The sequence below is a fragment of the Pseudomonas sp. IT-P218 genome, from assembly GCF_949767605.1.
Taxonomy (GTDB): domain Bacteria; phylum Pseudomonadota; class Gammaproteobacteria; order Pseudomonadales; family Pseudomonadaceae; genus Aquipseudomonas; species Aquipseudomonas putida_AE.
The window spans coordinates 1-56152 of record NZ_CATKQQ010000001.1; the positions used below are offsets into that span (position 1 = coordinate 1).

52 protein-coding genes (1 of these 52 cut by a window edge) are annotated in these 56152 nt (G+C 60.3%); 18 read left to right on the forward strand and 34 right to left on the reverse strand.

The features are described from left to right. The first annotated feature begins 122 nt into the window (after positions 1-122). Entirely contained in the window at positions 123-401 is a 279-nt protein-coding gene (locus ACM6I6_RS00005) for a hypothetical protein (protein WP_323609484.1), read from the forward strand. Between the two features lie 84 nt (positions 402-485). Here the strand turns inward: ACM6I6_RS00005 and ACM6I6_RS00010 are convergent, their stop codons facing one another. The 7 genes from ACM6I6_RS00010 to ACM6I6_RS00040 all read right to left on the reverse strand — a co-directional run bounded on the left by ACM6I6_RS00010 (position 486) and on the right by ACM6I6_RS00040 (position 5431). Beyond that, positions 486-1247, reverse strand: coding sequence for a transcriptional regulator (locus ACM6I6_RS00010; protein ID WP_323609485.1), 762 nt, complete (start codon positions 1245-1247; stop codon positions 486-488). After that, positions 1244-1729, reverse strand: a complete 486-nt coding sequence (locus tag ACM6I6_RS00015) for an RNA polymerase sigma factor (RefSeq protein WP_408601126.1) — start codon at positions 1727-1729, stop codon at positions 1244-1246. Before ACM6I6_RS00015 ends, ACM6I6_RS00010 begins: the two co-directional genes overlap by 4 nt. Before the next feature lie 65 nt (positions 1730-1794). Further along, the gene (locus tag ACM6I6_RS00020; RefSeq protein ID WP_414919185.1) at positions 1795-2328 is read right to left on the reverse strand and encodes a tetratricopeptide repeat protein; all 534 of its coding nucleotides are present in this window, start codon (positions 2326-2328) and stop codon (positions 1795-1797) included. 149 nt (positions 2329-2477) lie between these two features. Next, the gene (locus tag ACM6I6_RS00025; protein WP_414919186.1) at positions 2478-3431 is read right to left on the reverse strand and encodes a D-2-hydroxyacid dehydrogenase family protein; all 954 of its coding nucleotides are present in this window, start codon (positions 3429-3431) and stop codon (positions 2478-2480) included. A 13-nt stretch (positions 3432-3444) separates the two neighbouring features. After that, the gene (locus ACM6I6_RS00030; RefSeq protein ID WP_406592157.1) at positions 3445-4467 is read right to left on the reverse strand and encodes an alpha/beta fold hydrolase; all 1023 of its coding nucleotides are present in this window, start codon (positions 4465-4467) and stop codon (positions 3445-3447) included. An 83-nt stretch (positions 4468-4550) separates the two neighbouring features. Next, positions 4551-4985 carry a YqaA family protein gene (locus tag ACM6I6_RS00035; RefSeq protein WP_323629067.1) on the reverse strand — a complete coding sequence of 145 codons (435 nt, stop codon included), beginning with the start codon at positions 4983-4985 and terminating at the stop codon, positions 4551-4553. Continuing rightward, a complete protein-coding gene (locus tag ACM6I6_RS00040; RefSeq protein ID WP_408596377.1) occupies positions 4985-5431 on the reverse strand; it encodes a DUF411 domain-containing protein in 447 nt (148 codons plus the stop codon). The genes ACM6I6_RS00035 and ACM6I6_RS00040 overlap by 1 nt, the downstream gene beginning before the upstream one ends. 1187 nt (positions 5432-6618) lie before the next feature. Here ACM6I6_RS00040 and ACM6I6_RS00045 point away from each other — a divergent pair. Continuing rightward, a complete protein-coding gene (locus tag ACM6I6_RS00045; protein WP_008061425.1) occupies positions 6619-6807 on the forward strand; it encodes a hypothetical protein in 189 nt (62 codons plus the stop codon). A 24-nt stretch (positions 6808-6831) separates the two neighbouring features. Here ACM6I6_RS00045 and ACM6I6_RS00050 read toward each other — a convergent pair whose 3' ends face one another. Further along, a complete protein-coding gene (locus ACM6I6_RS00050) occupies positions 6832-7194 on the reverse strand; it encodes a fe2+ zn2+ uptake regulation protein (protein WP_274078067.1) in 363 nt (120 codons plus the stop codon). Positions 7195-7456: 262 nt separating this feature from the next. On the opposite strand from ACM6I6_RS00050, the gene ACM6I6_RS00055 reads away from it, so the two are divergent. Next, entirely contained in the window at positions 7457-9802 is a 2346-nt protein-coding gene (locus ACM6I6_RS00055; RefSeq protein ID WP_414919187.1) for an acylase, read from the forward strand. Between the two features lie 56 nt (positions 9803-9858). On the opposite strand, the gene ACM6I6_RS00060 is transcribed toward ACM6I6_RS00055, so the two are convergent. Next, positions 9859-10860 carry a FecR family protein gene (locus ACM6I6_RS00060; RefSeq protein WP_406591550.1) on the reverse strand — a complete coding sequence of 334 codons (1002 nt, stop codon included), beginning with the start codon at positions 10858-10860 and terminating at the stop codon, positions 9859-9861. A gap of 151 nt (positions 10861-11011) precedes the next feature. After that, on the reverse strand, positions 11012-15823 hold the full coding sequence (locus ACM6I6_RS00065) for a dermonecrotic toxin domain-containing protein (protein WP_414919188.1): 4812 nt from the start codon (positions 15821-15823) through the stop codon (positions 11012-11014). A 223-nt stretch (positions 15824-16046) separates the two neighbouring features. Between ACM6I6_RS00065 and ACM6I6_RS00070 the strand changes: the two genes are divergently transcribed. After that, entirely contained in the window at positions 16047-17087 is a 1041-nt protein-coding gene (locus ACM6I6_RS00070) for an Ldh family oxidoreductase (protein ID WP_406591548.1), read from the forward strand. 109 nt (positions 17088-17196) lie between these two features. On the opposite strand, the gene ACM6I6_RS00075 is transcribed toward ACM6I6_RS00070, so the two are convergent. After that, positions 17197-17514 (reverse strand): DUF883 family protein, encoded by a 318-nt coding sequence (locus ACM6I6_RS00075; RefSeq protein ID WP_414919189.1) that lies wholly within the window; start codon positions 17512-17514, stop codon positions 17197-17199. 163 nt (positions 17515-17677) lie between these two features. On the opposite strand from ACM6I6_RS00075, the gene ACM6I6_RS00080 reads away from it, so the two are divergent. Then, positions 17678-17929, forward strand: coding sequence for a hypothetical protein (locus ACM6I6_RS00080; protein WP_008061409.1), 252 nt, complete (start codon positions 17678-17680; stop codon positions 17927-17929). A 103-nt stretch (positions 17930-18032) separates the two neighbouring features. Here the strand turns inward: ACM6I6_RS00080 and ACM6I6_RS00085 are convergent, their stop codons facing one another. Further along, the gene (locus ACM6I6_RS00085; protein WP_414919190.1) at positions 18033-18941 is read right to left on the reverse strand and encodes a LysR family transcriptional regulator; all 909 of its coding nucleotides are present in this window, start codon (positions 18939-18941) and stop codon (positions 18033-18035) included. Positions 18942-19026: 85 nt separating this feature from the next. On the opposite strand from ACM6I6_RS00085, the gene ACM6I6_RS00090 reads away from it, so the two are divergent. Then, the gene (locus ACM6I6_RS00090; protein WP_323628670.1) at positions 19027-19950 is read left to right on the forward strand and encodes a carbon-nitrogen hydrolase family protein; all 924 of its coding nucleotides are present in this window, start codon (positions 19027-19029) and stop codon (positions 19948-19950) included. A gap of 109 nt (positions 19951-20059) precedes the next feature. Here the strand turns inward: ACM6I6_RS00090 and ACM6I6_RS00095 are convergent, their stop codons facing one another. Both ACM6I6_RS00095 and ACM6I6_RS00100 read right to left on the reverse strand, forming a co-directional pair. Next, complete coding sequence (locus ACM6I6_RS00095; RefSeq protein WP_414919191.1) at positions 20060-21517, reverse strand: nucleobase:cation symporter-2 family protein; 1458 nt, start codon at positions 21515-21517, stop codon at positions 20060-20062. Positions 21518-21627: 110 nt separating this feature from the next. Beyond that, complete coding sequence (locus tag ACM6I6_RS00100) at positions 21628-22569, reverse strand: LysR family transcriptional regulator (protein WP_414919192.1); 942 nt, start codon at positions 22567-22569, stop codon at positions 21628-21630. 234 nt (positions 22570-22803) lie between these two features. On the opposite strand from ACM6I6_RS00100, the gene speB reads away from it, so the two are divergent. After that, positions 22804-23763, forward strand: a complete 960-nt coding sequence (gene speB / locus ACM6I6_RS00105; protein WP_414919193.1) for an agmatinase — start codon at positions 22804-22806, stop codon at positions 23761-23763. Between the two features lie 110 nt (positions 23764-23873). Here speB and ACM6I6_RS00110 read toward each other — a convergent pair whose 3' ends face one another. Further along, entirely contained in the window at positions 23874-24926 is a 1053-nt protein-coding gene (locus ACM6I6_RS00110) for an aldo/keto reductase (protein WP_414919194.1), read from the reverse strand. A 168-nt stretch (positions 24927-25094) separates the two neighbouring features. Between ACM6I6_RS00110 and zapE the strand changes: the two genes are divergently transcribed. The 3 genes from zapE to ACM6I6_RS00125 all read left to right on the forward strand — a co-directional run bounded on the left by zapE (position 25095) and on the right by ACM6I6_RS00125 (position 27450). Further along, on the forward strand, positions 25095-26213 hold the full coding sequence (gene zapE, locus ACM6I6_RS00115) for a cell division protein ZapE (RefSeq protein ID WP_408596357.1): 1119 nt from the start codon (positions 25095-25097) through the stop codon (positions 26211-26213). Positions 26214-26231: 18 nt separating this feature from the next. Next, entirely contained in the window at positions 26232-26813 is a 582-nt protein-coding gene (locus ACM6I6_RS00120; RefSeq protein WP_414919195.1) for a DinB family protein, read from the forward strand. A gap of 145 nt (positions 26814-26958) precedes the next feature. Then, on the forward strand, positions 26959-27450 hold the full coding sequence (locus ACM6I6_RS00125) for a GNAT family N-acetyltransferase (protein ID WP_274075865.1): 492 nt from the start codon (positions 26959-26961) through the stop codon (positions 27448-27450). 152 nt (positions 27451-27602) lie between these two features. On the opposite strand, the gene ACM6I6_RS00130 is transcribed toward ACM6I6_RS00125, so the two are convergent. The 4 genes from ACM6I6_RS00130 to ACM6I6_RS00145 all read right to left on the reverse strand — a co-directional run bounded on the left by ACM6I6_RS00130 (position 27603) and on the right by ACM6I6_RS00145 (position 32511). Further along, positions 27603-27821: a hypothetical protein gene (locus ACM6I6_RS00130; protein WP_323607867.1), complete on the reverse strand. Its 219-nt coding sequence runs from the start codon at positions 27819-27821 to the stop codon at positions 27603-27605. A 106-nt stretch (positions 27822-27927) separates the two neighbouring features. Next, a complete protein-coding gene (locus ACM6I6_RS00135; RefSeq protein ID WP_414919196.1) occupies positions 27928-30168 on the reverse strand; it encodes a TonB-dependent siderophore receptor in 2241 nt (746 codons plus the stop codon). Between the two features lie 235 nt (positions 30169-30403). Next, positions 30404-32137, reverse strand: coding sequence for a phosphoethanolamine transferase CptA (locus tag ACM6I6_RS00140; protein WP_406591540.1), 1734 nt, complete (start codon positions 32135-32137; stop codon positions 30404-30406). A gap of 197 nt (positions 32138-32334) precedes the next feature. Beyond that, positions 32335-32511 carry a DUF6026 family protein gene (locus ACM6I6_RS00145; protein WP_274075861.1) on the reverse strand — a complete coding sequence of 59 codons (177 nt, stop codon included), beginning with the start codon at positions 32509-32511 and terminating at the stop codon, positions 32335-32337. Between the two features lie 272 nt (positions 32512-32783). On the opposite strand from ACM6I6_RS00145, the gene gnd reads away from it, so the two are divergent. After that, complete coding sequence (gene gnd / locus ACM6I6_RS00150) at positions 32784-33764, forward strand: phosphogluconate dehydrogenase (NAD(+)-dependent, decarboxylating) (RefSeq protein ID WP_323607871.1); 981 nt, start codon at positions 32784-32786, stop codon at positions 33762-33764. Beyond that, on the forward strand, positions 33761-35284 hold the full coding sequence (zwf, locus tag ACM6I6_RS00155; protein ID WP_406591539.1) for a glucose-6-phosphate dehydrogenase: 1524 nt from the start codon (positions 33761-33763) through the stop codon (positions 35282-35284). Before gnd ends, zwf begins: the two co-directional genes overlap by 4 nt. Before the next feature lie 20 nt (positions 35285-35304). On the opposite strand, the gene nhaB is transcribed toward zwf, so the two are convergent. The 3 genes from nhaB to ACM6I6_RS00170 all read right to left on the reverse strand — a co-directional run bounded on the left by nhaB (position 35305) and on the right by ACM6I6_RS00170 (position 38726). Continuing rightward, positions 35305-36807, reverse strand: coding sequence for a sodium/proton antiporter NhaB (nhaB, locus tag ACM6I6_RS00160; protein ID WP_274075858.1), 1503 nt, complete (start codon positions 36805-36807; stop codon positions 35305-35307). Positions 36808-36885: 78 nt separating this feature from the next. Continuing rightward, complete coding sequence (locus ACM6I6_RS00165; protein WP_414919197.1) at positions 36886-38175, reverse strand: hypothetical protein; 1290 nt, start codon at positions 38173-38175, stop codon at positions 36886-36888. A 284-nt stretch (positions 38176-38459) separates the two neighbouring features. Next, positions 38460-38726 carry a hypothetical protein gene (locus ACM6I6_RS00170; RefSeq protein WP_414919198.1) on the reverse strand — a complete coding sequence of 89 codons (267 nt, stop codon included), beginning with the start codon at positions 38724-38726 and terminating at the stop codon, positions 38460-38462. A gap of 347 nt (positions 38727-39073) precedes the next feature. On the opposite strand from ACM6I6_RS00170, the gene ACM6I6_RS00175 reads away from it, so the two are divergent. Further along, on the forward strand, positions 39074-40399 hold the full coding sequence (locus tag ACM6I6_RS00175; protein ID WP_274075855.1) for a sigma-54 dependent transcriptional regulator: 1326 nt from the start codon (positions 39074-39076) through the stop codon (positions 40397-40399). 129 nt (positions 40400-40528) lie between these two features. On the opposite strand, the gene ACM6I6_RS00180 is transcribed toward ACM6I6_RS00175, so the two are convergent. The 8 genes from ACM6I6_RS00180 to pnuC form a co-directional block, all read right to left on the reverse strand. Further along, positions 40529-41809, reverse strand: coding sequence for a hypothetical protein (locus tag ACM6I6_RS00180; RefSeq protein WP_274075854.1), 1281 nt, complete (start codon positions 41807-41809; stop codon positions 40529-40531). A 46-nt stretch (positions 41810-41855) separates the two neighbouring features. After that, on the reverse strand, positions 41856-42602 hold the full coding sequence (locus ACM6I6_RS00185) for a hypothetical protein (RefSeq protein ID WP_274075853.1): 747 nt from the start codon (positions 42600-42602) through the stop codon (positions 41856-41858). 33 nt (positions 42603-42635) lie between these two features. Continuing rightward, positions 42636-43316, reverse strand: a complete 681-nt coding sequence (locus tag ACM6I6_RS00190) for a C39 family peptidase (protein ID WP_274075852.1) — start codon at positions 43314-43316, stop codon at positions 42636-42638. Positions 43317-43378: 62 nt separating this feature from the next. Continuing rightward, positions 43379-44947 carry a heme utilization protein gene (locus ACM6I6_RS00195; RefSeq protein WP_323607877.1) on the reverse strand — a complete coding sequence of 523 codons (1569 nt, stop codon included), beginning with the start codon at positions 44945-44947 and terminating at the stop codon, positions 43379-43381. A 51-nt stretch (positions 44948-44998) separates the two neighbouring features. Beyond that, complete coding sequence (locus ACM6I6_RS00200; RefSeq protein WP_274075850.1) at positions 44999-45571, reverse strand: adhesin; 573 nt, start codon at positions 45569-45571, stop codon at positions 44999-45001. Between the two features lies 1 nt (position 45572). Next, a complete protein-coding gene (locus ACM6I6_RS00205; RefSeq protein WP_323628379.1) occupies positions 45573-46010 on the reverse strand; it encodes a hypothetical protein in 438 nt (145 codons plus the stop codon). Positions 46011-46342: 332 nt separating this feature from the next. After that, positions 46343-46867, reverse strand: coding sequence for an AAA family ATPase (locus ACM6I6_RS00210; protein ID WP_323628346.1), 525 nt, complete (start codon positions 46865-46867; stop codon positions 46343-46345). Beyond that, on the reverse strand, positions 46864-47427 hold the full coding sequence (gene pnuC, locus ACM6I6_RS00215; RefSeq protein ID WP_414919199.1) for a nicotinamide riboside transporter PnuC: 564 nt from the start codon (positions 47425-47427) through the stop codon (positions 46864-46866). Before pnuC ends, ACM6I6_RS00210 begins: the two co-directional genes overlap by 4 nt. Before the next feature lie 288 nt (positions 47428-47715). On the opposite strand from pnuC, the gene ACM6I6_RS00220 reads away from it, so the two are divergent. After that, complete coding sequence (locus tag ACM6I6_RS00220; protein ID WP_274075847.1) at positions 47716-48546, forward strand: undecaprenyl-diphosphate phosphatase; 831 nt, start codon at positions 47716-47718, stop codon at positions 48544-48546. Next, a complete protein-coding gene (locus ACM6I6_RS00225) occupies positions 48543-48971 on the forward strand; it encodes a DUF1294 domain-containing protein (RefSeq protein WP_323607881.1) in 429 nt (142 codons plus the stop codon). Before ACM6I6_RS00220 ends, ACM6I6_RS00225 begins: the two co-directional genes overlap by 4 nt. Here the strand turns inward: ACM6I6_RS00225 and ACM6I6_RS00230 are convergent, their stop codons facing one another. After that, a complete protein-coding gene (locus tag ACM6I6_RS00230; protein ID WP_274075845.1) occupies positions 48972-49331 on the reverse strand; it encodes an MmcQ/YjbR family DNA-binding protein in 360 nt (119 codons plus the stop codon). Further along, positions 49328-50236: a LysR substrate-binding domain-containing protein gene (locus ACM6I6_RS00235; RefSeq protein WP_414919200.1), complete on the reverse strand. Its 909-nt coding sequence runs from the start codon at positions 50234-50236 to the stop codon at positions 49328-49330. The genes ACM6I6_RS00230 and ACM6I6_RS00235 overlap by 4 nt, the downstream gene beginning before the upstream one ends. 130 nt (positions 50237-50366) lie before the next feature. Between ACM6I6_RS00235 and ACM6I6_RS00240 the strand changes: the two genes are divergently transcribed. Together ACM6I6_RS00240 and ACM6I6_RS00245 are read left to right on the forward strand one after the other, a co-directional pair. Then, positions 50367-50978, forward strand: a complete 612-nt coding sequence (locus ACM6I6_RS00240; RefSeq protein ID WP_406591533.1) for an FMN-dependent NADH-azoreductase — start codon at positions 50367-50369, stop codon at positions 50976-50978. Between the two features lie 169 nt (positions 50979-51147). Next, positions 51148-52185: an alpha/beta hydrolase family protein gene (locus ACM6I6_RS00245; protein WP_406591532.1), complete on the forward strand. Its 1038-nt coding sequence runs from the start codon at positions 51148-51150 to the stop codon at positions 52183-52185. Here the strand turns inward: ACM6I6_RS00245 and ACM6I6_RS00250 are convergent, their stop codons facing one another. Beyond that, the gene (locus ACM6I6_RS00250) at positions 52186-53373 is read right to left on the reverse strand and encodes an MFS transporter (protein WP_274075841.1); all 1188 of its coding nucleotides are present in this window, start codon (positions 53371-53373) and stop codon (positions 52186-52188) included. A 316-nt stretch (positions 53374-53689) separates the two neighbouring features. Here ACM6I6_RS00250 and ACM6I6_RS00255 point away from each other — a divergent pair, with 316 nt between their 5' ends. Continuing rightward, the gene (locus ACM6I6_RS00255; RefSeq protein WP_274073711.1) at positions 53690-54652 is read left to right on the forward strand and encodes an IS110 family transposase; all 963 of its coding nucleotides are present in this window, start codon (positions 53690-53692) and stop codon (positions 54650-54652) included. 155 nt (positions 54653-54807) lie between these two features. Here ACM6I6_RS00255 and ACM6I6_RS00260 read toward each other — a convergent pair whose 3' ends face one another. Further along, on the reverse strand, positions 54808-56152 hold the 3' portion of the coding sequence (locus ACM6I6_RS00260; RefSeq protein WP_274075840.1) for an ABC-F family ATPase. 242 nt of this gene lie beyond the right edge of the window; only the last 1345 of its 1587 coding nucleotides appear in the window; its start codon lies beyond the right edge, outside the window — the gene reads right to left on this strand; its stop codon occupies positions 54808-54810.

Here is a 56152-nt window from a genome sequence, read left to right on the forward strand (position 1 = left end):
AAGACTCCTTTACGCATTTAACATCGGTAGAACTGTAAAACCTGACAGTAGCCACACTGGCCGTTTGAGCGTTTCATTGCTCCTTGGCAGTCAGAATTTGACGGCAGGGCAGGAGGGTAGCAATGGCCGAGCCAATCACAAGAACAATGGGGCAGGGCACCATCAACGCGATCAGGGATGTCAGGGTTGATACGATATCGGCCACTTTTGCCCTGGTCCTTCCCGATGACGGGTTCGGTTCCAGGTTGGCGATCCGTATTGGGCCCAATATCACGGCAGATGGAGAGGAGTGTTTCCTGGTGGGCGACAAGGTGAAGTACACCTTGCTGAAGGGGCCGGGGGAAGCGTTTCCCAAGGCACAGGACCTGGTGAAACTGCGAACGCTGCCCCGCTCTGTGTAGGAGCTGCCGAAGGCTGCGATCTTTTGATCTTGATCTTCTAAAAAGCAAGATCAAAAGATCGCAGCCTGCGGCAGCTCCTACAGGTCAGGCGCTCAATCGGGTGCGCAATTGCTTGGCCATGGCCTCAAGGTCTGCCATCGAGTTGCGCCCGATCAGCATCCAGGCATGTTGCATGTCCGCCCAATAGACAATGTTCATCCCGTGCCGGCGCTCCTGGGCGAAGTGCCGGCTGCCGCTGTTCGAATGGGTGACGCACAGCGCCATGGGGCCGTGTACCGGGTCGAGGTAGGTAATTTGGGCGATGACGACGCCGTCGTATTCCAGTACTTGCGCGCGCTTGAACTCGGCCCGGGGCAAGGCCAGTTTTGCCGGTACAAGGCTGAGGCTCAGGCGCGCATCGATCGTCTGCAGCTGCGCCCGTTGCGTCGCTTCGTCATTGGGCAGATGGTCGAGGGTTTCCGGCACGTATAGCACCATGTAATCCGCCACCAGCCCGCGCCAGCTATGGGTTTGCTGACTGCTCTGCCAGCCGAGGAACAAGCGATCGGCGACCACGCCGCCCGCCACCAGCCCGGCCGCCGCTGCCAGGAACCAGCGACGGCTGAGCGCTGGGCGGGCAGGCACGGGCAAGGTGTCGAGCATGGCCTGCAGGCGGTCCACCGGTGCCTGGCGAGCCACCTCGTCATAGGCGGCCTTGAAAGGCAGGCTGCTGCGGGCCAGCCATTGCAGGCGCAGGCCGAGCATCGGGTCCTGGGCAATGGCCGCGTCGATGTGGGCGCGCTGATCGGCGTCGAGCTGGTTGTCCAGGTAGGCCACCAATTGCTCATCCGAGGGTATCGCGTTCATCGACGTTCTCCGGTGGAAGGGTTGGGCACCGTGTGCAGTGGCGGATATTCGGCGAGTTTCGCCCGCGCGGTGGCCAGCCGGCTCATCACGGTGCCAATGGGTACTTGCAGGACTTCGGCAACTTCGCGGTAGGACAAGCCCTCGACGTATGTGAGAAATACCGTTTCGCGCTGGGCTTCGGGCAGCGCGTCGACGCGGCGGATGACCTGCGCCGCCAGTACGTGGGTCTGCGCCGCGTATTCACCGTCAAACGACAAGGCGCTATCGGGCTCGACCTGCCCCTGTCCCTGATGCACGCGACGGGTGCGGATTTCGTTCAGCCAGATCGAATGCAGAATGCTCATCAGCCAGCGGTCCATTCGGGTGCCCGGGGTAAATTGCGCCGCGCGTTCGAGCGCGCGCACGCAAGTTGCCTGCACCAGGTCTTCGGCGACGTGCCGTTGTCGCGACAACAGCAGGCCATAGCGCCATAAACGCGCCAGATGCTGGCCCAGTTCTGCCCTTATTTCCTGAATGCTGGCGATAGAGACCTCCGTGCGCCCGGTTGTCAGGTTTTCGATGAGTCGTTGATGGCTTCGGCCAGGTCCTGGTACTCCTCGCAGGTCGTGTTGCCGCAGATCGACCGGATCTGTTGCAGCTGTTCATGGGCGAGGTCGAGCCGGCCTTTTACCACATAGGCTTCGCCCAGGTATTCACGGACTTTGGCGTACTGCGGATCGAGCTTGACCGACTGCAGGTAATAACCGATGCCTTCGTCGGTGCGCCCCAGTTTACGCGTGGCGTAGCCGCGATAGTTCAGGGCCTTGGCGGTGTTGGGTTCCTTGAGCGTATCGAGCAGCGCCAGGGCTTCTTCGTAGCGCCCATGCTTGGCCAGTTGATAGGCGTAATCGGTACGGTCGGCGTCCGGCACGAGCATGCTGGTTTGCTTGACGCACTTTTGCGCCTTGCTGTCGAACACCTGCCCTCGAGGGCACTGCGGTTTGGCGGGGGTATCTTCCTCGCCGTTGGCCCACGCCAGGGAAGCGGACAGCGCGACGGCAAGCACCAGCGGGGCAGTAACGATCGAGAGGCGGCGATTCATGGGCAATGCTCCGGGGCGGGACATCGAATGGACCGAAAACGTTGCGAAGGGCGGATCCCCCTCAAGCGAAACATAAACACCGCAGCGTGGACATTTATTCATTTTTTTCCGGCGATTCTTGCAAGAAAAGTCCAAGTCGCCGGGCGCTATCAGCTCAGTAACCGAATCGGTTGTCCCGCCGACCAGGCTTGAATGTCTTCGATCATTTGCGCAAAGAATAGATGGTAGTTCTGCTGGCTGACGTACCCGACATGGGGCGTTGCCAGCACGTTGTCCAAGGTTCTGAACGGATGATATTCAGGCAAGGGCTCCTGCTCGAACACATCCAGAGCGGCGCCACCCAGGCGTTGTTTCTGCAGGGCCTTGATCAGTGCTGCCTCATCGACAATCGGCCCGCGGGCGGTATTGACCAGCAACGCGGTGGGCTTCATCCAGGCCAGCGCCTGGGCATCGACCAATCCCCGGCTGCGCTCACTGAGTACCAGGTGCACCGAGAGCACGTCGGCCTGTTCGAACAGGGCCTGTTTGCTGACGAGGGTCACACCGGATTCGGCGGCGCGTTCGGCGGTCAGGTTTTCGCTCCAGGCGATCACCCGCATGCCGAATACCTGGCCAAACCGGGCAACCCGTTGACCAATGCTGCCCAGCCCCAGTATCGCCAGGGTCTTGCCGTGCAGGTCGCCCCCCAGGCCTTGCTGCCATTTTCCGGCGCGTAAGGCGTTGGCTTCCAACACCACGTTGCGGGTGGCCGCCATGATCAGAGCCCAGGTCAGTTCCGGCGCGGCATGCTTGTAGCTGTCGGTGCCACAGACCAGGATGCCCAGCGCGGCGGCGGCCTTGAGGTCAAGGGCGGCGTTGCGCATGCCGCCGGTGACCAGCAATTTGAGGTTCGGCAGGCGTCGAAGCAGGTCTTCGTCGAACCGGGTGCGCTCGCGCATCACACAGATCACTTCAAACCCGCCCAGGCGCGCCGCCAGGCTGGCGTTGTCGGCAGGGTAGTCGTGGATGAACTCGACCTGGCCGATGGTCTCCAGTGGCGACCAGTCCACCACGCCGCGGGCCACATCCTGCCAATCGTCGATCACTGCAATCTGCACCGCCATCAGCCTTACCTCATCAAGGAACGGGATTGTGTTTGTCCAGCCAGCCCAGCAAGGCCTGGTGAAACTGCGCCGGTTCTTCCATCTGTGGCGCGTGGCCCATGCCGGGGAATTCAACCAGGGTCGATTGGGGTATGAGTTTCGCCACCTGTTTGCCAAGTACGTTGTAGTGGCCGATTTTCGCCTTGACCTCCGGCGACGCAATATCGCTGCCGATGGCGGTGGTGTCGGACGTGCCGATCAACAGCAGGGTTGGCATCTTCAGGTTGGGGAATTCGTAGTACACCGGCTGGGTGAAGATCATGTCGTAGATCAGCGCCGAGTTCCATGCCACCTGCGTATGTCCCGGGCCTTTGTTCAGCCCGGCGAGCATGTCCACCCAGCGATCGAACTCGGGTTTCCAGCGGCCACCGTAGTAGGTGGCACGCTCGTAGTTGCGGATACCTTCGGCGCTGAGTTTCAGTTCGCGCTCGTACCATTGGTCCACTGTCCGATAGGGGACTCCGAGGGCTTTCCAGTCTTCCAGGCCGATCGGGTTGACCAGCGCAAGCTGTTCGACCTGTTCGGGATACTGCAGCGCGTAGCGGGTGGCGAGCATGCCGCCGGTGGAGTGCCCCAGCAGGGTGGCTTTCTGGATGCCGAGGGCCTTGAGCAGTTGCTGGGTGTTACTCGCCAGTTGCTGAAAAGTGTATTGATAATGGTCCGGTTTGCTGGACGTACAGAAACCGATCTGGTCCGGGGCAATGACCCGGTAGCCGGCATCGCTCAGGGCCTTGATCGAGGTTTCCCAGGTGGCGCCGCAGAAATTCTTGCCGTGCATCAGCACCACGCTGCGGCCGTTGGCCTTGCCATGGGCGGCGACGTCCATGTAGCCCATTTGCAAAGATTTGCCCTGGGACTCGAAGGCAAAATGCTTGACCGTGTAGGGGTATTCGAAGCCTTGCAGTTCGGGGCCGTAGGCCGGCCCTTCGGCTGCGATGGCGGGCAGGGCGGCGGTCAGCAGCAGGGCGGACAGCCAGCTTGAGCGGGTTAGGGGCATGGATGAACTCCGTTGAAAATCCGCCGATGCTGGACCGGCACGATTAGGGCGACATTAAACAGGCAACCGTCGCGGCACTTGGTTCAACCCATCCACCCCAGGGTGGCCAACGCCAGTACGCCATACCGGGCGCCCTTGGCCAGGGTCACGATCAGCAGGAAGCGCCCCAGGGGTTCGCGCATGACGCCGGCCACCAGGGTCAGTGGGTCGCCGATCACCGGCAGCCAACTGAGCAGCAGCGACCAGTGGCCGTAACGTTGATAATGACGGCGGGCGTGTTCCAGGTGTTTGGGGCTGACCGGAAACCAGCGCCGATCCTGGAAGCGCTCGATGGCGCGCCCCAGCCACCAGTTCACCAGCGAACCGAGGACGTTGCCCAGGGTGGCGACCGCCAGCAGCGACCACAACCAGTAGCGATCGCTGAGGATCAGCCCGACCAGCAGGGCTTCGGACTGCAGGGGCAGCAAGGTCGCGGCTCCAAACGCCGCCAGGAACAAGCCGAAGTAGACGCCGACAATCAATGGGCGGGGTAGTCCGCCACCACCACATCGGTACCGTCCTTTTTCAGGCCTATCACTTGATAGGCATCGCTCATGCCGTCCATTTCCATGCCCGGCGACCCCATTGGCATACCCGGGGCGGCAACGCCCAGCAGGTCATCGCGCTTGCTCAGGGCCAGCACCTGATCGGCCGGCACGTGGCCTTCGACGAATTTGCCGTTGATCAAGCCGGTATGGCAGGACGCCAGGCGCGGTGGCACACCGTGTTGTTGCTTGAACGCGCTCATGTTGCTTTCGACGTGGTCCTCGACCTTGAAGCCATTGGCCTCTAGATGGCTGATCCATTTCTTGCAGCAACCGCAATTAGCATCCCGATGGACCTCGATCGGGATCAGGTCGGCGGCCTGGGCCAGGGAGGAAATGAACAGGGCGCCCAAGGCAGCCAGACGGAAATGGGTTCGCATGACAGAAGGGTCTCGGATTGCGGGCAAAGGAATACATTCTGACGGGTTTTTGCCGGCGGATATTCAAGGTTTGTTTCGAAGTGCTACAGAGCTGTACGGCCTCATAAGCTGTACGCATTCCTCTGTAGGAGCTGGCTTGCCAGCGAAGAGGCCCGATAGCGCGATGCAATATTCAAGGCCGCCTTCGCCGGCAAGCCGGGCTCCTACAGGTCCGCGGCGACCAGCGCAAACCATTGTAGGAGCCGGCTTGCCGGCGAAGAGGCCCGAAAGGTCGATGCAATATTCAAGGACGCCTTCGCCGGCAAACCGGGCTCCTACAGGTCCGCGGCGACCAGCGCAAATCATTGTAGGAGCTGGCTTGCCAGCGAAGAGGCCCGATAGCGCGATGCAATATTCAAGGCCGCCTTCGCCGGCAAGCCGGGCTCCTACAGGTCCGCGGTGCCCAGCGCAAATCATTGCAGGAGCTGGCTTGCCAGCGAAGAGGCCCGATAGCGCGATGCAATATTCAAGGACGCCATCGCCGGCAAGCCGGGCTCCTACAGGTCCGCGGCGACCATCGCAAATCATTGCAGGAGCTGGCTTGCCAGCGAAGAGGCCCGATAGCGCGATGCAATATTCAAGGCCGCCTTCGCCGGCAAGCCGGGCTCCTACAGGTCCGCGGCGACCAGCGCAAACCATTGCAGGCGCTGGCTTGCCGGCGAAGAGGCCCGATAGTGCGATGCAATATTCGAGGACGCCTTCGCCGGCAAGCCGGGCTCCTACAGGTCCGCGGCGACCAGCGCAAACCATTGTAGGCGCTGGCTTGCCAGCGAAGAGGCCCGATAGCGCGATGCAATATTCAAGGCCGCCTTCGCCGGCAAGCCGGGCTCCTACAGGTCCGCGGCGACCAGCGCAAATCATTGTAGGAGCTGGCTTGCCAGCGAAGAGGCCCGATAGCGCGATGCAATATTCGAGGCCGCCTTCGCCGGCAAGCCGGGCTCCTACAGGTCCGCGGCGACCAGCGCAAACCATTGTAGGAGCTGGCTTGCCAGCGAAGAGGCCCGAAAACGCGATGCAATATTCGAGGACGCCATCGCCGTGATAAAGCTAAAAATCTTCATCGGCGGTAACATGAGCCCCCCTTCGCAGCCGGTCTGGCATGTGAAGGGGAACACAGCAGATACATTTTTCAGGTTCAGGAATTGCCAATGACTCAGTCGCAACGTTTGAAATACTCGATTCTGATCTCCCTCGTGGTACTGGGGACCATGTTTGGCCTTTCTTATTTGCAGAACACCGGCGTCATCAGCGAAAAACTGTTCCAGTACATCGCCATTGGCGTGGCGGTGGTCGTGGTGGTCATCAACGGCGTGATGCGCCGTAAGGTCAAGCCCTGAGCGGTGGCTCCGGCCCTGGCTTGATCAGTCGTTGTGCAGCAGGGCGGCGGCCCGGGGGTGGAGGCTGTAGCTTTTATCCGCATTGAGGACGATCACGCCTTCGCTGCACAGGCGTTTCAACACTTCGCGCACACTCAGAAACGACAGGGGAATGTCCAGCTCCAGCAAGTGGGTGTGCACGCCGCGCACGCCCAGGCTGCGGTCGTTTTCGGCGGCGGACAGCAGGGCGTCGATGACTTTGAGGCGAATCAGGCTGGTCCGCAAGCCAAAGCTCTTGAGCAGGACGCGGATCCGCTCGTTGCCGTTGCGCTCGGCAGGTTGGTCGAAAACACTGACCCTGCCCTTTGGCGCGTTGCTACCGTCCGTTGGCAGTTGCGAGTTGTACATTGCAAAAACTCCTTTTCAGAGCCTGATCGGGAAAAATTGGGCGCTCTTACAAAACAAGACGTATGAGCTTCACAAATCATGAAGACTTAAATGTAGAAATTTCGTCATCATTGTGTGATCGCTGCGTCAGGCGCCTTTGCAGTGCGGCCCGGGACCGCCATCCAGTCTCCTAAATTTTTCTCGTTTGTTTCGTCCCTAACAGGATGCGCAGTGCGTGTCAGTACGCAGAACTGTGACCCTCGTTTTTCGATCAGGAGCGAATGTGATTATTTCCAGCCAGTTGACCAGGTTGAGCCTGGCGGGTGTGTTTCTGGGGCTGAGTCTTGCGGCGAATGCGCGCAGTCAGCTGGAGCAGGCCAGTGCCGATATCCGCCGGACCAGTTTTGGCGTGCCCCATATCCGCGCCGCGGACGAGCGGGGCCTCGGTTACGGCATCGGCTATGCCTACGCTCAGGATAACCTGTGTTTGCTGGCCAATGAGATCGTTACGGTGAACGGTCAGCGTTCGCGGTTTTTTGGTCCCGACCAACTGACGGTCGAGGAGCGCGAAAACCAGGTCAGCGATCTTTTTTTCAATTGGTTGAACACCCCGCAGGCCGTGGCCGGGTTCTGGCAGGCGCAAACCCCTGAAGTACGCGGGCTGGTCGAAGGTTATGTGGCCGGCTACAACCGCGCCCTGAGCGAGCGTCGGGCCCAGGGGCTGCCGGCGCAGTGCCAGGGCGACTGGGTGCGGGAAATCACTGCCATGGACCTGGTCAAGCTGACCCGCCGCCTGTTGGTGGAAGGTGGCGTCGGGCAGTTCGCCGAAGCGCTGGCGGGCGCCACGCCGCCGGCTGCGGTCGCCGGCAATGACGGCAAACAGGCAGCGTTCCAAGTGGCGGACCTGCGTATGCAGCGTTTTGCCTTGGACCGCGGCAGCAACGCGGTGGCGGTGGGTAGCGATCGATCCTTCAATGGTCGCGGCATGTTGCTGGCCAATCCGCATTTCCCCTGGGTCGGCGGGATGCGCTTCTATCAAATGCACCTGACCATCCCCGGCAAACTGGATGTGATGGGCGCCGCGTTGCCTGGCCTGCCGCTGATCAACATCGGCTTCAACCAGCATCTGGCCTGGACCCACACCGTGGACTCGTCCAAGCACTTCACCTTGTATCGCCTGCAATTGGACCCCAAGGATCCAACCCGCTATCTGCTCGACGGCAAGTCGCTGCCCATGAACAAGCAGACCCTGACGGTCGACGTCAAGCAAGCGGATGGCTCGGTCAAGGCCGTTTCCCATGTGGTCTACAGCTCGCAATTCGGCCCGATTGTGCAATGGCCGGGCAAGCTCGACTGGGATCGGCAGTTTGCCTACAGCCTGCGCGACGCCAACCTGGACAATGACCGGGTGCTGCAACAGTGGTACGCGATGAATCGTGCCGGCAGCCTCAAGGAGTTCCAGGCCTCGGTGCACCAGATCCAGGGCATCCCGTGGGTCAACACGCTGGCAGCGGACGATCAGGGGCAAACGCTGTACATGAACCTGTCGGTGGTGCCGAACGTGAGTGCGGCGAAGCTGGCCCAGTGCAGCGATCCGCGGATCGGCCTGCAGTTGATCGTGCTCGACGGTTCCAACAGCGCCTGTGCCTGGGACATTGACCCCCGGGCCGCGCAACCCGGTATTTTTGCCGCGGACCAGTTGCCGCAACTGTTGCGCAAGGACTTCGTGCAGCACTCCAACGATTCGGCGTGGATGGCCAATCCGGCGCAACCGCTGACCGGCTTCTCACCCTTGATCAGCCAGGACGGCCAGCCCCTGGGACTGCGCTCGCGTTTTGCCCTGGATCGCCTGGGAACGCTGGCCAAGGCCGGTCCGGTCGCCGCAGCCGATTTGCAGCACATGGTGCTGGATGACCAGGTGTATCAGGCAGCGCAAGTGATGCCCGACCTGCTGCAGTTCTGCGCGGCGGACCTGGGCAGCGATGGGAAAACCCTGGCGCCGCTGTGTGCCAGTCTCAAGGCTTGGGATCGCAAGGCCAATCTCGACAGCGGCCTTGGCTTCGTGCACTTCCAGAATGTCATGGAGGCTCTGGAGCAGGCGCCTGATGTCTGGCGTGTGGCGTTCGATCCACTGGACCCGCAACACACCCCGCGCGGCCTGGCGGTCGATCGTGCGCAGGTGGCGCAAGCGCTGCGCCAGGCCATGCTGGCCTCGATCGAGCAGGTCAAGGCGTCAGGGCTCAACCAGAACAGCCATTGGGGTGACATCCAGGTGGTCAGCAGCGGCGGCCAGCAGACGCCGATCCATGGCGGGCCGGGCACGCTGGGGGTATACAACGCCATTCAAAGCGTGCCCCGCACCGATGGCAAACGCGAAGTGGTCAGCGGCACCAGCTATCTGCAGGTGGTGACCTTCGATGAAAAGGGCCCGCAGGCCAAAGGCCTGTTGGCGTTTTCGCTGTCCAGCGACCCGGCGTCGAAGTACGCCCGGGACCAGACGCTGGCGTTTTCGCACAAGCAGTTGAGTGTGTTGCCGTTCACTGAGCAACAGATCACCTCCGATCCGCACTACCAGGCGCAGACGATCCACGAGCAGGATGACAAGGCCGGGAAGGTGGCCGCGCAGTAGAATCGCTGGCATGTGAGGCAAACAATGAAGGCCGCACCCCGTCAGGGTGGCGGCCTTCAGCTTTTCGGCGGTTGCTGCGGGATGGCGTTCAGGATCGGGTTGCCGTCCTTGTTGCGGGTCAGGTACACCGGCAGCACCTTGGGCAGGGTCGCCACCAGGGTGTTGAGCTCGCGGATGTTGTAGATGCCGCCGATGCGGATCGCGCCAGTGGCATTGTCGGCCACCTGCACCGGGGTTTGCAGGTAGCGATTGATCAGCGGCAGCGCTTCGCTCAGCGCCAGGTCATCGAGGACCAGCTTGCCGTTGAGCCAGGCCAGGGAATTGTCGTCGTCGTAGGTCTGGCTGATCCGCGGAATCAGGTCGCCATGGCGAAAGCTGGCCTGCATGGCCGGGCCGAGTCGTAGCCCATCACCCGGCAGGTCATCGTTGCTGCTGACCAGTACCGAGCCTTCGACCAGGTTCACTTTCACCTGGTCTTCATACATCCAGACATTGAAGCGGGTGCCGGTGACCCGGACCTTGCCTTCGGCGGCCTTGACGACGAAAGGGTGGCTGGCGTCGTGACTGACACTGAAGAAGGCCTCGCCTTTTTTCAAGGTGACCCGACGCTGATCCTTGTAGTTGCTGTACGTCAGCTCGGTGCCCAGGTTCAGTTCGACCTTGCTGCCGTCCTTGAGAGTGACCTGGCGAACGTTGTCGGTCGCCTCGAAATGCTCATACGAGTCAGGCAACCAGCCCATGTTCCAACCGCTGTAGGCCGCCAACGGCAAGGCCAGCGCACACACGGCGGCGGCCATGCCGAAGGCCCGCCAAGGCGTCTGCGGCCTGGCGCGAACCAGGGGCACAACCGTTTCCGGACGCGGCAGGTCGCCAGCCACTTCCCAGATCTCGAGCATGGCCTCGTATTCGGACGCATGCAGTGGATGAACGTCTAGCCATTGTTCGAACGCCTGGCGCTCCTGCGCCGTGCAGTCAGGGGCATGCAGGCGCATGCACCAATGCGCAGCGGCATCGGTGATGGCGTCATATTGGGCTGGCGAGAGTGGGGTGTCGGTCATTGACTCATCCTGATTTCGCGCATTCTAACCTTGAGGGAAGTCTGCGAGAAACATCGATCATGGCAATTACCCATCAAAGTGTAATTATTTTCGATTCGGGCCCGGACAAGCGCAATGCGCAAAACTCAGGTTCTGCGCATTTTTATGGCGTTCAGGGGGTGGATACGGGCACGGGATCGAGTTGTCGGCCCATTTGGCAGATCAGATACGCAATCGAGTCGGCGTTGCGCAAAATGGTGTCGATGCGCAGATCCGCGTTGACCGGGTTCCTGAAGGCGCTTCGAGCGTCTGCCATTTTCTTGCAGCCAGTAATCTTCAGGATGGCCTTGCCCGCGTTTTCGGCGCCGGGAATCGAGTCCAGGCTGATCCATTCCTGCAATTCGTTGCTCCAGCGGGCGAAGAGTTCATCCCTCGGGGTCGCCAGGGACAGCGCTTCGCGTTGATAGCGTTCCTGCCGGGTTTTCAAAGAGGCGCCAAAGCTGGTGATCGAGCTGATCAGGTCGCTGAAGGGGCGCCTCGCTTCAAGATAGGCAATATCTGCGCTTTGGGTAATGGCGTGCGAGAATTCATGAATCAGAGTGGCGGCCTGTGCATGTCCGTCGACATCGAAGGGTTCGGTCAGGCAAGCGTTGTATTGGCCGAGTTGTTGATCGAAAAACCGCTGGGTGAAATGCACATGTCTGCGTGAATCCTCGTCGATCACGAAGGCGATCAACACGTCCTGCGGGTCTTTGGTGGAGCCGACGACAAAGCGTTCGGTGTTCATCAAGTCATCATCCGGGTCGACAAGTGCCGTGCAGATCGGCGTGATCGCCTTTTTTATCTTGTCGAGCAGGTCGGTATCGACGTCTTTGACATCAAAGACGATTTTGAATAAACCGTCCAGCCGGGTGCCCTTAACAAGGTGCCGGGCCTGCGCGAGATTGTGCAAGCTGTTGAAGGCGTAATAACGGGCCAAATCGATGGCCTTCACGATTTGACTGGCTTTTGCCGGGTGACGAGCCCGGATCTGCTCCATGCCGACGGCTTCGATGTTCAGGATTCGGCTGACTTCACGGCTTGCTGTGTATTCGTTGATCATCTTCGACACGGCCTTGCCGTAGTGCACGGTATGCCGGTCCGGATCGATGACGAGTTGCTGGCTCGGCGTACTGCGCAGCCCAGGGCCGTCTACCAGGGTCTTGGTGATGCGCCAGACGGCGCCGGGTTTGGCGACGCGATAAACCTTCCCGGCGATCGCCGCATAGCGAAGTTTGCCGATGGAATCATCGTAGGTGCCATCCGCCTGGTTTTTAACCAGATCCTTCAATGCCACGGTCGTGGCTTCGAAGGGTTGCAGCAAGGTGCGTGCCGGTGCGGTCGGCTTTAATTGTGACCACTGCGCAGAGGCCAGATCGGTCTTCACAGGTTCTGTTTCCACCGTGGCGGGCACGGCCTCGGTCGAGGCGTGCAGCGACAAGCGCCCCAGCGAGACCATTTGCACGGCGCCGGCAATGAACTCCTGCAACGCCTGTTTCCAGTGGTGCTCCTGCAAGGCTTCGGCGGAATCCTTGAAGTGCTTGTAGCTATGCCACAGGAACGGCCCATAGGCGAGTTTGCCAGGTAACAGGCCCGCGACCAGTTTGATGCCCTTGCTGAACAGGTTTTTCGCCGCCTCCCATTCCGCCTGAGCGGTGATTTCCGACTGACTGCCAAGCAGGTGCGATATCAGCGTGACGTTGTCGGTAAATAGCTGCGCCAGCAGGTTGCCTTCGAGCGGGGAGGACGCGAGGGTGATCTCGCTGGGTTGCCCGACGGTGTCCTGGAGCAAGTTGCTGAACAGCGTTCGCTGATCCTCCGGCAGGCGGCGAATCAGCAAGTCCTGTAGCGGTCCGATTTTACAGAACGCCGAGACCAGGCTCGCCTCATTCTCGAACTCGGTGAACACCGAGCCTGAATGGTAAGGCGTATACAACACTTGCGGGCCTTCCTGCCCGGGGCCGGGGCCGATCAGGTACAGCCCCAGGGTTGCAGTGGCGTTGCCACCGGCGGTCTTGATCAATTCCAGCGGTCGAACGAGGGCGTGAGCACCTTGCACCGATGCGCGGGCCAGGCTGTCTGGCATATCCAGCACTTGCCGGATCAAATCGAACGCCGTGGAAGACAGCCGCTGTTGAAGGTGCAGTGCATGGGCATGCTGCATCAATTGCCAGGGCAGTTGAAGCATGAAACGTTGCTTGCGGGTAGCGGCTTCGTCGCTGTCTTCCAGGAGCTTGCCTGTCACTTGTTTAGCAAAGGCTGTCTGGACGTCGAGTGACAACAAAAGTTGCCGGATGGCACTTTGGTCCAGGCCTTGAGGAAGCGGCTCCCGTTCGCTTGACCTAATCGTGAACCCAGTGCCTTGAGCAACGCTGACATGGTTCAAGGCAAACTCGGTCAGGGTTCGGGAGGGGCCAGCCAGGGCCAGGTTGGGAGTGATCGCGATGTTGTCGGGGTCCAGTACTGCAGTGGGGAATCGGCTACCGAGCAACGATTTCAATCGACCATGTACAAAGGTGCGCAGGGTTGGCAGCCCGTGCAGGTAATCCTTGTCGTCGGTGACGTTGTGGCGGTATTGCTCCAGCAGTTCGATGTGCAATTGCTGTTCGTCGACGCCGGCCATGCCCAGCCACGCCGGCAAGGATTGCTGGTGGTTGATGGCCCGGGCGATGGCTGCGGCCCTGTGCAAATTGGTATCGCTGACCGTTTGTGCCAACTGCTCGAGCGCGGTGACCTGTTGCGCCGATGTCAGTGATTGCGAGCGCACGTATTCGCAGCCTGCCAAAAAACGCTCAATGGACGATTGCGCCAGCTCGTGCAGGACATTGCCTTCAATCAGCCGCAGTGACCCGAGTGAGTAACGTCGATGGAATTTACGTTGGGTGGGCGTGAGGTTTTCCAGCAATGCCAAGCGTTGCAGAGGGTCGAGCAAGCGCTGGTTCAGCACCCGTTTCAAGTCGCTGACATGGTTGAAGACTTCCAGTCCCTCGGCCGGTGTCCACAAAATGGCCCGCCCCGAATGCTGGGGGTCGAGTCCGCCACGCTCGGTCAGCACGACGCAATTGGCCAGCGGCAGGACGTTTTGTTCGCCGGAGCATTCCAGGACCAGTTTGTAGGCATCGGGCCGGAATCCATTGAGCGCGCGGCGGTTTTTCCGCTCAGGCTGATCAGGGTTGAATATCGTATCGACGATCGCCCGGTCGGCTTTGCGGAGCGTTGAATTGATCACTCGCAGATTGGCTTCCCCGCGAAGACCCACAGAAAGAGCGTGGGCCAAGCGGGGTTTCATGTTCGCAAGGTAGGTCTGCTGCACCGCCTGCGAGGCCAGCGGTTGCGCCGCAAACTCCGTCTTGATCGCCGATTCAACGTCGTTGAAGGTTTTTTCGAAGGCAGCGGCTTTATCCGCCAACACCGTGGACGGTTGCTGGGAGCCCGTTAACACCGGCCGGGTGCTCCAGCGCCCATTGGCCTCCAGTGCGAGTAAGCGCTCGCTGATCATGGCGCGTATATCCAGCGCCTTGTCGAACAAGGCATGGATGTCGACGGTGCCGTCGCTGTGACGAAACACTTGCAGGACGTATTCCAGGTTTTGCAGCTGTTTACGGATGATCGCTTCGAACAGCGTCGTGAATATTGCCCCGGACACCACTTCTCCGGTGACTTGCGGCTGATTGAAGCCGATAAAGCGGTTACGCTCCTCCAGGCTCAGGAGGCCGTAGATTTCGTCCTCGTGACCGCTGGCTTTGAACTTACTCAGCAAGGTGTCTTTCAAGTCCTTGTAATCTGCCAACACCTGCAGCCCTTGAGTCGGGGTGTAGAGGTAGGCGTTGGCGTGGCTGATCATCAGCGACCCCGCCAGTTCTACGTAATTGGCCTGGTATTCCCACAGTCGCACGGTCTCCAGCGTTGGGCTGCGGGCCGTGCCGGCAGCCGGTTGAATCAGTGTGTGCAAGGCGGTGCTTTGTTGCGCAGTGATGATTTCGGCTTCGCGCTTGAGCACAATATCTGCCCGCGCCTGTTCGCGAATGGCTCGGGCGAAAAACTCGCGACGCGTCGCACCGTCGGCGCTGCCGCCACTCCAAAAGCGCTCGACCTGCCGCGAAAGCAGGCTGATGAGTTTGCCGGAAGCGGTTTTGACGGCAGTTTCCCAGTGTTGCTGGTCGTTACCCTGTGGCGTTCTTTTGGGGTGGAAAAATTCAGGCTCCTGCCCCGCAGGCCACCGCTGGTCGCGGTAGTACGACAGCACTGCGGCACTCAAAGACATGGATTGGAGCCAGCGCCGTACAGGTGGATTGTCTTGCTCGGTGGGAGAGGTGGCGTAAAAGTTGACCCGGGTCAGACTCTGCTCCAACCCCGGAAACGATGAGCCCAGCAGCTCATCGAGAAGGGTGTCGAGCAGCGATTCGAGTGTCGGCAGTTCACTTAATTCGTCGAGCAAGGCTTGATCATTCAGCCCCTGGTTAGCGATGAGGGCGTTTCGCTGATGCTCAAACACTTCACCCTCGATGGCCTCGAAGCTCACTTTAATGTGCCTGGTTGCTGCGAGTGTCTTGCGCCGGGCCAGCGACATGAACGCGAGTAGATCGTCGTCTTCGGTCGCGGGGTTCAGTTGTTTTTCGAGCTCATCGATCAAGGTTTCGCGACTGTCGAGCTTCCTGATGCCGCCATAGGGCGTATAGAGAATCAGCCCTTTATCGTCCGGGGTGTCGCTCAACACGAAACTGCCGGCCAAGGGTGTCGGGGCATAACCTTTGATAGTCAGCAGGATACTTTCGGCGAGCATCGGCGGGCGCTGTTGACTGCGCGAGGACTGGGTGGCCAGTTCCAGGTGACTGAACCATTCGAAATCCTTTTGCGTAAGTCCATGGGTTTTGCCCAGGTCGACCCAGAACCCGGGGGACTTCAAGGCTTCGGGAAAAAGCAGTGGGACGCTAGGTGTAGGCATCGTCGAATCTCAAATAGGGCGCGGCTGCGGGCGCATAGGGTTTGAGTGTCGAGACTAAAAGTCGGTGCTGTGGCGCGGGTGGTAGATAGTTAACGCACGGGGCCAGGGGATTCGTGCAGATGCCTGCTATGGAAAGGTTGACAGGTCACTGGTGGCGCGTTGTTAATCGGCGGTCTAGCTACGCTGTTGCCCCCTCCAAAAAATAATTAGTCTGGAGCTTCAGATGTCCGCGCCACACGATCCTGTATCCACCGTTGCTTCGCAAAACCTGTCCCTCGACCAGCTGACGGCATTGCTTGAGCAGATCTTCCTGCGTCATGGCACCTCTGGCGACGTCGCCCGGGTGCTGGCGCAAAACTGCGCCGGTGCCGAACGCGATGGTGCCCACAGCCATGGCGTGTTCCGCATTCCCGGTTATGTCTCGACCCTGCAAAGCGGTTGGGTCAATGGCCAGGCCGTTCCGGTGGTCGAGGATGTGGCAAGCGGGTTTGTCCGGGTCGACGCCGGTAACGGATTTGCCCAACCGGCCCTGGCGGCCGCGCGCCCGCTGCTGGTGGAGAAGGCTCGCAGCGCCGGCATCGCGGTGCTGGCGATCCGTAACTCCCATCACTTCGCGGCCTTGTGGCCGGACGTCGAGCCCTTCGCCTATGAAGGTTTGGTCGCGCTCAGCGTGGTGAACAGCATGACGTGCGTGGTGCCCCATGGCGCCGATCGGCCGCTGTTCGGCACCAACCCGATTGCCTTTGCCGCCCCGCGAGCCGACGGCGATCCGATCGTCTTCGACCTGGCCACCAGCGCCATTGCCCATGGCGATGTGCAGATTGCCGCGCGCAAGGGCGAACGTTTGCCGCCGGGCATGGGCGTCGACAGCCTTGGTCAACCGACCCAGGATCCCAAGGCGATCCTCGAAGGGGGCGCATTGCTGCCGTTCGGCGGGCACAAGGGTTCAGCGCTGTCGATGATGGTGGAGTTGTTGGCGGCTGCCTTGACCGGGGGTAATTTTTCCTTCGAGTTCGACTGGAAAAGCCATCCCGGTGCCAAGACGCCGTGGACTGGGCAGTTGCTGATCGTGATCGATCCGAGCAAGGCGGCGGGGCAGGGGTTTGCCGAACGCAGTCAGGAGCTGGTGCGACAGATGCATGGCGTGGGGCTCAAGCGCTTGCCGGGGGATCGGCGCCACAATCAGCGTGCCAGGTCCCAGGCCGAGGGCATTGCGCTGGAGGCCTCGGAGCTGGCGAAGCTGCGGGAGCTGGCCGGTTTGTAGGAGCGAGCTTGCTCGCGATGGTGGCCAACGATGACGCGGGGCACCTGATGCCCCGAGGCGTCCTCGAGTTTTTCGCGAGCAAGCTCGCTCCTACACAGGGAACAGCGGGTCAGCGGCGAGACAGTAGCAGGCCGACTACCAGCCCGAAACCGGCGGAAACCGCCACGGTTTGCCACGGGTGACCACCAATGTAGCTTTCGGTGGCATCGACCGCCGGGGTGGCCCGCTGCCGGACGCTGGTGACCGAGTCCCGGGCCTGTTGCAGTTTCTGGGCGATTTGCCCACGCAGGGTTTCGGCTTCCTCTCCGACCAGTGAGGCACTGCTCTTGAGCAGTTTTTCAGATTCTTCGATCAGCGACTGCAGCTCGCTGAAGGCTTGATCCTTGATTTGATCTTCGGCGGCTTGCAGGGCGGTTTTGCGGGCCATTGAAGTACTCCTTGCGGTGATTGGACAGTGAACAATGGAGTGTCTGGCACTGGAAAAAGTTGCAGGGATTTTGCCTGTTCGCTCGATCCGCCAGAAAAACCAGAGCAGGGCGATTCTTCCTACAGTGTAAGATGTCGCCTATTTACGCAGCAGGAAAAATCCCATGAGTTTCAATCTGGCCGACAAACCCCTCGCCGAGCGCGCCGCGCTGGAAGACGAGAAATCCCGTCTGTTCGAGCTTTGGCAAAACAACCTGGGCAAAGCCAAGGGCGAAGCCGCGCGCCTGTTCGGCGAACGCGCCAAGCGCAAGGGAAAGTGGGCCGAGTGGGTCCGCGCCGAACTGGACGGCATGTCGCCGCCGGAGTTCTCGAACATGGTGCGCAGCGAAGTCAATCGGCTGATGGCGGCCAAATAATCTCAACGGCCGTACCCAATTCACTGTAGGAGCTGGCTTGCCAGCGAAGAGGCCCGAATGTGCGATGCACTTTTCAAAGCCGCCTTCGCCGGCAAGCCGGCTCCTACAGGAAGCAGGCAACAATCGCTTCGCGCACTTTCATGACCACCGGATCCAGCTGGGCACCAGTCCGCCAGCCCATTTCGATCGGATAGCGCGGCAACACCAGGGGGCAGGGCAGCAGTGCCAGGCCGCTGAGTGCCGCGATGCTCCTGGCCGCGTGCGCCGGGATGGTTGCCACCGCCTGGCTGCCCTTGAGCAGGTGCGGCAACGCCGCAAAGTGGGTGGTGGAGGCGCAGACCCGTCGACTCAGGCCCAGCGCCGCCAAGCCCTCGTCGGTGATCCCGATAAAGCCGCCCGACGACACCAGAATGTGCTCACGTGCGACGAACTCCTCGAGGCTGATGGCCTGTTGTCCCACGGTCAGACTGATCGGGTCGACCAGACACAAATAATCTCCCTCACCCAGCACCTGTCGGCTGAGCAGACGCTCGGCAAAGCCGCCGGCGGTGATCGCCAGGTCGATACTGCGTTCCATCAGGGCCTGGGCGACGATCTGGCTGTGGGTCTGGCGAAAAATCAGCCTCAGTCCGGGCGCGCACCGGGCAATTTCCTCGATCAGGCGCCGGCCGTAGGCGATCTCGAAATCATCCGAAAGCCCCAGGGTCACGGAGCGGCCTTCGAAATGGTTGGCCATCGGATCGACCATCGCCAGGCTCTGCCGGCATTTGTTCAGGGCCTCGCTGAGCACCGGCTTCAACTGGTTGGCCTTAAGCGTGGGTGCCAGGCCGCGACCGGTGCGCACGAATAACTGATCGCCATACACCTCGCGCAAACGCCGTAAAGCTGCGCTGACAGCCGATTGCGTCACCCCCAGGCGCATTGCCGCGCGGCTGGCACTGGATTCTTCATGCAGGGCTTCGAAGACTTTGAGCAGATTGAGATCGAGGGAGGCGATATTCATGTGGTTCATATCATTCAGCAGTGAGTTGCTCTTTATTGATGATCCGATGTCGGCCGAGAATGAGCAACACCTCATGCCAACGGAGTCACCGCAAATGCCCAAGTCAATCGTTGCCGCCCTGCAGATCGGTGCCTTGCCCGGTGGCAAGGCCGACACCCTGGAACTGATCCTTTCGTATGAAAGGGCGATCGTCGAAGCCGGCGCCGCGCTGGTGGTCATGCCCGAAGCACTCTTGGGCGGTTATCCCAAGGGCGAGGGGTTCGGCACTCAACTGGGTTATCGCTTGCCCCAGGGGCGCGAGGCCTTTGCCCGCTATTTCGCCAACGCCATCGATGTGCCTGGCGTCGAGACCGAAGCACTGGCGGGGCTGTCGGCGCGCACCGGGGCCAACCTGGTGATCGGCGTGATCGAGCGCGCCGGCAGTACCTTGTATTGCACCGCGCTGTATTTCGACCCCCAGGCCGGATTGCTCGCCAAGCACCGCAAGCTGATGCCGACCGGCACCGAACGGCTGATCTGGGGCATGGGCGACGGTTCCACCTTGCCGGTGCTCGACAGCCAGGTCGGACGGATCGGCGCGCTGGTGTGTTGGGAAAACATGATGCCGCTGCTGCGCACCGCGATGTACGCCAAAGGCGTGGAGGTGTGGTGCGCGCCGACCGTGGATGAGCGGGAGATGTGGCAGGTGAGCATGCGCCATATTGCCCACGAGGGGCGCTGCTTCGTGGTCAGCGCGTGCCAGGTCCAGGATTCGCCGCAAGCCCTGGGGCTGGAGATCGCCAACTGGCCGGCGGACCGGCCGTTGATTGCCGGTGGCAGCGTGATCATCGGGCCGATGGGGGATATCCTGGCCGGACCGCTACGGGATGGGCCTGGTCTGCTTTGCGCTGAAATTGACACCGATGACCTGATCCGCGCCCGATACGACTATGACGTAGTCGGTCACTATGCGCGTCCGGATGTGTTCGAATTGACGGTGGATGAGCGGGCCAAACCCGGCGTTCGTTTCACCACATGACCACTGTGGGAGCGAGCTCTCTCCCACAGGGATCCGCGCTGCGCATGGAGGTGTTCCTGTTTGTAGATGGGCTGTGCCATCAGCGGTCCAGCCCTGAAGCCTTGGTGGTCTACTGTGTGGCAGCTGCTTTCGCTGCGGGTTCAAGCCTGGTCGGCACGTCGGGGTTCTCCATGACCTGGAGGATCGAGGCTTCCGGATCGAAATCGTCTTCTTCCAGTTCGATGAATTCTTCAGGCAGGAAGATATTCAGCACGATGGCGCACAGTGCACCGACGGTGATCGGCGATTCGAAAATGTTGTGCAGCGCCTTGGGCAGCTCGCGCAACACCTCCGGTACCGCCGCCACACCCAGGCCCATGCCGATGGAAATCGCCACGATCAGCATGTTGCGTCGATGCAGTCCGGCTTCGGCGAGGATCTTGATCCCGGCCACGGCGACGGTGCCGAACATCACGAGCTCGGCACCGCCCAGCACCGGCTTGGGCATCAGCTGCAGTACCGCGCCGATCATCGGGAACAGCCCCAGTATGACCAGCAGGCCGGCAATGAAAAACGCCACGTAACGACTGGCCACGCCAGTCAACTGGATCACCCCGTTGTTCTGCGCGAAGGTCACCATTGGCATGCTGTTGAACACTGCGGCCATGGCCGAGTTGAGGCCGTCGGCCAACAGACCGGACTTGATCCTGCGAATGTACACCGGGCCCTTGACCGGTTGCCGGGAAATCATCGAGTTGGCGGTCAGGTCACCAGCTGCTTCCAGCGGCGACACCAGGAAAATCACCGCCACCGGGACGAACGCCACCCAGTCGAAGGAAAAACCATACTTGAACGGTACCGGCACGCTCATCAGCGGCACGGCGGGCAGGCTGGCGAAATCGACGTGGCCCAGCAGCCAGGCGACGACGTAGCCGAGGGTCAGGCCGATGACGATCGCGCCCAGGCGCAGAAACGGCACGTCCACCCGGTTCAACACCACGATGGTGCCCAGCACCAGTGCCGCCAGGCCCAGGTGACTGGCCGCGCCGAGGTCGGGTGCGCCGAAGCCGCCGGCGATGTCGGTCATGGCGACCTTGATCAACGACAGGCCCATCAGGGTGATGATGGTGCCGGTCACGACCGGGGTGATCAGCATCCGCAGCTTGCCGATGAACTGGCTCAAGACCACTTCGATGAAGGCGGCAAAGAAGCACACGCCGAAGATCGTCGAGAGGATTTCATCGGTGCCGCCGCCCCGGGCCTTGACCATGAAACCGGCACTGAGGATCACGCTGATGAACGAGAAACTGGTGCCTTGCAGGCACAACAGGCCCGAACCGACCGGACCGAAACGCCGCGCCTGGACGAAAGTGCCGAGGCCGGAGACGAACAGCGCCATGCTGATCAGGTAGGGGATTTCACTCTGCAAGCCCAGGGCACTGCCCATGATCAGCGTCGGGGTGATGATGCCGACGAAGCTGGCGAGCACGTGTTGCAGGGCGGCGAACACCGTGGCGGTGAGGTGCGGGCGGTCGTCGAGGCCGTAGATCAGGTCGTTGTGGCGCGGGGTTTTTTCTGGGGAAGTCATGGTTTGCGTGCCGGGAGGCGGGGCCGGGTCAGAAAATGGAGGCGCAGGATGCCAGAACGGTCCGGCAACGGCAAAAGAACAGAGCAAAAGATCGCAGCCTGCGGCAGCTCCTACACCGATCTCCTGTAGGAGTTGCCGCAGGCTGCGATCTTTTGATCCTGGGCAAACACCGCGAGCAGGTCCTCTTCGAACGCCTTCTGCGCATCCCCCGGCACCTGGGCTCGATGGCGAGCCAGATGAAACGCCACCTCGAAACTCAAGCCAGCGCGACGCACCGGCCGCAGCAAACCCTTGTCTTCCCAGCTGCGGGCAAAGTGACTGGGCAGGTAGCCGATGTGCTTGCCGGACAGAATAAAGGCGAGGGTGCCTTCGACCTGCTCCGCACGCGCCGAACACAGCTTTCCTTGAAAGGGTTCGTCGCTGCGCAGGAAGCGGTAGGGGTGATCGACCCGATCGCAGGCCTGCAGGGCCTCATCATCCGGCGCCTCATCGGTGAACAGCGGATGGCCCACGGCGCAGTACAAGTGCTGGGTTTCGCTGAACAGCTGGTGGTAGTCAAACGCGCCCTGGATCTGCGAGAAATACCCGATGGCCAGGTCCAGCCGCTGCTGCAGCAGCAATCGCTCCATGTCGCCGGGCATGGCGCTCATCAACTCGATGCGCACCGATTCGTCACGCTCGCGAAAGCGCCGGATCGCCTCGGCCACCCGCTGCAGCACCGATTGATCCAGCGCTTCGGACACCCCCAGGCGCACCTCACCGATCAGGCGCCCGGCGACACCGTTGGATTGATGACGGAACGCTTCGATGGACTGGAACAGGCCGCGCGTCGCGATGAGCAGTTGTTCGCCCTTGGGCGTGATGCGAAATCCGCCCTTGCCACGGCTGCACAAGCGATAGCCGAGGCGGGTTTCCAGCTTGGCCATTTGCTGGCTGATGCTCGACTGGCTCAAGCCCAGCTCACCCTGGGCGGCGCTGAAGCCGCCGCACTCGACGACGCTGACAAACAGGCGCAGCAGTTGCAGGTCCAGATCATGCAATTGACCGAGCATCAAACATTACTCCGGGATAATGTCAGCGTAATAATCTTTATATTTTACCAATGTAACCGAGGACGCATCCTGCAGCCACTTCCCCCGGTCAGGTGATCGTCATGGCTTGCGTATTCAAGTTCTGTGTCCCCGCGTTGTTCCTTGCCATGGCCGCCGCGGCCGAGGCAGAGGACAAGGAGATCAACCTCTACAGTTGCACCACTTTCCGTAGCCGCCAATAACAAGGAGCCTCCAATGGACGTCCCTGTGCATAACGATCAGGCCATCACCCGTGACAGCCTTTATGGCACCGCCGCCGAAAGCACCTACGCCGGCATCACCAGTTTCATGCGTCGACGCTACAGCCGCGACTTGCGCGGCGTCGACGTCGCGGTCAGCGGCGTGCCGTTCGACACCGCCACCAGCAACCGCCCCGGCGCCCGCTTCGGCCCACGGGGGATCCGCGCCGCTTCCACCGGGATTGCCTGGGAGCGCCACTGGCCGTGGACCTTCGACCCCTTCGATCATCTGGCGGTGGTCGACTTCGGCGATTGCGACTTCGATTACGGTTCGCCGCAGTCGACACCCGAATGCATCGAAGCCCACGCCGAGCACATCCTCAATGCTGGCAGTGCGATGCTGACCTTCGGCGGCGATCACTTCATCACCTATCCGCTGCTCAAGGCCCATGCGCGCAAGCACGGTGCGCTGTCGCTGATTCACTTCGACGCCCACAGCGATACGTGGCCGGACGAGGAGGGCAAGCGTATCGACCACGGCACCATGTTCTGGCATGCGGCCAAGGAAGGGCTGGTCGATCCGTCGCGTTCGGTGCAGATCGGCTTGCGCACCACCAACGATGATTATCAGGGCTTCCAGGTGCTGGACGCGCGGCAAGTGCATAGGCGCGGCGTCGATGCGATCGTCGAGGCGATTCGCGCAAGGGTCGGTGACAACCCGGTGTACCTGACGTTCGACATTGACTGCCTCGATCCGGCGTTCGCGCCGGGCACCGGAACACCGGTGTGCGGTGGGTTGAGCACGGTGCAGGCGCTGGAAATTCTTGGTGGGTTGCGCGGAATCAACCTGGTGGGCATGGATGTGGTGGAGGTGGCGCCGGCCTATGACAATGCGGACATCACCTCATTGGCGGCGGCGACGCTGGGCATGGAGATGCTGTGCCTGTATGCGGCCAAACATAAGGTCGACCGGTAACACGCACCCCTTGTAGGAGCTGGCTTGCCAGCGAAGGCGGCGCCACAGTCAACATCGTGGTGTCAGACAGGCCCTCTTCGCTGGCAAGCCAGCTCCTACAGGTAACGGGGTCAGGCGACCGGGATTTTCGGCAGATCCAGGGTCACACCCCCGGTGAACCGCGCAAACGACCCGCTAATGGATTCATGGGGCACGCCCTTGGGCATATCGCTGACACCATCGAGCCGCGACAACTGCTCGGCATCCAGTTGCACGTTCAGCGCCCCCAGGGTTGCATCCAGCTGTTCGCGGGTACGCGAGCCCAGGATCGGAATCAGTGTCGTGGTCGAGCGCCTGGCTTGTTCGCGCAGCCAGGCGATGGCCACGTGGGTCGGGCTCACACCCAGTTCCTCCGCGACGGCCAGCAGGGTGTCGAGCAGGGCGGTTTCCCGGGCGCTTTTCTCGGCGTGAACCAGCATCCCCAGTTTGCTCGCGCGGTTATCGCCATCGCCAGTGCGGTACTTGCCGGTAAGGAAGCCGCCGCCCAATGGCGACCATAGCGTTGCGGCCAAACCCAGGGCTTCGGCCATGGGCAGTTGTTCACGTTCGGCGGTGCGTTCGGCCAGGCTGTACTCGACCTGAATCGCCGCAATCGGGGCGAAACCGCGCACCTCGGCCAGCAGGTCGGCGCGGGCGATGCGCCAGGCCGGAAAGTTCGACAGCCCGGCGTAATGGATCTTGCCGGCGCGGACCAGGTCGTCGAAACCACGCAGGATCTCTTCCATCGGCGTCACGCCGTCGCTCATGTGCGCCCAGAACAGATCGATGTGATCGGTCTTCAGCCGTTTCAGGCTCTCCTCCACGGCGCGAACCATGTTCTTGCGGTTGTTGCCGGTGTGGGAAATGCCGGCGTCCGGCGTGGTGCCCAGCGTGTATTTAGTGGCGATGACCAGGCGATCGCGTTCCGCGGCGATGAATTCGCTGAGCATGGCTTCCGACTGACCAGCCTGGTAGCCGTTGGCGGTGTCGATGAAATTGCCGCCGGCCGCCAGGTAGCCATCAAAAATGCCCTTGGCTTCTTCGCGCTCGGCACCATGGCCCCAGCCGGTGCCAAAGTTGCCCGCACCCAGGGCCAGTTCGGAAACCCGCAAGCCGGTTTTACGGCCGAAAACTTTGTAATGCATGGGGAGAACTCCTGAGGACACGCCTGTTGGTTTTAGATGTCGTACGTCATATATTAAATATGATGCCAATCATATAATCCGTCAAGACACTTTTTCCCGGGTCCAATAGCGCAAGCCCGGCGCGATATTTCACAGAAGCCAGCGTCGACGGATGGCATACTGCCGCGCATGAATGTCGACTCTCCCCTCAGTGCCTGGCAGCACGCGATCGAACAGAAGGGTTTCGTCCAGGACGAGGCCCAGGAACATGCCGTCTGGGCCTTGCAAAAGTGCCATGAAGCGCTGCATGAAGGCCGCAAGCCGATCATGGGCGTCTACCTCTGGGGCCCGGTCGGGCGGGGCAAGACCTGGTTGATGGACCAGTTCTACCAACACCTGCGGGTGCCGGCCCGGCGGCAGCACTTTCATCATTTCATGGGTTGGGTGCACCAGCGTTCATTTCAGCTGACCGGTACCGCCGATCCGTTGCAGGCCTTGGCTCGCGAGCTGAGCGAAGAGGTGCGCGTGCTGTGTTTTGACGAGTTGTTCGTCAATGACATCGGTGACGCGATCATTCTCGGGCGCTTGTTCCAGGTGATGTTCGAACAGGGCGTGGTGGTGGTCTGCACCTCCAACCTGCCCCCGGACCAGTTGTACGCCGACGGCTTCAACCGCGACCGCTTCATGCCGGCCATCGCCGCGATCAAACGGCACATGCAGGTGATCGCGGTGGACGGTGGCGAAGATCATCGCCTGCACCCGGGGCAGGGCTTGCAACGTTACTGGGTCACCGAGCCCGGTCAGCCCAGCGCGCTGGCTGAAGTTTTCCGGATGCTGACGGTTGGCCAAGGGGTTTCCAACGAGCCGATCAAGGTCGGTTATCGTACGCTGCCGGTGGTGCAGGCCAGCCAGGGTGTGCTCTGGTGCCGCTACGCCGACCTCTGTGAGCAGCCCTTTGCCGCGATGGATTTCATGGCCCTGTGCGACCGCTTCAGCGCTATTCTTTTAAGCGACGTGCCCAACCTCAGCGCGCAAAAACGTGCCGGGCGCATTGCCCGGGGCACTGAAGACGGTGCCGTGCGGGTGGAGGCCGGGGATCGTGAGTTGCCGCAATTGTCGGTGCACGACGACGGTGTGCGGCGTTTCATCGCGCTGGTGGACGAGTGCTACGACCGCAAGGTGCCGCTGTACCTCGAAGCCCAGGTGCCCATGGACTCGCTCTACACCGAGGGCTACCTGGAATTTCCGTTCCGCCGCACCCTCAGTCGCCTGCAGGAGATGCAGTTGCAACGTTTCGCCGAGGCGTGAAATCCAGGAGGCGTGAAGATGAATCAACCTCTGTCGCATCATTTTTTGACCATGGCTTATCAGAATGCCTGGGCCAATCACCGACTGGCCAAGGCCTGGTGCCAGTTGAGCGAGGATGAGCTGGCGGCGCCGCGGGTCAATTTCTTTCCCAGTCTGCGCGCCACCCTCAACCACATCCTGACCTGCGACTGGTTCTACGTGGATGCCCTGGAGCGCGAGCTGCGCGGTGATGATCCCCATCCTGATTGTCATGTGTTCTTCAAAAACGACGAGCCGGTTACCCAGGCGCACGAGCTCAAGCGCGAACAGGCCCAGGTAGACCGACGCTTGATCGCCTACTGCGAGCAGATGCGCGATGCCGACCTGGGCAAGATCGTGACCATCGCCCGGGACACCCCGCAATACGACAGCCGTATGCGCCTGCTGTCGCATCTGTTCGAGCACCAGCTCCATCATCGCGGGCAGGTTCACGCGATGCTCAGTGGTACTTCGGTCAAGCCGCCGCAGCTGGATGAGTTTTTTTGTGCTGGGGAGTCTTCGTTAAGGGCTGAGGATTTTGCCGAGCTGGGGTGGACTGAAGCACTGATCTGGGGACATTAAGATCAAAAGATCGCAGCCTTCGGCAGCTCCTACAAAGGCTGCGATCTTTTGATCTTAAAGTCTTGTAGCCCCAACGCGACTCGCGATATGTTCCCCAGGCCTTCCAGCGCGAACAACGTACTGGGGCAAGTCATCGAGGATGGAAATGGATTCCGCAGAAATTCTTGTGCTTCAAGCCAGCTACACCAATCCGGTGCATGCCGAGGCGATTGGCCTGGTGTTGAACAGTTACGCCGAAGATCCAATGGGCGGTGGTCACTCCCTGCCGGCCACTGTGCTGGAGCATCTGCCGGCTGAGTTGGCCAAGCGCCCCCATGCGTTCAGCGTGCTGGCCTTTGTCGGCGGCGAGCCGGCCGGGCTGGTCAATTGCTTCGAAGGGTTTTCGACCTTTGCCTGCCGGCCATTGGTCAACGTGCACGACGTGGCGGTGGTACCCAAGTTTCGCGGCCTGGGACTGAGCCAGCGGATGCTTGACAAAGTCGAGGACATTGCCCGTCAGCGCGGCTGCTGCAAGATCACCCTGGAGGTGCTGGAAGGCAATGCGGTGGCGCAGGCGTCCTACGGCAAGTTCGGCTTTGCCCCGGGCGAGTTCGATCCGGCGCATGGGCGCATGATGTTCTGGATCAAGCCGCTGTAATCCTGACTGTACCTGTACCTGTAGGAGCGAGCTTGCTCCGGGCGGCGTTCCGACGATGGGCTAAAGAGCGCCGCGTTTAGTCAGTAAACACGCGTTATCGTTAACGACCATCGCGAGCAAGCTTGCTCCTACAGAAATGCGGCAGTCAGAGGTTAATCTTTTGGCCGGTAGGACTCGGTCATTTGCGCGGTTTGATCGTCCGGTACCCGTAACTCTTTCGCCTGGTCTGGCGTGATGTTGCCCAACGCCACTTGCTGGTTGTAGTGCAGGGTTTCGTAGTAGTAGCGCATGCGTTCGGCCCCGCCTTCGGCAAAGGCGCTGGCGGAGCCCAAGGTCATCAGTACCGCGAGGATCAGGGTGGATCTTTTCATGGTGTGCCTCCCACTTACAGATGTCGGATGCCGTTCGTCCATGAGTCGATGAATCAAAGTCGAACGGTCATTATCCGCCGATTCCGTTAAATGGGAATTAATACCTCTAGAGCTTCCAGTCGAGGCTCAAGGTCACGGTGCGCGGGTCGCCCCAATACACACCGTTGTAGAAGCCGACGTTGTCGTAGTACTTCTTGTCGAACAGATTGTTGACGTTCAACGAGGCGGACAGGTGCCGGTCGAATTCGTAGCGCGACATCAGGTTGACCACGGTGTAGGCCTCCTGCTGAATGTCCGTGCGCTCGGTGATAAAGCTGCCATCGGCGCGGCGCCCGACCGGGCGACTGGCGCTGCGGTACACGTCGCTCTGCCAGTTCACCGCAGCCCCCACTGTCAGCGCCTGCCACTCGCCGGGCAGGTGCCAGGCCGTGGAAAATCGCAGCATGTTCAACGGCTGAACCGTGTTGATCCGTTGTTTTTCACCGTCGACCGAATGGGTGTAGGTGTACCCGGCGGTCATGTTCCAACCCGCCATGACTTCGCCTGACAGCTCGGCTTCGAAGCCTTGCACCTTGTTGCCTTTGCCGTTGGATGTGTAGAACTCCTCGCCGGTCACCGGATCCGGTGGCACCGAGTCGTCCAGTTCCGCGACGTTGTCCTGCTTGCTCCAGAACAGCGCGGTCGCCAGGTTCAGGCGCTCTTCCAGCAGGCTGCCCTTGAGGCCCAGTTCATAGTTGCTGCCCACCACCGGCTCGAGGTATTTACGACTGCTGTCGCGGTTGGTTTGCGGTTTGAAAATGTCGGTGTAGCTGACATAGGCGGTGTACTGCGGCGTGAGGTCGTACAGCAGTCCGGCGTAGGGCGTCCACATGTCGTTTTGTTGCTGGCTGCTGTGATCGACGCCGCTCAGTTGCAGGTTGGCGTCGTAGCTGTTGGTGGTGGTTGAGGTTTTCCAGCTGCCGTAGCGGCTGCCGAGGACGGCGTGCAGTTCATCGGTGAGGTTCAGGCGCGTGGCCAGGTAGCCGGCTTTCTGCCGGGTATAGTCTTTCGAGCCGGTCAGGCTGGTCACGGTGTCGGGGAATTTGCCGATGTTGCCCATGTATTTCCAGTCAGGGACATTTTCATAATCGGCGGCTCTTGGGCCATCCACCGTGTAAGGCGAATCCTCGCGGCGCTCGGCCTCGCCATAACCCACCATCATTTCGTGATCACGCCCCAACAGCGTGTAGGGGCCGGACAGGTTGAAGTCATAGGCCTTCATTTTTTGCGTGCCGATCATGTGGCTGACGTTGGCGATCATGCCGCTGCGGTCCGCCTCGGGGAAGCCGCCGCCGGCATAGTAGATCTTGCCGTCGGTGTCACTTTCGCGGTGGGTGTAGGCGGCCTTGAGCTGCCATCCGCCACCGAGTTGGTGATCGAGGTTGGCGAACGCGGTCTTGTCCTTGAGCGGCCACGAGCTCCAGGACGTCGCCATGTTGGTCGAGCGTCCCAGGTTGGCTTTGCTCCCGTCGGCATTCCAGTACGGCACCGTGCCCCAGGACGTGCCTTGCACGTGCTTGTTCTGATAGTCGTAACCCACTGCCAGCAGGGTGTCGTCGGTCAGGTCGGCCTCAAGCACCCCGTACCCGACTTCCCGTTGCTGCTGGTATTTGTCCCGGTAGGAATCGCTGTCGCGGTAGGCCACCACCCCACGACCGCGCAGTCGCCCGTCGAAGGCCAGCGGGCCGCCGACGTCCAGGTAGCTGTAGTAGTCGTCGTAGCTGCCGCCGCTGACACCGCTCTTGGCTTCCCACTGTGCGGTTGGCCGCTTGCGCACCATGTTGATGGTGGCCGAAGGATCGCCCGCGCCCGTGGTCAAGCCCGTTGCACCGCGTACCACTTCGATGCGGTCGTAGATGATGGTGTCGGAATCGGACTTCATGTAGCTGAAGGTATTCAACATGCCATCGACCTGGAAATTATTGATCGAGTAGCCGCGCGAGGAATAGCTGACCCGGTCCGAGTCGTTGTGCTGGACCACGATGCCGGTGGTCTGGCTCATGGCTTCGGACAGGCTGCCGAGTTTGAAATCATCCATTTGCTGGCGCGTGACCACGGAAACCGATTGCGGTGTTTCCTTGATCGACATAGGTAGCCGGGTGGCCGTGCTCATGGAACCTGTGGTGTACGAGTCGGTATTTTCGGTGGTGCTGCCCAGGCTCTGGGCGGTGACGTTGGTAGCACCGAGCATGAGGGTTGGCGCCAAAGGCGCTTTCTCGGTCTCGGTTTCAGCGAGCAGGTCCGGGCTCAGTGCGGCGCCGCACAGGCCAAGGGTAAAAGTCATGGAACGGGTGATAGGCGCGAACATCGCGGCCGACTCCTTGTCGTCGAGGGAAAAATCCGTTGATTCAAAGACGAAGGAGGAGGGAGGGATTTAGGGGTAAACGAGAATAATTATTATTATGAGATATTTCCTACAACACAAAACAACTGTGGGAGCGGGCTTGTTCGCGAAAGCGCAGTGTCATTCAACATTGATGTCGACTGACACTGCGCTTTCGCGAGCAAGCCCGCTCCCACAGGTTTGAACGGCGTTGAATGGGCTACTTTTGTACGACTTCAGGCGCTTTTGGCTTGATCAGGCTGAAGTCAATCAAAGGCCGCTGCTGACGCTCGTAAGGGTTGCCGATCAGCAAGGGCCGTGGCTTGAAGCTGTCGCTGACCACGCTCTTGCTGCGATCGAGTTCATCGAAGCTCAGGCCTGCCAGGTCTGCCCAGGTATGGATCAGGTGCGAACTGCTGTAGGGACGCCCCAGGTCAGCGGCAAAGTTCCAGTCGTGGTTTTCGCGCCATTTTGGCGAGGCCCACGCCATGAACGGGATGGTATACATCGGCGCCGTCGGTTTGCTCTCGTTGCGTCCCAGGGTGCCATGGCCGGGGGAGTCGAACACGTCTTCACCGTGGTCGGAGAGGTAGAACAGGAAGCCGTTCGGGTCCGACTTGGCGTAGTCCTTGATCAGGCTAGACACCACGAAGTCGTTGTACAGCACGGCGTTGTCATAGCTGTTGTACGTTGGCAGCTGATCGTCACGCACGCCGGCCGGAACGCCATTGCGGTCCTTGAACTTGTCGAAGGTCGAAGGGTAGCGGTACTGGTAGCTCATGTGCGTGCCGAGCAGATGCACCACGATCAATTTGCGCGGTGCCGCGTCGGCCAGGGCCTTGTTGAACGGCTCGATCACGTCGCCGTCGTACTGGGCGGCATTCTGGTTGCGGTTGTTGTTGAGGTACACCTGTTCGTCGGCCTGCTCGGAGAAGGTCGTGAGCATGGTGTTGCGCTTGGTCATGGTCTGCTGGTTGGTGATCCAGAACGTCTTGTAGCCGGCCTGTTTCATCATGGCGACCAACGACGGCGTGGACAGGTACAGCTCAGGGTTTTCTTCGTCGGCGAAGGTCAGCACCTGTTGCAACGCCTCGATGGTGTACGGGCGCGGCGTGATGACGTTATCGAAGACCGTCAGTTGATCCTTGAGCTTGTCCAGCTCCGGCGTGGTTTGCCGAGGGTAGCCGTACAGGCTCATGCGCTGACGGTTGGTCGACTCGCCGATCACCAGCACCAGGGTAGCGGGCTGGTTGGCCGTCGCATCCTTGAAGTTGTGCAGCGGCGCCACCTTGCTCGCGCTGTGCAACATGTTTTGCATGTTGGCCAGGGTGTCGAGGTAGCGGTGATAAGCCACTGCCATTTGCCATGGCACCGCTGGCTCGATGCGGGTTTCGAATTTCTCGAAGCCCTCGGCGAAGCTGCCGGTACGCAGGGTTTGTTTGACCAGGGGATAACCGACCACGGCAACCAGAATGGCGGTTGCTGCCACCAGTGCCTTGGTGCGCGGCAGGTACACCGGGCGCAGGCGTGTCCACAGGAAGTAGCCGACCGCGGTGTGCGCGAGGAAGGCCGGGACCATCCACCAGGCAAAATACTGGGTCATGTATTCGCCCGCTTCAGACACGTTCGATTCGAACATGATGAAGATGACGCTTTGCGAGAATTCCTGCTGATAGATGAAGAAGTAACCGAGGCTGGCCATCGAGCACGCCCACAGCACCACGCCGATGACCGCGGCCATCACTCGTGTCTGACGGGGGAACAACAGCATCGGCGCCAGCCAGATGGCACTCATCACGAACGCCTGGCGAAAGCCGGTGAAACCGGAGGTGCCGGTCAGCTGGATCAACAGTTGGGTGATGCCGGAAAAATACCAGAAGAACAGGAACAGCCAGAGAAGTCCTGCCCAATCGAAACCTTTCGCAGACGAATCGCTGCGTTTAAACCAAGTCATTCAACGCTCCAGCCAGTAATCACAGCACCACCCAGTCCCGCAGACGCCGAAAAGGGGCGGCCGCGCACAGTCCAGGCGGCGCACATTGCGCCGAAGTATCAATAGGCGGATGTGAAAATTTCGTGAGTTGCCGGAGGTAGAGGGAGATATGGCGTGTCGGAAGCAGTGCAATGCTGCTTCCGGGTCAGACCATGGGATCAGGCGTGAGGTGCCCGCTGGGGGAGGGGCAAGGGCTGTTGGCCCTGGACCAGCAAGCGCAATTGCGCCAGCTCCTGTTTCAACTGGTCGCGCTCGTCTTTCAACTGACGCAATTCCTCGCGACGGATAGTGACGTAAAGGGTTTGTGCTGGCAGTGCGTTGTGTACTGTGCCCATTGCTCACCTCGCAAATGGCTATCTCAACTGTAGGTCTGCCGCCAAAATCGGTGGCTGATCTACTATCGGCGCCAATTTTGATTTCTTTTGCCCCCGAAGGGAACTTTTTTATTTTTCATGGTCGTTGTGTCTTCGGCACGATTCCTGACGTTATCCATCAGGATCGGGCACAATGCCCGGAAACTTCATGCCAACGCTCTGGACTAACCTCATGAGTCGCGTTGGGCTATAACCTTTGACACACTTTTATTTGTAGTAGGGAGCATCAGCACATGCAACTCGGGATTATTGGACTGGGCCGCATGGGCGGCAATATTGCGCGGCGCCTGATGCTCAACGGACATACCACCGTTGTGTACGACCGCAATACCGCCTTCGTCGATAACTTGAGCAGCGATGGCGCCACCGGCGTCGCCGATTTGCCGGCCCTGGTCGCTGGCCTGGCCAAGCCACGAGCGGTGTGGGTCATGCTGCCGGCAGGCGCACCGACCGAAGACACCATCAACACCCTGAGCACCTTGCTCGAAGCCGGCGATACCATCATCGACGGCGGCAACACCTTCTATAAGGACGACATCCGCCGGGCGAAAACCCTCGCGGAAAAAGGCCTGCACTACATCGACGTCGGCACCTCAGGCGGCGTCTGGGGCCTGGAGCGCGGCTATTGCATGATGATCGGCGGCGATGCCGAGACCGTGACGCGTCTTGATCCGCTGTTCAAGACCCTGGCGCCGGGCATGGGTGACATTCCGCGCACCAAGGACCGCAAGTCCGATGACGATCGTGCCGAGCACGGCTACATCCACGCCGGTCCCGCCGGTGCCGGGCATTTCGTCAAGATGATCCACAACGGTATCGAGTACGGCATGATGCAGGCCTTTGCCGAAGGCTTCGACATCCTGAAAACCAAGTCCAGCGACATCCTGCCGCCAGACCAGCGTTTCGACCTAAACGTCGCCGATATTGCCGAAGTCTGGCGTCGTGGCAGCGTGGTGTCCTCGTGGCTGCTGGACCTGACCGCCGATGCCCTGGCCAGCGATTCGAAGCTCGACGGTTATTCCGGTTCCGTAGCGGACAGCGGCGAAGGTCAGTGGACCATCGAAGCCGCCATGGAACAGGCGGTACCGGTGCCCGTGCTGTCGAACTCGCTGTTCTCCCGCTACCGCTCGCGCGGCCAGGGCACCTTTGGTGACAAGATTCTTTCCGCCCAGCGCTTCGGCTTCGGTGGCCACAAGGAGACTGCGAAAAAATGACCCATGGGATCCGCAGGAAATCCAAGACTGAACCCGCGCCACCCACCACGCTGTTCCTGTTCGGCGCCCACGGTGATCTGGTCAAGCGCCTGCTGATGCCGGCGCTGTACAACCTCAAGCGCGACGGTTTACTCGGGGATGGCCTGCGGATCATCGGCGTTGACCACAACGCCATCAGCGATGAAGGCTTCGCAAAAAAACTCGAAGACTTCATCCGCAGCGAGGTGGCCGCCAAAGTCGGCAAGGGCGATCAGTCCCTTGACCCGGACGTGTGGGCCAAACTCGCCAAAGGCATCAGCTACGTCCAGGGCGACTTCCTGGACGACAGCACTTATCAAGCGCTGGCGGCGAAAATCGCCGACAGCGGCACAGGCAACGCGGTGTTCTACCTGGCCACCGCGCCACGCTTTTTCAGTGAAGTGGTGCGCCGTCTCGGCGCGTCCGGCTTGCTCGAAGAAAGCCCCGAGGCGTTTCGCAGGGTGGTGATCGAAAAACCCTTCGGTTCCGACCTGCAAACCGCCGAGGCCTTGAACGCCTGCCTGCTCAAGGTCATGACGGAAAAGCAGATCTATCGCATCGATCACTATCTGGGCAAGGAGACCGTGCAGAACATCCTGGTCAGCCGGTTCTCCAACAGCCTGTTCGAAGCGTTCTGGAACAACCATTACATCGACCACGTACAGATCACCGCGGCCGAAACCGTCGGCGTGGAAACCCGTGGCAGTTTTTACGAACACACCGGCGCCCTGCGGGACATGGTGCCCAATCACCTGTTCCAGTTGCTGGCAATGGTGGCCATGGAGCCACCGGCGGCCTTTGGTGCCGATGCGGTGCGCGGCGAGAAGGCCAAGGTGGTCGGCGCGATTCGTCCCTGGTCGGTGGAAGAGGCCCGGGCCAATTCGGTTCGCGGCCAATACACGGCTGGCGAAGTCGATGGCAAACCACTGCCTGGTTATCGCCAGGAAGACAAGGTGGCACCCGACAGCAACACCGAAACCTATGTCGCCCTCAAGGTCATGATCGACAACTGGCGCTGGGTCGGCGTGCCGTTCTACCTGCGCACCGGCAAGCGCATGAGCGTGCGCGACACCGAGATCGTCATCTGCTTCAAACCGGCACCTTATGCGCAGTTCCGTGATACCGAAGTCGATGAGCTGGCGCCGACCTATCTGCGAATCCAGATCCAGCCCAACGAAGGCATGTGGTTCGACCTGCTGGCCAAGCGGCCTGGCCAGGCCCTGAAGATGGACAACATCGAACTGGGGTTTGCCTACAAGGACTTCTTCGAAATGCAGCCGTCCACCGGTTATGAAACGCTGATCTACGACTGCCTGACCGGCGACCAGACGCTGTTCCAGCGCGCCGACAACATCGAGAACGGCTGGCGTGCCGTACAGCCTTTCCTCGATGCCTGGCAGCAGGATGCCAGCGTGCAGGGCTATGCCGCGGGTGAAAACGGCCCCGAGGCCGCCGAAGAACTGCTGGCCCGCGACGGACGCGTCTGGCACGGCCTTGGCTGAGTGACCCAGGGGGGGTGGGGTTACAGCCAGAAGCTCACGGCGTACCACCCCAGAATCCCCATCACTACTGTATAAGGCAACGCCATCCACACCATCCGCCCATACGACAGGCGAATCAGCGGCGCAATCGACGAGGTCAGCAGGAACAGGAACGCCGCCTGGCCATTGGGCGTCGCCACGCTGGGCAGGTTGGTGCCGGTGTTGATCGCGATCGCCAGGGTCTCGAAATGCTCGCGGCTCATGTGCCCGGAGAGGAAGGCCTGTTTCACTTCGGTGATGTAGATGGTCGCCACGAATACGTTGTCGCTGATGGCCGAGAGCAGGCCGTTGGCGATGTACAGCATGCCCGGTTGTTGCTCGGCGGGCAGGGCCAGGACCCACTGGATCAATGGCGTGAACAACTGCTGATCATGGATGACCGCCACCACGGCGAAAAACACCACCAACAGCGCCGTGAACGGCATGGCGTCCTTGAACGCGGTTCCCAGGCGGTGCTCATCGGTGATGCCGGTGAACGCGGTGATCAGCACGATTACCATCAGCCCGATCAGGCCCACTTCCGCCACGTGCAAGGCCAACCCGGCAATCAGGATCAGCGCGGCCACGGCTTGCACGATCAACGCTGCACGCTGGCGCGAGGTGCGCTCGGCATTGTCCTGGGCGGCGTAACTGGCCAGCACGGTGCGTACGTTGTCCGGCAGCAAGGTGCCGTAACCAAACCAGCGCAGTTTTTCCAGCAGGACGCAGGTGACCAGGCCTGCGACCAGCACCGGCAGGGAAACCGGGGCGACCTTCAGGAAAAATTCGGCGAAGTGCCAGCCCATCTCATGACCGATCAGCAGGTTCTGCGGTTCGCCGACCAGCGTACACACGCCACCCAGCGCCGTACCCACGGCACCGTGCATCAGCAGGCTGCGCAAAAATGCGCGGAACTGCTCGAGGTCGGCGTGATGCAGGGTGGGCAGGTGCTGATCATCGCTGAATTCGCTGTCCTGGCGCGGATCGCTACCCGAGGCGACGCGGTGGTACACCGAGTAAAACCCGACGGCGGCACTGATGATCACCGCGGTCACCGTCAGGGCATCGAGAAACGCCGACAGGAACGCCGACAAAAAGCAGAACATCAGCGCCAGCAGGGCTTTGCTGCGCACACCCAGCAACAGGCGCGAGAACAGGAACAGCAGCAGGTCTTTCATGAAGTAGATGCCCGCCACCATGAACATCAGCAGCAGGATCACCGGAAAGTTGTGCAGCAACTCGTCATAGAGCGCCTGGGGCGTGGTCATCTTCAGCAGTAGCGCTTCGACCAGCAGCAGGCCGCCGGGCATCAGCGGGTAGCACTTGAGGGCCATCGCCAGGGTGAAAATGAACTCCAGCACCAGCATCCAGCCCGCGACCACCGGGCCTGCGGTCCATAACACCAGGGCGTTGAGAATCAGGAAACCGACAATGCAGGCCTTGTACCAGCGCGGTGAGTTGCCGAGAAAATTGTGCGCGAACGCCTGGACCATCGAGCCGGACATCGGCTACTCCTTGTATTAAGAAGCGCGCAAGTTGCCGTAAGCCGGAAAGAAGATCAAGCGTAGGAAAAATCCATCGAATCAGACCAGGTAGCGTGCGACGATCGCCCGATAGTTGCCGTCCAGCGAATAGCCGCCGACGAGGACGTTACCGTCGTCCTGTACCGCGACGGAAGTGGCCGTATCGAGACTGCGGCCCAGACGGGTGCGCAGCCATCCACTGCCGTTGCCGAATTCGCTGTCGAGTTGCCCGCCTGGCAGGTATCGCCCCAATACGAAGTCGGCCTCGACGCCGCCAATGGTGGCGCCGGCGGTCACTACGCTGCCGTCCGGTTGCATTTGCGCGGCGGTCCACTGGCAGCCGTTGTGGCCGATCTCCAGCAAATGCGCCTGGCCGCCGTTGCAGTGATGATCCGGGCGACCATTGAGGTGCAGTTTCAGGGCCAGGCAGCGCATGGGGTCGCGGCTGCTGCCAAAACACTGGATGTCGCCATTGTCCTGCTGGACGATTTGACTGACCTGGGCACCTTGCCCGTTCGCCGTGAAGCTCATGTAGCCGTCCAGGGCGAAACTGCTGTCGAGGCTGCCATCGGGGTTGTAGCGGGCCACCAGGCCTTCCTGCGGAAAATTGATCGAGCCAGCCACCAGGATGCGACCGTCCCGTTGCACCGTCACGTTGCTGATCCAGGTATTCATCAGCAGGTGCCTGACCATGACAAAACCACGGCCATTGAAGCTGCTGTCCAGCGAGCCATTGGCGTCCAGCCGTATCAGCATGGCGGCATGATCGGCCAGTTCGAAGTGATGATTGGCCACCAGCAGTATTCGACCGTCCTCCTGCACGTCGACACTGCAGGCCTCGGCGCCCGGTACGCCCGGAGGCAGCCAGACATCGCGCATGCCCCGGGACAAATGGCCTGGCAAGCGCACCACGCAGCGGCCATTGTCGCCAAACCGTCGGAGGGGTTGACCCTGCGGGTCGAACAGTGCCAGTGCCGGAAGCGTGCGGTGCTCGCTTTCGTATTGCAGGCCAGCGATCAGGATGTTTCCATCGGGCAGCACCTGCACCTTGCCCGCCATGGCCTCGAAACCCGGTTCGAATTGGCCGATGACACTGCCTTGTCTGCCAAAGGCCAGGTCCGCCGAACCGTCCTTCAGCAAACGCGCCAGGCCAAAGCGGCTGCCGCCAGGCATTGTGACCTTTGCCGCCACCAGCAAACGACCCTGTGAGTCAATCGCGATGTCATTGGCCAGGCTTGAAGTACTGCCGAAGAAATACACCTGGGTGGTGCCTTTGGCAGCGAAGGTGGGGTCGAGCTTTCCGGCAGGCTGGACGGTTGCGGGGAAAGCCAGAACGGACTGGATTGACATGCACGCATCTCCTTGCGAGTCGTCCTGATCCAGAAGTTGGGGGTGGCGACTGTTAAGAGATTATTCAATCCCTGAATGATTGATTGCACAACTGTCAGAACTAACAGGCGGAGGGTCGTTGTGTGCCACAACACTGTCTTTTCGAACCAAAGCCAAGCCAGCAAAGAGTCCGAAGCACGCTGAAGTTCAAGTAAGAAAGCGTCTCGAGTGCACTTTGCATGCAAAGACCGCTAACTAACAACAGCGGGAAGGCGCGGATTACCCCGGAGTAATCCGCAATACAATTATTGTGGCATCGACCAGGATTGCAGCGTGTAGCCTTCTTCGCTCAATTCGGCGCGGGCCTGTTCCAGCAAGCATTCAAGCTGCGCCGGATCGCTGTAGGCGCTGCTCGGGATCTGTTTGCGCCCTATTTTGTTACTGGTGCGGTCAATAACGGTCAGGGTCAGTTCGCCATTCCCGTCCTGTGGGGCCCAGGCCACGCATTTGAACGGTTTAAATGCGCGATCGGCTATCAGCAGAGCTTCGTTGACACGGAGTGGGGCGTTCATAGGTCGTCTCTCTGTAGGCCCAATCAAGTCAATTGCCGTCGGTTGGGCTTATACCGTTCGGCTGGTTACTTGTACTGATGCGCGCAACCCGGGTTCAGGTCACACACAATCAGAAGAAATTTCAACTTTCTTGTATATCCCTGTAAATCGGGGCGCGTGTTGAAAGCTTAATGAAAGGAAACATTCGTCAGGTCACTGGAAAAACCCCGTTTCTTATAACGCTTTGCGCAGCAGGCCTATAGTCAATCGGTACAAGCGCCCGTCAAATTCTTGCTAACGTTACAGCCAGGTCCGCCAAATGACTGTTTTTAATAAAAAATCCTAAAATTTGGCGTCAAGGAAATCACATGAGCGAAGCGCCTGCGTTACGACGTCTATTAGTGGTAGATCCCTGCGACGACTGCCATCGCCTGTTACCTGGATTACGCTCCGTGGGTTGGGATGTTGACAGCTGCTCGCTGGACAACGCCGCCGATCGTAGCTGTGACGTGGGCTTGTTACGACTGCAGCCCTTTCACCTCGAGCACCCGGATACGGTCAAGGAGGTGATCAGCCGCAGCGGTACCGAGTGGATCGCCGTGCTCAACCAGGACGTTCTGCGGCTACAGAATGTCGGGGACTTCGTCTGCGAGTGGTTTTTCGATTTTCATACCTTGCCGTTCGATGTCTCCAGGGTCCAGGTGACGCTGGGTCGGGCCTTTGGCATGGCGCGCCTGCGCGGGCAGGGCACGGTGCACATCGATCAGCCCGAGCATGAACTGCTGGGAGACAGCAAACCCATCCGCGAACTGCGCAAGCTGTTGAGCAAGCTGGCGCCCACCGAGTCGCCGGTGTTGATTCGCGGTGAAAGCGGCACAGGCAAGGAACTGGTGGCCCGTACGCTGCATCGGCAATCCCTGCGCCACAGCAAACCCTTTGTCGCGATCAACTGCGGGGCGATTCCCGAGCACCTGATCCAGTCCGAACTGTTTGGCCATGAGAAGGGGGCCTTTACCGGCGCCCATCAACGCAAGGTCGGGCGGATCGAAGCGGCTCACGGCGGCACGCTGTTTCTCGACGAGATCGGCGATCTGCCCCTTGAGTTGCAGGCGAGCCTGTTGCGCTTCCTCCAGGAAAAACACATCGAACGGGTTGGCGGTAGCCAGCCGATCCCCGTGGATGTACGGGTGTTGGCGGCAACCCATGTCGATCTGGAGGCGGCGATCGAGAAGAAAGGCTTTCGCGAAGACCTGTATTACCGACTGAACGTCTTGCAAGTCGTGACTGCGCCCCTGCGTGAGCGCAATGGCGACCTGTCGATGCTGGCCAACCACTTTTCCCATTTCTACAGCCATGAAACCGGCCGCCGCCCGCGCAGCTTCAGTGAAGACGCCTTGATTGCCATGGGCAAACACGACTGGCCGGGCAATGTTCGCGAGCTGGCCAACCGGGTACGTCGCGGCCTGGTGCTGGCCGAAGGCAGGCAGATCGAAGCGCGAGACCTCGGGCTGATCAGCCACCACGCCATTGCCGCGCCAATGGGCACGCTGGAAGACTACAAGCACCGGGCAGAGCGCCAGGCCCTGTGTGATGTACTCAACCGTCATAGCGATAACCTGAGTATTGCCGCCAAGGTGCTGGGCATCTCCAGGCCGACCTTTTACCGCCTGCTCCATAAACATCAAATACGTTAAAAGATCGCAGCCTGCGGCACCTCCTACATGGGAATACGTTCACCTTGTAGGAGCTGCCGCAGGCTGCGATCTTTTGCTCTACAACAAAGCCCCGTTGCGATGGAAGTCGCAACGGGGCTTTGTTTTGGGTCAGAAGTAGTACGGGAATTTCAGGCTGAAGGAGAAGTCCGGCGAGTCGTCGGTCAGGCCAATGGCCAGGTTGGGCACGATCGTCAGGTTGTCGGAAGCTGCCAGGGTCATGCCGATGTTGAAGTTGGCCGAGTTGTAGTCGCTGTTGGAGATCGATTGCCAGTCGCCGCCGTCCGGCTTGATCTTGCTCTTGCGGGCAAACTGGTCGGTGAAGGAGAACGACATACTCATCTTCTCGTTCAGGGCAAACGCAATACCGGCGCCAACTTGCCAGGAATCGCCCAGTTTCACGTCCCCGGGCACCTTGGTGTTGACCGTAGGGCTGATGTCGCTGAAAGAGTCCTCCATGTTGTAGGTGTAGGCCAGGCTGCCGAACAGCACGGCCGGGTCGAAGGTCTTGACCAGCGAGATACCCGGGGTGATCGCCCAGACACCGTTGCCGGTCGGCAGGTCCTCGGGGACCGCGAGGTTATCGTTGCCAGGCACCTCGACCAGCTTGATGCCGTAAGGGTCATCCCCGGTCGGCGCCTTGACGCGCAGGGTAACCACCGCGTCGGGCAGGTTGGCCGACTCATCGAGGAACTTGTAGGCAACGCCAACGTTGATATCGCCGATGTTCGGGTCGCGGGTAACGGTTTCGTCTGAAACCCCGTTGGCTGCGCCACCGGCGCCACCGGATGAATACGTGGATTCGCGATAGATCACGGGGACGTTAATGTCGAACTGCCAGCGTTGCGCCACGTTATAACGGGCGGTCAGGTCCAGGGTCCAGTTATCCGACTTGATACGGTCGAGGTTGATGTTGCCAAGGAAAATCGAGTCCAGTGCCAGGAAGCCGTTGAGCGTCAACGCACGGGTATCGTAGTGGGTGTAGGTCAGGCCGGTTTCCACGCTGAACTTGCCGCCGCCGAAGAACCCGCTGGCTTCGTCGTACAGGTTGGACACGCTCTGTGCTGGTTCCGAGTCATCCTTGAGCGACTGCCCGTAGGAACTGCCGGTGGTTCCAGGCGCGCCGGCAGCCACCGTCTGGCCACTATTGGGCGATTCGGCGGGGGATTTGGTCAGGCGTTTGGGAGCAGGTGTGGCCGGTGCTTCTTCGACTTGGCGAACGCGCTGTTCGAGGACCATCAGCGCGTTCTGTTGTGCTTCGTACCGCTGTTTCAGCTCCATGAGTTCTTGTTTTAGTGCTTCGACCTGGGGATCCGGTGCTGCGTAAAGCAATGAAGCCGGGGCCAGGCTACTCAAACAGACAATAGCTCTGAACGTTAACATTCGGTGCATGGGTTAGCCGTCCCTTCTGACTACATTTGATGAGACTGAGCGTAGATCAGAATCCTTGAGTGCGAAGACCTTTAAGCTGGTCGAGATTCCCGTTCAGAGAGCCGGCTGTTGCCACGTTGTCACGCAGCACGACATTGAGGGACGTGAGGTTCCTCACCTGGTTGCTGCTGCCGAGCAAAGTGGTGTTCTGCATCAAGCCACCCTGGGCCAGGCGTTGTACGGTACTGCCCTGGTTGTTGTTGGCCACGATGTTCATTTGCACACCCGTACCGCTCGAGGAAACGCTGAGCGAGCCCGCCCCATTGGAACCTACCAGCGTCGAGCCCGCGGCCAGGGCCTGGCCTTGCGGTTGCATGGCTGGCGCCTGGTTGGCCTTGGAGACGTTGATATCAACGTTGTTATAGGCACTGTTGTTGTCGCCGGCAGCCCGCACGACCTGGGTGACGCCCTCGGTGCTGTTGAGGCCGGCGCCGCCCGTGACGGTGCCGGTGCCGGCGCTTTGGGTATGCGCCGAGCCATAGCCTTTTTCGTCGATCATCGTCACGTAGAACTGTGGCTTGATGGTCGATTGCTGAATTTGCATCGAGGACGTCGCGCCGATCACCTCACCGTTGGCATTTTGCCAGGTGCTGCTCATGGCGATGCCGAAACTGATGATCCGCCCCGGCATGACATAACGACCGCGCAGGCTTGCCAGTTCCTGGTCATTCAGTTCAATGGGTTTCAACAGTTCCGCATGGGTCGGCAGGCTGGCGGCCAGGCAAACCACGGCCAGCCAGATTGGAGTCTTCATTGGATACTCCCGGAGCATCGTGCTCCATTGTTATTAGAAGAAGTCGCTTTGGATAAATCCGAAATCCATTAACTCAGCGTCCTGCACCGGGCTGAAGGCGTTGACGCGGTTCTTGGCGGTCAGAGGCAGCGGCGGGTCGAGCAACGCATTGGTTTTGTCGTAGCCCTGGCCGATGACGGCAAAGATGATGCCGTTCCAGCCTTTGGTGAACTCGTCGACTTTGTAGCGTTTATGACCGAGTACCGGATCGCCGATGTAGACCCAGCCTTTATGGACTCTTTGCATGACCACAAAATGTTTGTAGCCACGGACATCCATCAGTACCACCACCGGGATCTTGATCTCGTTCAGGGTTTCCGTCGCTACCCGATAGCCACGGGCCCGCATGCCGAGACTTTCCACGTAGCGCTTCATGTCGAGCATGGAAAAGCCCTGGACGCGGACAAGGTCCTGATCGGAGTGTGACAGCATGCCTTCGATGATCTGTTCTTCGTCCACGTCAAGCCAATAGGCCTGGCGCAAGATGGTCGCCAGCGCCGCGGCGCCGCAACTGAAGTCGGTTTTCTGTTGCACCAGGTCGGAAAATTTGCGTTCGCGTACGCTCTGGATCGGTTTGTACACCAACCCGCCACCCGGTAGTACGGACAGCGGCAGTTGTGCAGCCTCGACCACACTGGCCACGCAAAGCAAAATTGCCAAGGCGATAATACGCATGGTGGGGACGCCTTCTGGTTGGGTTGAAAAAGGCCCCCGGAAGGGGGCCTCCACAGACAGCATTAGAACGATTGGTTGGAGATGGCCAGCGAGTTGCTTTGTTGGTTGCCCACACCAGCAGCCACGTTGACACCCAGGTTGCCGCTGCCACCGTTCACCGAACCGCTCAGGGTTGCAGTGTTGGTCACAGGGTTGGCCCAGCCAGTTGGAGTCAGCACTTGATAAGAGTAGGTGTTGCTCAAATCATAAGAGCTGCTTTCACTGTAGCTTTTCGCTTTGTCGTACGCAGATTCGGCCGACTTGCTGCCCGATTTATCGTACGAGGACGCGGTCGATTTCTCGAACGAAGCATCGAACGCTTTCTCGAACGACGATTCGCGAGACTTGTCGTACGAAGACTCGGCCGAACGGTCGTACGAGGAGTCGCGCGAACGGTCGTACGAGGAGTCGCGGGTACGGTCGAACGAGGAATCGCGTGAACGGTCGAACGAGGAGTCGCGCGAACGGTCGTACGATCTGTCTACCGCTACGTCAAGGGTTGCATCAAGCGAAGCGTTGACCGATGCATCGGAACTGCTGCTGCGGGTGCGATCGCCAAAACCGAAGTTGACGGTAGTGGAGTTGGAAGACGCAGCTTCAGCGTCCAGCGTAGCGCCCAGGGAAGCAGTCAGAGAAGCGCTCGAAGAACCGCTGGCAGTGCTGCTGTTGGAACCGCTGGCAGTGCTGCTGTTGGTACCGCTGGCAGAGCTGCTGTTGGAACCGCTGGCAGAGCTGCTGTTGGAACCGCTGGCAGCGCTGCTGTTGGAACCGCTCGCAGCGCTGGCGGTAGAACCGCTCAGATCAATGCTAAGCGAACCGCTGGCATCAGAGCTTTTGGATCCGGCCGCCGCCCAGCTCGAAGAACTGCTTTGACTGCCGCTGGCTTCGAACGACTTGTCAAACGAGGCACTACCAGACCGCGTATTGGTAACGGTGATCGTATCAACACGGTAGGTCCGATCGGCAGTGTTGTTCACTGTCAGGCCAGGACCGCTTTGGTTGGCGGAGGCGGTGGCTCTTGCGCTACCCAGTGGAGCATTGGTATTGGCAATTGCCATGGTGTTTTTCTGTTGGTTCAGATCGCCACCAGCAATGTTGACACCCACGTTACCGCTGCTGCCGTCGGCGGATCCACTCATCACGGCAGAGTTGGTCACGCCAAAGTTGCTGACGCGGTTATTGTTGCTGATTTGCGTGACGTTCGCGGTGGCAGTGGCCGTGCCGAACACGAAGCTGTTATCGATCGCGGCGTTGTCGGAGGCTGCGTTGGCGATGGCGGCGGCGTTGTCTTGCTGGTTGCCGGAACCTGCCGCCACGTTGACGCCGACGTTACCGCTCGCACCTGCGGCCGAACTGCTCATCTCGGCCGAGTTTTCTACCCCTTCATTCCAGATGCGGTTGCCGGTGCTGCTCTGTCTGTCCGTCGCATTGGCAGTCGCGCTGATGGGGACCATCCTTGCAGGAGGGGTTTGTTGTTGGCCACCATTGTTATGGTGGTTGCCACGCCTATCGTTTTGCCCAGCTTGTACAGCAACAGCCATGACCGCAGCAATTGCGAAAACCAGAGGCTTTAATGCCATCGAAGGTTTCATGGTGATTCTCCGTACTTATTTTAGGTTAAGTGTTGTTGTTACCTATTTGGGTCAATCCACGACCCGTACGCTCAGGGTGTTGGCCATTCGGTTTCCCACCCCGGCGCTCTGATTCAACTGAATCACCCCACGGCTACCGGTGAATGCCTGGTCACTGGTAGTGACCTGGCGATAGCCGGGTGCAGAGTCAGTTGGATCGGAGTTGTAGAGCAGCGTCACGTTCTGTTGCATGAGGACGCTGTCGTCGATACTTTGCGGCTGCTCACTGGTGCTTATGCGCAGCGCATTGGCTTGCTGGTTGCTGGCGCCCGCGCTCTGGTTGACGCCCAATGCGCCATTGCCATGGCTGAAGGAGTCGCCTTGAATACTGGCGTGGGCATCGATCCTGGGATCGACAATGGTGCGCAACCGTTGGCGAATATCCGTGGTCGCGCTGGCGTCACGGCCAATGGCGAAGGCCCTGGCGTTCGCCTGTTGCTGCAAGTCGCCGGCTGCCTGGTTGACCCCGACGTTGCCCTGGTACTGCGCGCCCGAATTGTCGATGGTGGCGTTATCAATGACGGGGGATTGGGCGAAGGTCGATGCACTGCAAAACATGGCGATCATCAGCAGCGTACGATTCATCTTAACGGTCTCCCGTTATGATTCTGAGGGCACCCAGGCCCTGCTGGACGTTGGAGTTGACCATGTTGGCAATGCCGCTGCCGGAGTTGCCCGAGCGCCCGGCGGGAAGGTTTGAAAGCTGGTTCTGGGTGCTGATGTTGCCGCCCAGGTTGTTGGTGTTTTGCGTGACCAGGCGGGATATGCCTGCACCACTGGCGACGCCGGCAAAGTCCCCGTCGCTCAACTCGTTGGTTTGAGCGAGGACCTGTTTGGACGGGTTGGCGTTGACAGTCGTGGGGTTGGGATCGGGAACGAGCGGCGGGATCGTTGCGTTGCGTACCTGGACATCGCGTTTGATGATGATGATGCCGTTGTCCGCCTGGACAGGCAGGCAAGCCATTGAACTCAGAGCGCATCCGACCAGCAGGAGACTATGGATGTTGTTATGAAATTTCCCCACGGCGGCAATTCCTTCTGTAAGTGGAACGCTGGCCCTTATCAGCGTTGCGAAGGAAGAGAGCAGAAGCTGTGCCGGTTTTTGCTTTTCTATTGAAAACAGTGGCTTGGCTTTAACTGTTGAGGTGGAGAAAAACACTTTGTAACGCCCCTGAGACAGAAGCACGCAAAAGTGCCGTCCTTGCTGGCGGCATTGCTCGCTGAGGGCGTTTAAGGCAGGTTGTATCAGTGGCTTAACATTTTCTGGTGAAAATGCTCGAATCGCTCTAGCTCGCGGGTTTTCGCTGGGGAGGGTGTTTCAGGAATGGACATTTCCGGCAGGGCGTGGCCGTCTTGTCAGGCCTTGAGCAAGCGCGTTACAGCCTCGAATGCCGCGTCCTTGCGCTGTTGCCAGTCACCTTGGACTATCTGGTAAGGCTGGCGATGCAGGTCAAGCCACTGGCGGCTGGCCTGGAAAAACGCCTGGCGTTCTGCCAGCTGCGGTTGGCAACGCTGTCCGTCGTCGTGCCAGGCCACGGTTTCCGGGCTCAGCAGCAGATGCAGGTCGTAGTGCCGTACCTGCAATGCCTGCTCGATCCACACCGGGCAAGCGCCAAACAAGGTGCGGCTCCAAAGGATGTTGCTCAACAGATGCGTATCGAGAATCAACAGGGACGGCTGTTGGGCCCGTGCTTGATCTTCCCAAGACAGCTGGCCAAGTGCTATTGGTGTGATGTCTTCGTAGCAGGTTACTCGGGCTTCCTTTTCGATGAAATGCCGAACGTACTCGCCGACCAGTATGCCGCCGAAATTGGCGTGAATCTCGTTTGATAGCCAACTTTTGCCGCTCGATTCAGGTCCTGCCAAAACCAACACCTTCATGGGCACAATACCGGATCGCGGCGCCATGTGCGCCAGCCTTGAATGGCCAGCAGGGTGAACAGGCCATACAGGGCAGCCGTCAGGTACATCCCCTTATAAAGGAACAGGCCGACGAACACACAGTCCAGGACGATCCACAGCGGCCAGCACTGCAGGCGTTTTTGCGCCATCCACCATTGAGCCACCAGGCTGAAGGCCGTGAGGGCAGCATCGAGCCAGGGTTGCGCGGCATCGGTCCAGTGCGCCATGGCGGCGCCCAGCAACAGACTGCCCAGCGCGCCCAGGGCCAGCCCCGACGCCACCGCAGGTGCGTCCAGTCGGCTGACTTCGCGCCCGTGATGGGCCTGGCCCGCGCGGGTCCACTGCCACCAACCGTAAACTTGCAGCCCGGCATAGATCACTTGCAGCAGCATGTCGGAATACAGCTTGACCTCGTAAAAGATCCAGCTGTAGATCAGCACCATGACCAGGCCGATCGGCCAGCACCAGGGATTCTGTTTGACCGTCAACCAGACGGCAATGACGCCGAGGGTGGCGGCAAACAGTTCAAGCCCGGACATGCAGGTTCCTTGGAGAAATCGAAGAGGGGCGCGATTGTAACCGGATTATGGCCGAGAGGCTTGTAGCAGCGGGTGCCTTCGATGCCGACTGCACGGCAGCGTAAAGCGCACTTGTCTGCTAGGATTTCGTCCCGCACGCAAAAACCTGAAATCAAACTGATTTTTCACGAAACTCGCGACGTTTTTTGCGTAGGCTTGTGCGCGCGGGACTCAACGACGCTGATGACAGTAAACGGCTTTGAATAAATTAACGGGGCATGCGTCGACGCATGGCCTTTTGGGGGATTGATGGATCTTTGGACGGCCTTTCAGGCTTTGATTCTTGGCGTTGTAGAAGGGCTGACGGAGTTCTTGCCCATTTCCAGTACCGGGCACCAGATTATTGTCGCCGACTTGCTCGACTTCGGTGGCGAGCGGGCCATGGCGTTCAACATTATTATCCAGCTCGGCGCCATCCTGGCGGTGGTGTGGGAGTTTCGCCGCAAGATCTTCGACGTGGTCGTCGGCCTGCCGACGCAGCCAAGTGCCCGGCGCTTTACCGCCAACCTGCTGATTGCGTTCCTGCCGGCGGTGGTACTGGGGGTCATTTTCGCCGACCTGATTCACCACTACCTGTTCAACCCGATCACGGTGGCCACGGCCTTGGTGGTGGGCGGGGTCATCATGTTGTGGGCCGAAAAGCGTCAGCACGAAGTGCATGCCGAAAGCGTCGATGACATGACCTGGAAAGACGCCCTGAAAGTCGGCCTGGCCCAGTGCCTGGCGATGATTCCGGGTACCTCGCGCTCCGGCTCGACGATCATCGGCGGCCTGTTGTTCGGCCTGTCGCGCAAGACCGCTACCGAGTTTTCCTTCTTCCTGGCCATGCCGACCATGGTCGGCGCGGCGGTGTACTCGGGCTACAAGTACCGCGACCTGTTCGTGCCGTCTGACTTCCCGGTGTTTGCGGTCGGCTTCGTCACTGCGTTCATTTTCGCGATGATTGCGGTCAGGGGCTTGCTCAAGTTCATCGCCAGCCACAGCTATGCGGCGTTTGCCTGGTACCGCATTGCATTCGGCTTGCTGATCCTGGCGACCTGGCAGTTCGGTTGGGTCGACTGGACCGCCGCCAAGCCATGAACGATACCCGCGCGCGCAACGACGCAGGACGCCAATCCGGGGCAGGCATCCGCCATCTGCGCCTGAAACTGCTGGTGTTGGCGATGTTGTGCGCGCTGCCGCTGTTCGGTTCGATGTCGTTATGGCTGCAGGGGGTTTCGCTGATTCCCATGGCGGCCTACGGCATCGTCAGCGGGCTGGCGTTCCTGCTGTACTGGAGCGACAAGCGCAAGGCGCGCGCCGATCAAAGGCGTATCCCGGAAAACGTCCTGCATGCGCTGGAGTTCGCTGGCGGCTGGCCGGGCGCCTTGCTCGCGCAGCAAGTGTTTCGACACAAGACGCGCAAGCTGTCCTTTCAAGGGGTGTTCTGGATCATCGTGCTGCTGCACCAGGTGTTCTGGATCGACCGGCTGTTCCTCGGCGCGCAGCTGTTCTCACTGTTCTGATCAGAGCAACAGCCCGACCTGGGTGCGCTTGGGCAACTTACTGACGACAAGCTGATGGGAGCGCCGTAGCAAGCCTTGCAGTTCCTCGGCGCCGAGCGGGTAGGGCGTGGCCATGATGATCCATTGGGCCCGCGCAAGATAGGGCGCCGGGTGAATGCCCGGGCGGTCGCAATGACCGAGAAACAGGTCCTTGTCGACCTTGAACGCCAGGGAGTCGCCGCGCAGGTTCTGCAAGGCGAACATCTTGGTACCGGCAATCGAAAACACCCGCACGCCACCCCATTTGTAGTCTTCCCGCGCACCCGGCAATGCCAGGCAGAAAGCCGCCACGTCGGCCTCGTTCATGCGTCCTGCCTTCATATCAAACGGTCCCCACAGGCATTGAAGGTTTCGATCAGATGGTCGAGCCAGGCACGCACGGCCGGCATCACCCCGCGTCGGTGAGGGTAGACCGCCTGCAACCAGCCCCCGGGCAACGACCACTCGGGCAGTAACTGTACCAGTGAGCCATTGGCCAGTTCCTGCTCGCAATACATCATAGGCAACGTGGTGAACCCCTGGCCGGCGAGGGTGCAGGTCTTGCGCACGATGAAGTCGTCAATGCCCAATCGCGCTTCAAGGGCCAGCTCGTGTTTTTTGCCCTGGCGATCGACCAGGCCAATGTGCACCAGGCGATCGGGCTCGAGGGCGCCGAGCACCGGCAGGTTCTTCAGGTCATCGGGGTGAGTGATGTCCAGTCCCTGGAGAAACGCGGGGCTGGCGACCATCAGCATCTGCGCCTGACGCAGGCGGCGGGTGACCAGCAGCGGATCTTCATCACCCGGCTCGCGTACGCGCAACGCGACGTCCACGCCTTCGGTCACCAGGTCGACGCGCCGATTGACCAGCATCACCTCCAGCTGTACCTGGGGATATTTCTCCAGGAAGTTGCTGATCACCCTCGGGAGCATTTCATGGGCCAGGCCGACCGGGGACGATACCCGCAAGCGCCCGCGTGGCTCGCTGGACATGCTGGCCACGGCTTCGTCAGCCATTTCCGCTTCCAGCAGCATTGCCTGGCAGTGGCGCAGATAACGTTCGCCGACGGCGGTGAGTTTCAGCTGGCGGGTGGTGCGTTGCAGTAGCCGCGCACCCAGGCGCTCCTCAAGTTCAGCAATGCGCCGTGACAGTCGCGACTTGGGAATCCCCAGCAAACGCCCGGCGGCCGCGAAGCCACCGGCCTCCACGACTTTGGCGAAGTAATAGAGGTCGTTCAGGTCTTGCATGGCACTTTCTCGATCGTTCTATCAGTGGGACAAACTATCGCATTGTTGCAGTCTAATCAGCTATTGGTTTCGTCTGTAGGATTGTTTCCATCAGATCGCCCTGGCGGCGATCCTCACCTGGAGATCCCACATGAAACTGCTGCATATCGATTCGAGCATTCTTGGTGACAACTCGGCTTCCCGTCTGCTGAGCGGCGAAGTCGTCAAAGCCTGGCAAGCCGCCGAGCCGTCCGCCGTAGTGACCTACCGCGACCTGGCTGCCGACGCCATCAGCCACTTTTCCGGGGCCACCCTGGTTGCAGCAGGTACCGCCGCTGAACTGCGCGACGCCGCCCAACAGCACGAAGCCGAGCTGAGCGCCTCGACCCTGGCCGAGTTCCTCGCCGCCGATGCCGTGGTGATTGCCGCGCCGATGTACAACTTCACCATCCCGACCCAATTGAAAGCCTGGATCGACCGCATCGCCGTCGCCGGCCAGACATTCCGCTACACCGAAGCCGGCCCTGAAGGCTTGTGCGGTGGCAAGAAGGTCGTGATCGTTTCGACTTCCGGTGGCCTGCACGCCGGTCAGGCAACCGGTGTTGCCCACGAAGACTACCTGAAGGTCCTGTTCGGTTTCATCGGCATTACCGACATCGAATTCGTCCGTGCCCACGGCTTGGCTTACGGTGACGAAGTGCGTGGCAAAGCCATGAACGACGCCCAGGCGCAAATCAGCGAGCAGCTGTTCGCCGCCGCGTAAGGCTTGCGTAAACACCCATTGCCGCTGCAGGCAATTCCCAAAAAACTCTGTATTCTGATCACGCAAGTGGCAGATGCGGAGTTTTTTGTTTCTGGCTGTTGCAAATTGTGGCCTGAGTTATGCAGTCGAGGCTTAACCTCTCTGATCCGGTAACAAGGTGGGGCATCCCATGGTGCGTCTTTGTGCAGGTTTACTGATCTGTCTGCTCGCCAGCCTGAATTCAGTGCACGCCGCGCCTGCGCCGCATCCGCACTGGAGCGTCGGTTATCACGAACTGAGCTTTCTCGACCCGCTCGACTTGCAACCGATGCGTGCCATTGCCTTCTATCCTTCGAGCGCCAAGGAACATTCCAGCCTGCTTGAGGGGTACAACGTCGAAGCCGGCGAAGACACCAAAGTCGCTATCGGCCGGTTTCCGATGCTGCTGCTGTCCCATGGCAACACCGGCACGCCGCTGGCCCTGCACGACCTGGCCACGTCCCTGGCCCGCAAGGGTTTTGTGGTGGTGGCGGTGATTCATCCGGGCGACAACTCCAAAGACCATAGCCGCCTCGGCACCTTGAGCAACCTGTACGGACGGCCGATCCAGATTTCCGAAGCCATTACCGCGACGCTGGGCGATCCCATGCTCGCACCCTTCGTCAATGCCGAGCAGGTCGGGGTCATCGGTTACTCGGCCGGCGGCGAAACGGCGTTGATACTGTCCGGCGCGACCCCGGACCTGGATCGTCTGCGCCGTTACTGCCAGGAGCGCCCGGACGACCGTGATGCCTGCAATACCCAGGGTGAACTGATCGTCGACCGCGACGATTTGCAGCCGGTGGCCGACCCACGGGTCCATGCACTGTTGCTGATGGCGCCGCTGAGCCTGAAGTTCGGCCGTCATACCCTGGCCGATGTGCATGTACCGGTCCTGCTTTACAGTGGCGATGGCGACCAGCTGGTGGCCCCCGACAAGAACGCCGCTGCATTGGCGCGCAAGCTGCCCGTCGCCCCGGACTTCAAGCTGCTCGCCGGGGCCGGGCACTTCGTGTTCATGGCGCCGTGCAATGACGAACAAATCGTCATCATGCCGGCCCTGTGTACCGATGCAGAGGGCGTCGATCGTGCGGACATTCACCGTAGCCTGATCTCGGAAGCCGGGCGCTTCTTCTCTCGTACCTTGGGCAAACCGACGCGGGCGGGGATGCAGACCGCCGATCAGTAATCAGGTCGTTGCACGGTGCTTGAGCAAAAGGGTCAAGCCCAGCGCACACACCGACAACAACGCCGCACTGAAGAAGATCCACGCGTACCCCAGGTTCAACGCCACTGCGCCCATCAACGGCCCGGCAATCGCCAGCGCCAGGTCGAAAAACACCGCATAAGCGCTCAGGCCCGCGCCTCGGCTGGAGTTGGGCACCTGCTTGATCGCCTCGACGCCCAGGGCCGGATACACCAGCGACAAACCGAAACCGGTCAGGCCGGCACCGATCAAGGCATAGCCGGTCGAAGGCGCCAGCCACAACAGCACCAGGCCGACGGTCTCGATGGACATGCAGGCAACGGCCGAGGTGAAACCGCCAAAACGGCTGATGCTGGAAATGAAACACAGCCGCGCCAGGATGAAGCACACCCCGAACACCGTCAGGCAGTACGCCGCGCCGCTCCAGCCCCGGTTGACGTAATACAGGGTGATGAAGGTGGTGAGGGTGCCGTAGCCGATCGAGGCCAGGCTCAGGCTTGCACCGAATGGCGCAATCCGTCCGAACACCGCCCAGAACGGCAGCCGCTCACCGCGTACCACTGGCACCGACGGTTTGTTGCGAATCAGCAGCAAAGCCAACAGGGCCAGCACCGACAGGGTGATACCCAGGCTGGCAAACCCCAGTTGCCCGACCATCACCACCCCCAGCGGCGCCCCGATGGCAATGGCACCATAGGAGGCGATGCCGTTCCACGAGATCGAGCGCGCGGTATGTTCGGCGCCTACCTGGCCCATGCACCAACTGATCGTGCCGACCCCGATCAGCCCTTGGGCGATGCCCAGCAACAAGCGTCCGGCGATCAGGATCAACAGGCTGATCAATGGAAAGCTTTGCAGCAAGGTCGACAACAAGGTCAGCCCGCCACTCAAGACGATCCCCGTCAGGCCGTAGATGATGGCGCGCTTGGTCCCGACACTGTCGGACATGCGCCCGGCCATGGGCCGGCTGAGCAGGGTGGCCAGGTATTGCGAGCCAATGGTCAACCCGGCGATAACGGCACTGAACCCGAGCTGCTCATGGACATACCCCGGCAACACCGCAATCGGCAGGCCGATGCAGATGAAGGCGATGAATGTATAGAAAACGATGGAAACGATCTGCAGGGTGATCGCCATGGAGCTTTGCGGTGGCTGTTCTTGCGCAGACATGAGGGCTCGTTCGCGGGCGGCGGAGGGAGAACTGCATGATGGCGCGGCTGTGGGATAAAAGGAAGCAGGCTAACTAATTATCGCTGTTCTTGAAGGCCTCTTCGCGAGCAAGCCCGCTTGTATGTTTAGACTTGTAGGGGTGGTGGGACTAAAAGCCAGCATCTGACTCTAGCCAGTACAGACCGTGGGAGACTTCGCCCCACCCCTTCACCAAAGCGCCGATAAGGAATGCATCGGCCATGACCGACGATAGAAGCAAGCCAGCGCAATGGTGAAGCCCCGACAAGCCTTTAAACCCTAACCCGGAGCTTTCTTTGTGGCAATGAGTGTCTCGCGTTCTGTAGTCGGAGTGGATGTCGCCAAGGCCGAAGTGGTGGTCTATCAGGCCGACACGGATCTGCTGTTGCCCGTGTCAAACGATAAACCGTCTCTTACAAAGTGGCTGAAAACGTTACCTGCAAACAGCGCCATCGCGATTGAAGCCACCAATATCTATCACCTGGATACGGTTGAGCTGGCTCATGCAATGGGACATGCCGTCTATGTCATCGACGGTTTCCGTTTGAGTAACTACCGCAAAGGAGTGGGTGGCCGCGCCAAGACAGATGCCAGCGACGCGCGTTTACTGGCGCGTTACTTGAAGAACGAAGAGGAAGAGCTACGTCCTTGGAGCCCGCCGCCGAAGGTCTATACCAAGCTTCAAAGCCTGCTTCGAAGACGAGCGACATTGGTCCAGGCGCGTGTCAGCCTGACTCAAAGCTGGAACGACGAGCCGCTGCTGAAAGCGGCATTCAAACAACAGATAGCTGCCATGGGTCGATTGGATTTACTCATCCAGAAGAAGCTGTTGGAAGTCGTCAAAGAGGCGGGTCTGTTGGATCAAGTCAAACGCTGCCAGGCCGTAGAGGGGGTCGGTTTTCTTACCGCCACCGCACTGACGATGGCATTTCAACGTGGCGACTTCGCCAGTGGTGACGCCTATATCGCGTTTCTTGGAATGGATTTGAGAGTCTCTGATTCGGGGCAAATGAACGGACGTCGAAAGCTGACCAAGAAAGGTGACTCCGAAATACGGCGTCTGCTGCATAACGCCGCGATGGCTGCCAGTCGCTCGAAGACCTGGAAGCCGTTTTACGAACGCTATCTGGAGCGAGGATTAAAGACGACTCAAGTGCTGGTCATCCTGGCTCGAAAGCTGGCACGAGTGGCGTTCGCCCTGATGAAGAACCAGAGCGAGTATCAGCCAAATCCAGTCTTGGGGGCTTCCCCCCAAACATAGAATCTCCCACATTTGGAATGCATTCCCCCTGTGGGAGCGGGCTTGCTCGCGATGGTCTCGACACCACAGAAAATCATGAGTCTGAATACAAAAAGCCCCGTCACAAAGGACAGGGCTTTAACCTGCAGCTTGCAGCTAGAAACTAATAGCTGCTTTTAGAACACCACACCCTGGCTACGCAGGTAATCGTCATAGGTCCCGCTGAAGTCGGTCACGCCGTTCGGGCTCAACTCGATGATGCGGGTGGCCAGGGACGACACGAATTCACGGTCGTGGCTGACGAAGATCAGCGTGCCCGGGTAGTTTTCCAGCGCCAGGTTCAGCGCTTCGATGGATTCCATGTCCAGGTGGTTGGTCGGTTCGTCCATGATCAGCACGTTTGGCTTTTGCAGGATCAGTTTGCCGAACAGCATGCGACCTTGCTCACCACCGGAGATGACCTTGACCGACTTGAGGATCTCGTCGTTGGAGAACAGCATGCGACCCAAAGTACCGCGAATCATCTGCTCGCCCTGGGTCCACTGACCCATCCAGTCGAACAGAGTCACGTCGTCTTCGAAGTCGTGCGCGTGATCCTGAGCGTAGTAGCCCAGCTCAGCGGCGTCGGTCCACTTGACGCTACCGGCATCCGGGGTCAGTTCGTTGACCAGGGTGCGCAGCAGGGTGGTCTTGCCGATACCGTTCGGGCCGATGATCGCCACGCGTTCGCCGGCTTCAACCTGGAAGCTGAAGTCCTTGAACAGTGGCTTGCCGTCGAAGCCTTTGGCCATGCGCTCGACGATGACCGCCTGACGGTGCAGCTTCTTGTTTTGCTCGAAACGGATGAACGGGCTCACACGGCTCGAAGGCTTGACCTCGGCCAGTTGGATCTTGTCGATCGCCTTGGCGCGGGAAGTGGCCTGCTTGGCTTTCGAGGCGTTGGCCGAGAAGCGGCTGACGAACGATTGCAGTTCCGAAATCTGCGCTTTCTTCTTGGCGTTGTCCGACAGCAGTTGCTCGCGAGACTGGGTCGCCACGGTCATGTACTCGTCGTAGTTGCCCGGGAACAGGCGCAGCTCGCCGTAATCCAGGTCAGCCATGTGGGTGCATACGCTGTTCAGGAAGTGACGGTCGTGAGAGATGATGATCATCAAGCTGGAACGCTGGGTCAGAACGTTTTCCAGCCAGCGGATGGTGTTGATATCCAGGTGGTTGGTCGGTTCGTCGAGCAACAGCACTTCCGGATCGGAGAACAGCGCCTGAGCCAGCAATACGCGCAGTTTCCAGCCTGGGGAAACTTCGCTCATCGGGCCGAAATGCTGCTCGATGCCGATACCCAGGCCCAGCAACAGTTCGCCAGCACGGGACTCAGCGGTGTAACCGTCCATTTCGGCGAATTCGGTTTCCAGCTCGGCCACGGCCATGCCGTCTTCTTCGGTCATTTCCGGCAGCGAGTAGATGCGATCGCGCTCGGCCTTGACCTTCCACAGCTCTTCGTGACCCATGATCACGGTGTCGATT

Bases quoted from the DNA above. Each gene is read 5' to 3' on its own strand.
- ACM6I6_RS00185 (WP_274075853.1), bottom strand. From the start codon at position 42,602: ATGAAGACTCCAATCTGGCTGGCCGTGGTTTGCCTGGCCGCCAGCCTG.
- ACM6I6_RS00110 (WP_414919194.1), bottom strand. From the start codon at position 24,926: ATGCATTACAAAGTTTTCGGCCGTAAAACCGGCTTGCGGGTTTCCGAA.
- ACM6I6_RS00075 (WP_414919189.1), bottom strand. From the start codon at position 17,514: ATGGCCCGCAAAACCGCCCTGCAAGCCGCCGAAGATCAAATCAAGGAT.
- ACM6I6_RS00010 (WP_323609485.1), bottom strand. From the start codon at position 1,247: ATGAACGCGATACCCTCGGATGAGCAATTGGTGGCCTACCTGGACAAC.
- ACM6I6_RS00095 (WP_414919191.1), bottom strand. From the start codon at position 21,517: ATGACTTCCCCAGAAAAAACCCCGCGCCACAACGACCTGATCTACGGC.
- ACM6I6_RS00165 (WP_414919197.1), bottom strand. From the start codon at position 38,175: ATGTCAATCCAGTCCGTTCTGGCTTTCCCCGCAACCGTCCAGCCTGCC.
- ACM6I6_RS00130 (WP_323607867.1), bottom strand. From the start codon at position 27,821: ATGAAAAGATCCACCCTGATCCTCGCGGTACTGATGACCTTGGGCTCC.
- ACM6I6_RS00025 (WP_414919186.1), bottom strand. From the start codon at position 3,431: ATGGCGGTGCAGATTGCAGTGATCGACGATTGGCAGGATGTGGCCCGC.
- ACM6I6_RS00225 (WP_323607881.1), top strand. From the start codon at position 48,543: ATGAACGATACCCGCGCGCGCAACGACGCAGGACGCCAATCCGGGGCA.
- ACM6I6_RS00020 (WP_414919185.1), bottom strand. From the start codon at position 2,328: ATGAATCGCCGCCTCTCGATCGTTACTGCCCCGCTGGTGCTTGCCGTC.
- ACM6I6_RS00060 (WP_406591550.1), bottom strand. From the start codon at position 10,860: ATGACCGACACCCCACTCTCGCCAGCCCAATATGACGCCATCACCGAT.
- zapE (WP_408596357.1), top strand. From the start codon at position 25,095: ATGAATGTCGACTCTCCCCTCAGTGCCTGGCAGCACGCGATCGAACAG.
- ACM6I6_RS00085 (WP_414919190.1), bottom strand. From the start codon at position 18,941: ATGAACCACATGAATATCGCCTCCCTCGATCTCAATCTGCTCAAAGTC.
- ACM6I6_RS00220 (WP_274075847.1), top strand. From the start codon at position 47,716: ATGGATCTTTGGACGGCCTTTCAGGCTTTGATTCTTGGCGTTGTAGAA.
- ACM6I6_RS00140 (WP_406591540.1), bottom strand. From the start codon at position 32,137: ATGACTTGGTTTAAACGCAGCGATTCGTCTGCGAAAGGTTTCGATTGG.
- ACM6I6_RS00125 (WP_274075865.1), top strand. From the start codon at position 26,959: ATGGATTCCGCAGAAATTCTTGTGCTTCAAGCCAGCTACACCAATCCG.
- ACM6I6_RS00240 (WP_406591533.1), top strand. From the start codon at position 50,367: ATGAAACTGCTGCATATCGATTCGAGCATTCTTGGTGACAACTCGGCT.
- ACM6I6_RS00170 (WP_414919198.1), bottom strand. From the start codon at position 38,726: ATGAACGCCCCACTCCGTGTCAACGAAGCTCTGCTGATAGCCGATCGC.
- zwf (WP_406591539.1), top strand. From the start codon at position 33,761: ATGACCCATGGGATCCGCAGGAAATCCAAGACTGAACCCGCGCCACCC.
- ACM6I6_RS00005 (WP_323609484.1), top strand. From the start codon at position 123: ATGGCCGAGCCAATCACAAGAACAATGGGGCAGGGCACCATCAACGCG.
- nhaB (WP_274075858.1), bottom strand. From the start codon at position 36,807: ATGTCCGGCTCGATGGTCCAGGCGTTCGCGCACAATTTTCTCGGCAAC.
- ACM6I6_RS00245 (WP_406591532.1), top strand. From the start codon at position 51,148: ATGGTGCGTCTTTGTGCAGGTTTACTGATCTGTCTGCTCGCCAGCCTG.
- ACM6I6_RS00070 (WP_406591548.1), top strand. From the start codon at position 16,047: ATGTCCGCGCCACACGATCCTGTATCCACCGTTGCTTCGCAAAACCTG.
- ACM6I6_RS00200 (WP_274075850.1), bottom strand. From the start codon at position 45,571: ATGAATCGTACGCTGCTGATGATCGCCATGTTTTGCAGTGCATCGACC.
- ACM6I6_RS00100 (WP_414919192.1), bottom strand. From the start codon at position 22,569: ATGCTCGGTCAATTGCATGATCTGGACCTGCAACTGCTGCGCCTGTTT.
- ACM6I6_RS00250 (WP_274075841.1), bottom strand. From the start codon at position 53,373: ATGTCTGCGCAAGAACAGCCACCGCAAAGCTCCATGGCGATCACCCTG.
- ACM6I6_RS00090 (WP_323628670.1), top strand. From the start codon at position 19,027: ATGCCCAAGTCAATCGTTGCCGCCCTGCAGATCGGTGCCTTGCCCGGT.
- ACM6I6_RS00230 (WP_274075845.1), bottom strand. From the start codon at position 49,331: ATGAAGGCAGGACGCATGAACGAGGCCGACGTGGCGGCTTTCTGCCTG.
- ACM6I6_RS00040 (WP_408596377.1), bottom strand. From the start codon at position 5,431: ATGCGAACCCATTTCCGTCTGGCTGCCTTGGGCGCCCTGTTCATTTCC.
- ACM6I6_RS00195 (WP_323607877.1), bottom strand. From the start codon at position 44,947: ATGAAACCTTCGATGGCATTAAAGCCTCTGGTTTTCGCAATTGCTGCG.
- ACM6I6_RS00065 (WP_414919188.1), bottom strand. From the start codon at position 15,823: ATGCCTACACCTAGCGTCCCACTGCTTTTTCCCGAAGCCTTGAAGTCC.
- ACM6I6_RS00210 (WP_323628346.1), bottom strand. From the start codon at position 46,867: ATGAAGGTGTTGGTTTTGGCAGGACCTGAATCGAGCGGCAAAAGTTGG.
- ACM6I6_RS00135 (WP_414919196.1), bottom strand. From the start codon at position 30,168: ATGTTCGCGCCTATCACCCGTTCCATGACTTTTACCCTTGGCCTGTGC.
- ACM6I6_RS00235 (WP_414919200.1), bottom strand. From the start codon at position 50,236: ATGCAAGACCTGAACGACCTCTATTACTTCGCCAAAGTCGTGGAGGCC.
- gnd (WP_323607871.1), top strand. From the start codon at position 32,784: ATGCAACTCGGGATTATTGGACTGGGCCGCATGGGCGGCAATATTGCG.
- ACM6I6_RS00190 (WP_274075852.1), bottom strand. From the start codon at position 43,316: ATGCGTATTATCGCCTTGGCAATTTTGCTTTGCGTGGCCAGTGTGGTC.
- pnuC (WP_414919199.1), bottom strand. From the start codon at position 47,427: ATGTCCGGGCTTGAACTGTTTGCCGCCACCCTCGGCGTCATTGCCGTC.
- speB (WP_414919193.1), top strand. From the start codon at position 22,804: ATGGACGTCCCTGTGCATAACGATCAGGCCATCACCCGTGACAGCCTT.
- ACM6I6_RS00050 (WP_274078067.1), bottom strand. From the start codon at position 7,194: ATGTACAACTCGCAACTGCCAACGGACGGTAGCAACGCGCCAAAGGGC.
- ACM6I6_RS00120 (WP_414919195.1), top strand. From the start codon at position 26,232: ATGAATCAACCTCTGTCGCATCATTTTTTGACCATGGCTTATCAGAAT.
- ACM6I6_RS00175 (WP_274075855.1), top strand. From the start codon at position 39,074: ATGAGCGAAGCGCCTGCGTTACGACGTCTATTAGTGGTAGATCCCTGC.
- ACM6I6_RS00180 (WP_274075854.1), bottom strand. From the start codon at position 41,809: ATGCACCGAATGTTAACGTTCAGAGCTATTGTCTGTTTGAGTAGCCTG.
- ACM6I6_RS00045 (WP_008061425.1), top strand. From the start codon at position 6,619: ATGACTCAGTCGCAACGTTTGAAATACTCGATTCTGATCTCCCTCGTG.
- ACM6I6_RS00080 (WP_008061409.1), top strand. From the start codon at position 17,678: ATGAGTTTCAATCTGGCCGACAAACCCCTCGCCGAGCGCGCCGCGCTG.
- ACM6I6_RS00030 (WP_406592157.1), bottom strand. From the start codon at position 4,467: ATGCCCCTAACCCGCTCAAGCTGGCTGTCCGCCCTGCTGCTGACCGCC.
- ACM6I6_RS00145 (WP_274075861.1), bottom strand. From the start codon at position 32,511: ATGGGCACAGTACACAACGCACTGCCAGCACAAACCCTTTACGTCACT.